This window comes from Methylophilus sp. DMC18, from assembly GCF_056314005.1.
The window spans coordinates 54,824-108,562 of sequence record NZ_JBQUZE010000005.1; the positions used below are offsets into that span (position 1 = coordinate 54,824).

Sequence of the window (53,739 nt, forward strand, 5' to 3'; positions counted from 1 at the left end):
TGGTTTTGATATTGAAGCATTGGTGTGGATCGCTGCGGCTTACCTGATAGGCTCGATTGCTTTTGGCATTATTATCAGCAAGCTGTACCGCCTGCCAGATCCACGCACCGTGGGGAGTGGCAATATCGGCGCGACCAATGTGGCGCGCAGTGGTAAAAAATCTGCTGCCATTTTGACCTTGCTGGGCGATGCGTTCAAAGGCTGGTTGCCCACTTGGTTGGCACTGCAGGCAGGCATGTTGATGGACGTGGTTGCACTGGTGGGGTTGGCGGTGTTTATTGGTCACTTGTACCCGATTTATCATAAATTCAAAGGTGGCAAAGGTGTGGCGACGGCATTGGGTGTGATGATTGCCTTTTCGGGTTGGCTGGCGTTGAGTGTGGTTGCCGTCTGGCTGGCGGTGTTTTTAATCAGCCGCATTTCTTCGTTGTCTGCGCTTGTCGCTGCCGTATTGGCACCGTTGATTGCCTGGCAGTTTCTGTCACCTTATCCGGTGTATGTGGCGGTGGTCGTGGTGATGTCCGCGTTTTTGATTATTCGTCATCAATCGAATATTGAAAAACTGTTGGCCGGCACTGAAAGCCGTTTTGGAAAGAAATAGCTAACTGCCGATAAACCCAGATATGAAAACTGGGAAGATCGTTTTGTGAGTCTTTTTTAGATTTTATCGGCGGTAGAAATACAGCCCAGCAACGCCCTTTAGCAGGCAATCACTGAGGGGCTTTGAGCTCAGCCAAATCCCAACGTGGGCGGATGCTAAAGCTGTAATCCTGCTTGCCTGGCTGCATGGCGTGCAGGCGCATCGCACCGGCAAAGGCAATCATGGCGCCGTTATCGGTGCAGAATTCTAGGCGTGGATAATTGACGCTGATACCACGTTTGGCGGCGGCTTCATTGAGCCGGGTACGCAGGCGTTTGTTGGCGCCTACGCCGCCAGACACCACCAGTCGTTTGAGTTTGGTCTGTTTGAGTGCCTTCAGGCATTTGTGCACCAGAATCTCGGTGACGGATTCTTGAAATTCCCAGGCAATATCTTTAATTGTTTCTTCATTCAATTCTGGCTGGTTGTTCACAAGCGTCAACACGGCCGTTTTCAGGCCGCTAAAGCTGAAGTTTAAATCCGGGCTGTTGAGCATGGGACGCGGCAGTTGAAACTGTGGCTTGCCCTGATCGGCCAGTTTAGACACCGCTGGGCCGCCGGGATAGCCCAGGCCCAAGAGTTTCGCCGTTTTATCAAAGGCTTCGCCAGCCGCATCGTCCAGCGTGTCACCTAATAGTTCATATTGGCCAATGCCATCCACGCGCATGAGTTGGCTATGTCCGCCCGAGACCAGCAAGGCGACAAACGGGAAGGCGGGTGGGTTTTCTTCGAGCATGGGCGCCAGTAGATGGCCTTCCAGGTGATGCACTCCCACAGACGGGACATTCAGGGCCATGGCCAGCGATTGTGCAATGCTGGTGCCCACCAGCAAGGCACCCGCCAGGCCGGGGCCTTGCGTGTAAGCGATGCCTTCGAGGTCTTGCAGGGTTTTATCTGCTTGCGCCAGAACTTGCTGCGTGAGTGGGAGTGCGCGGCGGATATGGTCACGGGAGGCCAGCTCCGGCACGACGCCACCATAGGCTGCATGCATATCGATTTGCGAGTGCAAGGCGTGCGCCAGCAACCCACGGCGCGTGTCATATAATGCCACTCCGGTTTCGTCACAAGAAGACTCGATACCCAATACCAACATCTAAGATAAGTCTCGCATACGTTTTTTTGCAGAAAGGATTGATAAATCCAAATAAGCGCGATAGAATACGCGGTTTTCAGTGCTGCATCAATCCGCAAGCACCATTGTCTAACCAAATATTTGAAGGATAGGGAATTACATGACCGCTATTCGTGTGAAAGAGAACGAACCGTTTGACGTTGCAATGCGCCGTTTCAAGCGTTTGATTGAGAAAACCGGTTTGTTGAACGACTTGCGTGCTCGCGAGTTCTACGAGAAGCCAACTTGGGAGCGTAAGCGTAAAGCAGCTGCCGCGGTGAAGCGTCAGTACCGTCGTCTGCGCAACCAACAGTTGCCTACCAAACTCTACTAATTTTTTAAGTAGATGTGCAGATCGGGTAAGTCATCCCTTGGCTACCCGGTTTGAAAAAACAAATATGCGAAGGTTGTGGATTTCCGCAACCTTTAGCTGTTTTTAAAGCATACGCTTTAACGTCCTTCTTTAATTGAGAATAATCCCCGCTATGAGCCTGAAAGCACAAATCTCTGAAGATATGAAAACCGCGATGCGGGCGAAAGACATGCCCAAGCTGGGCGTGATTCGTTTGTTGCAAGCCGCCATCAAGCAGCGCGAGGTGGATGAGCGTATTGAGTTGGACGATGATGCCGTGATTGCCGCCATTGAGAAAATGCTCAAGCAGCGTCGTGATTCGATTGCTGCATTTGAAGGCGCTAACCGCATGGATTTGGCTGATCAGGAAAAATTTGAAGTCACCGTGTTGCAGGCTTATTTGCCTGCCCAGTTGAGCGAAGAAGAAATCAATGCGGTGATCGCCAAAGTGATTGCTGAAACTGGTGCAGCGGGTGCCAAGGATATGGGTAAAGTGGTGGGTGCAGTGAAACCATTGGTCGCCGGTAAGGCAGATATGGCGAAAGTGTCTGGCTTGATCAAGGTGGCCTTGGGATAGTGTGTTTTTGCAGGCATTGAGTCAGGGGCGCATTTGCGCCCTTTGTTTTTTTGACCCGCATCAGCGATACTTGCATTTATGATCCCGGAAAGTTTTATTCAAGAACTGCTTAATCGCGTAGATATTGTCGATGTCATCGACAAGTCTGTTCCGCTGAAAAAAGCCGGGGCCAATTATTCAGCCTGTTGCCCGTTTCATAACGAAAAATCCCCCAGTTTTACCGTGAGTCCGACCAAGCAGTTTTACCATTGCTTTGGCTGTGGCGCGCATGGTTCGGCCTTGAGTTTTTTGATGGAATATAACGGCTTGAGCTTTGTCGAGGCCGTGCATGATCTCGCCAAGCAAGTTGGCATGATCGTGCCGCAGGAGCAGCGTGATCCCAACCAGCCTGCACCAACATCTAAAGCCGTGCTACTCAGTTTGCAAGAGACCTTGCAGCAGGCCGCCAATTATTACAAAGCCGAGTTAAAAAAATCACCGCGGGCGATTGATTACCTGAAAGCACGCGGCTTAAGCGGGCAGGTCGCGGCAAAATTCCAGATTGGCTATGCGCCAGCCGGGTGGCAAAATTTGCAAACCGTTTTTCCGCAATATGATGCCGAGCCGCTGGAAACTGCCGGGCTGGTGGTGCAAAACGAGCAGGGTCGTCGCTACGATCGTTTCCGTGACCGCATCATGTTCCCTATCCATAACCAAAAAGGGGAAGTCATCGGCTTTGGGGGGCGTGTAATTAACCCTGAAGACAGTCCCAAATATTACAACTCGCCGGAAACGCCCGTGTTTCAAAAAGGGCACGAGTTGTATGGCTTGTTTATGGCGCGCCGCGCCATCCGCGATGCGGGGCGGGTGTTGGTGGTAGAAGGATATATGGATGTGGTGGCGCTGGCGCAGTATGGCATTGAATATGCCGTCGCGGCGTTGGGCACGGCAACTACGCCTTTTCATATTGCCAAGCTGATGCGGCAAACCGATGAAATCGTTTTCAGTTTTGATGGCGATAAAGCCGGGCGGACTGCGGCCTGGCGCGCGGTGATGAATGCCTTGCCTGCCATTAAAGATGGCCTCAAGTTGCGGTTTTTATTCTTGCCTGCCGAGCATGACCCCGATAGCTTTGTGCGCGAGTTTGGCAAAGAAGCCTTTGAGGCCGAGATGAATCAGGCCATGCCATTGTCGCAATATATTATTCAGCATTTAAGTGAGCGTAACCCGCTGGCCTCGCAAGAGGATAAAGTGCAATTCTTGAATGACGCTGAGCCCATCCTCAAACAAATTCAGGCGCCGCGTTATGCCATGCTGTTGCGTAAAAAGGTCGCCGAGATGACCGGCCTGGCGCAAGGCGAAATGCAACGCATGCTGAAATTGCCAAATACCGCCAAAGCCAAGGAAAAAGCCGTGCGTCAACGCTCGCGTACGCCGTTATCTTTGCATCTGCGTTTGGCGTTGATGTTGCTTATGCGGCCACAATGGGCGCAGGCCGCGCTACTCGAGCAGGTGGCGGGTGAGAGCGATGAGGCGCAGATGTTGCGCGTGGTGTTGAAGGCAGCGATTGCCAAGCCTGAGTCTCGTCCTGTGGTGCTGTTGCAGATGATTGCGCCCTATATTTCTGAGTCGCTACGACACCAATTGCAGCGCGAGTTGTCTTTGTTGGATGAAAGCCTGGACTTTACGCTTGAATTTGAGGGGGCATGTACCCAATTATCAGACATGGCGGTCACTGCACGTGAAAATTCCCTGTTGGGGCAGTTAACTGAAAAGCCATTTTCAATGTTGTCTGAAGCAGAGCGTGAAGCCTTGCGGCAATTAACCAGCAAGCGCTAGTCGGTAATTCCCTAAAAACCGTGAGGGCATGCTTAAAAAACGTGCAAAAATCTGGTAAAATAGAGGGTTTCCCGTAATGTTAAATCGAGTGATGTGCCTGCAGCGTTTGCCAGCACTCGGCATCAATCATTTTAGAGGTGGAATCGGCCATGGCCAGACCCAAAGCAGATAAAAGTTTAGACAAAGAACTCGGAATCAACGAAGTCGAAACACACAAAGACCCCGCCACCCAGGCAATGGATGCCGAGGCACGTCGTACACGCCTCAAAACCCTGATTGTATTAGGTAAAGAGCGCGGTTACCTGACCTACGCCGAAATTAATGACCACCTGCCGGATGATGTACAAGACTCCGAGCAGATCGAGAGCATTATCGGCATGATCAACGACATGGGCATCCAGGTATATGAAGAAGCCCCGGACGCCGAAGTGTTGCTTATGTCTGATGCACCCCCTGCCGTGACAGATGAAGATGCCGCTGAAGAAGCCGAACAGGCATTGGCCACGGTTGATTCAGAGTTTGGTCGTACCACTGACCCGGTGCGTATGTACATGCGTGAAATGGGGACGGTAGACCTGTTGACGCGTGAAGGCGAGATTGAGATCGCCAAGCGTATTGAGGACGGCCTCAAGCATATGGTGCAGGCGATTGCCGCCTGTCCAACCACCATCGCCCAATTGCTGGAGATGGTGGACAAAGTCGAAAAAGACGAAATGAGCGTGGATGAGCTGGTCGATGGTTTGATCGACAGCGACCTCGGTCTGGATGACGCCTTGGCCGTGGCGGATGCTGAAGAAGAGGAAGCCGCCGACGAGGAAGACGAAGACGAGGACGAAGACAGCGATGCCAAAGCATCTGCGCTTTCGGCCGAGGCCTTGGCAAAACTCAAAGAAGAGGTCCTGTCACGCTTTGCCGTGATTCGTGCCGCCAATACCAAAATGAACAATATCCGCGAGGCTAAAGGTACCAACGATGCCGAGTACAAGACTTTGCATCAGCAAGTGCTCGACGAGCTGACTGCTTTCCGCTTTTCTGCCAAACAGGTTGAAGCTCTGTGCGACCAAGTGCGTAACATGGTCGAAGAAGTGCGTACGCACGAACGCAAAATCATGGATTTCTGCGTAGAAAAAGCCAATATGCCACGCCAGCAATTCATCAAGAGCTTTGTTGGCAACGAAATCAACCTCAACTGGCTGGATGACGAGCTGGCAGGTAAACCTGCCTACGGTGAGCGTTTAGAGCGTTTTAGACACTCTATTCTGGACCAGCAAGAGCGGTTGCAAAACCTGCAAATCCGCGTCGGCTTGCCAATTAAAGAGTTGCGTGAAATCAACAAGCAAATGACCACCGGCGAAGCACGTGCCCGTCGCGCCAAACGCGAAATGATCGAGGCCAACCTGCGTCTTGTGATCTCTATTGCTAAAAAATACACCAACCGTGGCTTGCAGTTCCTTGATCTTATCCAGGAAGGTAACATCGGCCTGATGAAAGCCGTGGATAAGTTTGAATACCGCCGTGGTTACAAATTCTCTACCTATGCCACTTGGTGGATTCGCCAAGCGATTACGCGTTCTATCGCTGACCAGGCACGTACCATCCGTATCCCGGTGCACATGATCGAAACCATCAACAAGATGAACCGTATCAGCCGCCAGATCCTGCAAGAAACTGGCCTCGAGCCTGATCCGGCCACCCTGGCTGAAAAAATGGATATGCCGGAAGAAAAAATCCGCAAAATCCTCAAAATCAGCAAAGAGCCGATCTCAATGGAAACGCCGATTGGTGATGACGAAGACAGCCACTTGGGCGACTTTATTGAAGACAACACCACACTGGCCCCAATGGACGCAGCGGTGTACGCCAGCCTGCGTGATGCCACCAGTGAAGTGCTGGAATCACTGACCCCACGTGAAGCCAAAGTGCTGCGTATGCGCTTTGGTATTGAAATGAACACCGACCACACGCTGGAAGAAGTCGGCAAACAGTTTGATGTCACCCGCGAACGTATCCGCCAGATTGAAGCTAAGGCCCTGCGTAAATTACGTCACCCGACACGTTCGGAACGCCTGCGCAGCTTCTTAGAAAACGGTCAGGATTAGTTTATAATCCCACGCTTTCCGGCCCCTTAGCTCATGCTTGGTTAGAGCAGCGGACTCATAATCCGTTGGTGCTGTGTTCGACTCACAGAGGGGCCACCAATAGAATCAAGGGCTTAGGTTGAATCCTAAGCCCTTTTCTTATTGTACTATGCGTAGAAGATACGCATTCGGTACAGCTGAGAGTCATTATGTTTTTTCATCAACATTATGTGAGGGGGTGGGTTATTTGGTATACGGGATTAAACGGGAAAATTTGGGCCAAAGTGGGATGGAATAAGGCTTACAGCGATATTTTATCAAAATAGAATTTGGCGCAAAAATTATCAGGAATTGAGCAAAACAGATAAATTTTGCACTTTTATTGGTACAAAACCGTTAAATTTCAAACCAACCAAACTTTAACGGGATTACTCGGCCTATCACACGGAAATGTGAGGCTTCATCAGCTGAGTATATTTCAGGCGGGAACCCTTCCTTTTCATTATCGCTTTTGACGATAATTGAGCCATCCAAATTAAGCTTGATGCGCTTAAACCTTAGATTCTCCCCTTGTTGGATGCAATAGATCGCATCATCAATAAAGCTGCTGCAGGCAGTGTCTACCATTACCTGGTCACCATGAGATAGTGTTGGCTTCATGCTGTCGCCGTGGACAGTGATTAATTTGACGTGTTTATGATCCAGGCCAATGTAGCGGCGCCAATCGGCCGCATTCACTTTAAGCTGCAATATTAATTGATCTGTAGGGGTTAACTGGCCATGTCCAGCTGCAGCGCGCACCTCAACGTAGTTATCAATATACAAATCAACAGGCATTTGCTTTGCAACAGGCTTTGTAGGCTCGTTAGCTGGATCTCTTAGCCTATATTCGGCCTTATTTTCGACGTTAGAAGAATCGTCTTGAGGCGATAGCCACCAATCTGCAGGCATGCCCGTGGCTTGAATAAGCATATTTAAGCTGTTCTTGCCTGGCGTCCTATCGTTCTTTATCCACTCATGCACGGTTTGCTTAGCCAAGCCATGCCTTTCAGCCCATTTTTGGACTGTCTCTTCACCAATCAATTCAAGCAATTTTCGTGAAATACCCACGTCCGAGTTCCTTTCGTAAAGTCGGACGTTTAACTCGGACGTTGTTTTTGCGTCCAAGTTAAACAATAACGCATATAAATCAATACGTTACGAATCCTGTAATAAAAACATCAAAAAACTTAACTCGGACGTATTGACAGCCGAGTTTTGACGCGTTAAAGTTCGGACATGTCAAAAACGAATGTGATATTAAACATGCCAAAAAAACCAGCCTCATCAGACTGGCATCCTGCCGATGTGATCGCCGCATTTAAAAAACGTGGCACATCCATTACGCGTGTGGCGCGTGAGCTTGGTATGTGCGACTCATATCTGAGGCAGGCATTAGTCAGGCCATACCCAAAAGCCGAGCGCGTACTTGCAGAGCAGCTGGGCGTGACTCCGCAAAGCATTTGGCCTAGCCGCTATCACGCCAATGGCACGCCAAAAAGCGGACGTGGCGAGCGCGGAATTGGCCGCCACCATAGCTATTACGCAAAAAAGAATGATACAGGCGTTACAAACAAAAGCAATGTAAAAGGGTTAACGGGGGTTAAACAAGCCGCATGAAAAAACTCGACTTAAAGACTGGCGATTTATTTGAGGTACCGCAAGCAGTGGCACCGATAGCTGGTGTTTTAGCTTGCCGTGCGCAGATTGCTAATGTGATGAGCGATGCCCTTAAAGGGTGTGATCGTTATCAAGTAGCCATGCAAATGAGCAAGCTACTCGGGCGTGATATCAGTAAGCACATGCTTGATGCCTACACAGCCGAGAGTCGTGAAGAGCATATGCCGCCGATTGATACAGCGATTGCTTTTGATATGGCGACCGAAGGCATGAGCATCTTGAATTTTTATGCGCAGATGTTGGGCGCACGTCTGGTTGTTGGCCGTGAGAATCTTAACTGGCAGCTGGGCAAGCTTGAGCACATGCGCGAAGAGTTGGCTAAGCAAATCAAGCAAGTCAGGCAAGCATTGGGTGAGCAGTCATGAACTTAAAAGACTGGTACACAGCACTTGAGATTGCAGAAATGAAGCTGCCAGAGTTGCCAACATCTGACCGGCGTATGCGTGAAAAAGCCGAGCGTGAAAACTGGCCATCACGTAAGCGTTCTGGTCGCGGTGGTGGCATGGAATACCAGCCACCAAAAGCAGTCATCAAGCTGATCAGCGACAAAGTACTTGGTGCAGTTGTCGCAGGCACAATAAAACCAGCTACCACGGCTGTGGCCAGCACTTTAAACCAGATGCCATCAGTGCGCGATGCAAGATATACGTCGACCGGCGCAGTAGTGATCGCTGGACTTAATCGGAAAGCCAGAAATGACGCTGACCTGACCACCAAAGAGCGTGAGCGCCGTGATGCCAGCATCGTGTTATGCAAAGCCATAGATGCAGGCATGGTGAGCAGCCAAAAAAGCGCACGTAAGGTGATCATGGCCTTGGCCGAAGGCATTTTCAGGGGAGAGGCGCCGCAAGAGATTGTTGATGCCGCCAATATTACCTACACCAAACCGCGTGCCGGTGGCCAAACTTATGATGCGCTGGTTTCACGGCTTCAAAAGATGTATACGGCCTACGATAAAGGCCGCTTGCAGGGCGATGTGAGCATGTATCTGGTACCTGGCCAGCGTCAGGAGGAGCAGTACCCGCCTTACCTGATCAAAGCCTTTTTAATCCACTTCTGCCACCCAAACCGCCCGCCTGTGATGACTGCATGGCGTAACAGCGCGGCATGGTTTGAGGCAAACGGCCTAGAGCAGCCAGCAGTCGACACCTTTTACCGCATTGAAAAACGGCTCCCTGTCACCGTGAAATATCGTGGCCGTGTCACCGGCAGCGAATGGCGCAGCCTGCTGCCATACGTAGCCCGTGATGTGAGCATGTTTAAAGCCAACGATATCTGGGTTGGCGATGGCCATAGCTTTAAAGCCAAGATTCAGCACCCGATACATGGACGTCCATTTGTGCCAGAGGTGACTGTGATCCTGGACTGGGTAAGCCGCAAGATCGTCGGCTGGTCTGTCGACATGGCAGAGAGCTGCGTCGCAGTGAGTGCAGCGCTACGTGATGCCATGTTGCGCACAGGTGCGCGGCCTTTGGTTTATTACTCGGATAACGGCTCTGGCCAGACGGCAAAGCGGCTTGATCACCCCGTACATGGTTCACTTGGCCGACTCGGTATCGCGCATGAAACCGGCATCCCGGGTAACCCTCAGGGGCGCGGAATCATTGAGCGTATCTGGGGAAGCACACTGATTGAGTTGGCCAGAACATACCCAACCTTTCAGGGCGGCAGCGGCGATGAAAACACAATAAACCGCATGCTTAAAGACCTGAACAAGAAAGAACCAAAAACCATTTTGCCGCGCTGGGACGACTTCTTGATCGATCTGGAGCTGTGTATCGAGGATTACAACCAGCGCGAACACAGCATGATTAAAAACACACCCAATGCTGAGTACGCACAAAAGCTGGATCCTGACAGCCTGGATGTAGGGGTTAGCCAGGATGAAATTGCAAGCTTGTGGATGCCGCAAGAGGAGCGCGTGCCGGATCGCGGTGTCATCCGCCTGATTAATTATCAATATGCCATGCCGCAGCTGGTCAATCTACTGGCTGAAGGTGAGCGCGTCATCGTGCGGTTTGATATTCACCGCGCCGCCAAAGTATGGGTATTCCGCCTTGATGGCCGCTACCTGGGCGAGGCGCTATGGGATGGCCATAAAGTCGACGCATTCCCTAAACCAATGATCGATCACCTGCGAGCAGAGCGCGTAGAGCGCAAAGTGATTGCCCTGCAGAAAAAAGCCCGGGATGCCCAGCAAGAACTCGGCAACACGGTCGACAGCGAAGCAACAGAAGTATTCGTTATCCCGCCACAGGCCAAGCCTGAACCACTGGAAGTACTGCAGATTAAGCCTAAAGCGAAAGAGGCTGAAATGTCCTACCTGGACGTGCAACGCATGATCTACCAGCAGGGAAACAACGACGACACAGATGAGGTGGCCGCAGGTTAGCTATCAACTAACCAACGGCCTTTTTGTAGCACTAGAGCAAAACTAGTAAGGAGAGTGTAGCAATGCGTAAACAATTTGTACAGACGGCAAACTATGGAGTGTTTCAAGCAGCTGTGGCTGCAGTTGAAAACTCAGGCAGCGATGAAGCCAGGATCATGCTTTTAAGTGGTGAGCCAGGGTGCGGAAAAACAGCAGCGGTCGACCGATTTGGTAGTGAAGTCAATGCGGTTTACATGCGCGGATCCCCAGACATGAACACCACTTTTATCGGTGATTATCTGGCCGATCGGCTGGGCGTTAAAGAAACCCGCAAGTATCAAAAATATAACGCCATTTTGAACAAGCTGGCTGATAACAACACATCGATCATCTTGGATGAAGCCCAGCATGCGGCCAAGGGTGGCGCAAAACCACTCGAATACCTGCGCGGCCTGGCTGAAGAGACTGGTGTCATGTTGGTGTTGGTATGCCACACCACTGAAAAGAATCTGTTTACAGCCGCAAAAATGGCCCACATCAATACGCGGATCACGGCCAAGCCAGAGTTTAAACCGGCTGACTTTGACAACTGCAAACTCTACATGCAAACCCTTTGTGAGGTTGAGTTGGAGGATGCCGTCATCAAGCGGGCACTTGAACAGTCTTGTGGCCGGTACCGTATTTTAAACAGCGCCATTAAAACACTGGAAGGCCTGGCTAGAGTCAATAAAACCGATGTCATCACCGGTGAAATGGTCCAGAAATTACGCCTGTGCGAGGACGTAGGGAGGACTCTGTAATCATGAAACGTCAGATCACAGCAGATAGATTTAACGCTCAGGTACCAGTGGGTACCCGTGTCAAATTCCACCCGATTATTGGTCGACCAGACTACATCTATACCACTACCAGATCCGAAGCATGGGATATGTGCGGGGCCGTGATTGTAAAGGTTGAGGGCCGTGCCGGTGGCGTGGATGTTGAGGCAATCGAAATGATTGAGGAGCAGGCCTGATGCTTGAAAACCGCAAACGTGCAATTGAAACCAGCCCACGCCGCCGCATGAACTCTGGTGGTCTGCGTGCCAAGGCATGGTGGGTCATGCGCAACCGTAAAAGCGCCACGCTTGAGAGCCTGCTTAATACGCTGGCTGACGGGAGTCAGAAAGATGCCGAGAGCAACTTGCGCAAGTACTTAAACGCGCTGGCTAGGGCTGGCATTTTAAAAGTTGAGACCCGCCGCCAGCCAGGTAAGGCACTTACCAGCAATGGGCATCACCGTTATAGCCTGGTTATTGATTGCGGAGTTTCTGCGCCAGTTTGGCGCAAGAGCCTTAACCAGGTGTATTGCCCTGACACTGCCAAGGTTTATGAAATTGAACAAGCTACAGGACCCATGAAGGCAGTATCACCGAAAGGCGGTACCCAATGAATTTATATGTCATGGGAGAGGTATACGCCTGGGCAAAACAGTTTGCCTTAGACAACAGCACGCAAGCACTGGCTGACCTTACAGCGGGCAAATACAACCGCAGCACGATGAGCCTGTATCTCAATGGCAAATATCCTGCAGGTGTTGAAAAGATCGAGGCGGTGTTGCGCCCGCTGATGACTCGCCGCGCCTGCCCATTTTTAAACAAACAGATCACTGCAGACGACTGCAAAAGCCGCCAGAGCCGCCCAATGCCGCACGCACGTAAGGGCGCCATGTTTCAGCACTACCAGGCTTGCCAGAGCTGCGCACATAAGGAGAGCTGAAATGCAACAAGTTGAAATGCACAGGTTTGATGTATCAGTCACAGCGGTAACCACAGGCATGCCATCACGCACGTGCCGCATGGAGGTCATTGCACCCAATTGGGCAGATGCAGCGTCTGTCAGCATGAAGCGGATTGGCCCTGCTGATCGTGTGTGCGTGATTGTCAATCCACAAAAGGTAAAAAAGGAGAACGCATCATGAAAGGTTTTAAAGCTGGAATGGTGGCAGTGATTGGTTTTTTTGGTCTTTGCTCAATCGCTAACTACGTCACAGAACAAGGCAGTCGTGTAGAGATTAAAAGCAACCTCGACGCAGGCATCCTCAACTGCCTGCCTCGCGATGTCTCCGAGCAGACCGTGTTCACCATAGAGCGCCGCAAAGAAGGCGGCGAGTACTTGAGCTGCGAACGCCACAAGCGCGTGGTGTATGCCCAGGCCAGTAAAGGTAAGCCTTATCGGCTGCACCTTGCGATGGGAGACAAATAATCATGGCCTTCAATACTTTTGTGCTGGACCAACTTAATAATCCACCAGAAGAGCTGGCAATAGAAATCTTAAAAATTCTAAATGCCAGCTCTTATGCACTGCCATGCGCCGAGATTTTTAAGCTATCAAAAGAGGCTGTCACCTCTAGAGATATTTCCTTGGAAATGTCACAAACACTCAAGCCAAAAGGCTTGGTAGAAATTGATCGCAAAGAACGTAAACCAGGGGTCGGAAGTGACATCGCCTTTTGGAAAATCACTCAGGCCGGTAAAGACTTTTTGCAGTCAACAAATACAAAACTGCCAGAAGATATAACGCCGAATTATGATCCGCCGATTTTTGGCCAGACACCTGCTGTTGATACTGTCGTAGCCGAAATTGAAAAAGTCATTGATACGCCAAGTGAACCTGTTGTTGCGCATCCAGCCCCTGATTATTCAGATAAGCCTAAGTCCTATCAGATACTCAAGCACATTGAGGCTAATCAAGGTGCAACCACCAAACTTTTAAGTGACTTGGTAGGCACGGCTGATATAGGCAACTATGTTAAATCCTTCTTTGAGCGTGGCCTTGTGGTGCATGGGAAAAACGAACACGGCAAACGCACCTGGAACTTAAAAGACGGCTGGACTGCAGATCAGATATATGACACTCGCAAAGGTGGGAGCAACTACAGTGATTCCACTATTAAAACAACGCCTGTGGCTAAGCAAGCACATATCGAAAAACAACCAGGAGCCAAAGATGAAAATGCCTCTACACCGCAACCTCCGCAAGAAACCAATGACGATATTGGAAGAATGTCGCAAGCACTGGCCACATCAGTTACGAAAAGTCATCCAGTCGAACAGGTTCAGAAAGATGCCGACAAGATCCATCAAACTCAAATCAAGCATGATCGTCCCGCTGCCAAGGTGAGATTCGCCATCACCAGTGACAGGCACATGATTCTGATGGGTCTGGCCGCTGAAGATATCGAATTAACTGAGGCTGATAGCAAAGAACTGATCTCATTTTGTAAGGGCGTTAATTTCTCAAATACCCTATTTAACAAACCGGCGATTAAAGAATGAAACTCGTCTGCCCAGTCTGCCAAGCTGAATTCCCGCTAGAAGCCGCCATGAACGATGTCGCGGCTCGCCAGGCGGTGGTCAAGGCGTTTGAGCTCACCGAGATCGGAAGCTTACTTATCCGCTACGTCAATCTGTTCAAGCCTGCCAAGCAGGCGCTGAGCATGGCCCGCCTGGCCAAGCTGCTCGAGGAGATGGTTCCAATGGTTAAATCCGGCCAGATCACACGCAACGGCACCATGTATCCAGCCCCGCAGACCTACTGGCAGCAAGCGATTGAAACCGTACTGGCGCAGCGCGACAAACTCACCCTACCCATGAAAAGCCACGGCTACCTGCTGGAGATCATCGCCGGTTATGCCAACAAGGCTAGTGGCCAGGCAGAACGGGCCAACGAACAAGGGCGCAAATATGGCGAATACCACACCGCAGACAAGCCTGCCGCTAGAGATGCTGTGGTGGCATCTACAGCCAGAAAACCTAAATCTACGCCGCCAAAAAACTGGCGGGAAACCGTTAAACAAGGAGCAAGCGATGGTAAAGAAAACCAAGCATGACCTGCTGGCCGTGATGGTCAATCACTGCGGTGAAGATAAGGCGATATCGTCACGTGCGCTGGGGGTAAAAGTCGGTGTTCCAGAGCGAAAGATTCGCCAGCTGGTGACTGAGTGCCGCCAGGATGGTACCGCCATATGCGGACACCCTAAGTCTGGTTATTTTGTGGCCAGCAACCAGAAAGAGCTGGAAGAAACACTCGACTTTTTACGCCATCGTGCCCTGACCAGCCTCAAGCTGGCCAGCACGCTGGGCAACATACCGCTGGGCGATTTAATCGGCCAGTTACATATCAACGCATAAGGATAAAACTATGAGTAATCAAAAAGAATTAATCGAAGGCGCAGCCAAGGAGTACTCCAAAGAGCGCAGCGTGTTGGCCGAGCTGGTGACCAGCCTTAATCACGAAATTATCAAGCTTAACCGCAAGGCACTGCCAGCCATCAAGAATGCGGTTAACGCAACCAAAGAGGCCGAGGCCAAGCTTGAGGCGCTGCTTAAAGACAACGTCAAGCTGTTTGAGAAGCCACGCACATGGACGATCCACGGCATTAAATTTGGCTTTGCAAAACAAAAGGGCTGCATCGAGATCCCCGATATCGACAAATCCATCAAGCTCATCCGCAAGCATTTCCCTGACAAAGCAGACTTGCTGATCGTCACCAAAGAGAGCATCAGCAAAGACGCCGTGGGCAATCTCTCAGTCGATGAACTCAAGCGGATCGGTTGCAATGTGGTCGCAGACACAGATGACGTGGTGATCAAACCCACGGACAGCAACGTCGACAAGCTCGTCACCGCTCTGCTCAAGAATGATGACGCTGAGCAGGAGGCCGCATAACCATGCAAGCCAACCCATGCGGCACCTTAACCGAACAACAACGCCACCGCGTGAAGTGGATCACATCCACCGAGCGCAGAGCGCAGGGCGTGGCCGGGACCTGTGGCCAATGCAGCGGCCTCGATACCAACCACGGGGCCCATTGTAAAACGCACCGTTTTTCCACGCGTGCAGGCGCTGTTTGCAGCAGCTTTAATCAGCGCTCCGCGGAGGACATCTGATGTCAGCCCTCGACAATATCGCCTGCGCCCATACGCCCCTGCACCAACGTGCTGCGGCCATCCTCGCAGTGCATGGCGACACGCTGCAAGATCAGCGCCGTGCCGATGACCTGGTGTTTTTAAACATGCTGGTACGGCGACACATGGTATTTGGCACGGCGCGTTATGAAGCACGCCTAGACGAGATCCAGGCTGAGTATGCGATCAGCGAGATTGCGACCGCACAGCTGGATCCTGATGTGGCTGCAGTTATTAAATCCAACCGAACAAATAACCAATTACCCCCTGGGTAGTGCTGACGCCAAGCTATGAGTGGCGCGTAACCATAGCAGTGAGCGATGGGTGTCCTTTCAGTGATTACCTTGCCCAGGCGCTCACACCAACTTAAAACTTAGGAGATTGTAATGACCAAAAAAGTACGTGTAGAAAATGCTGATACAAGCAGCTTCAAAGTGGTGGTTGAAGTCTGGGATAAAGGCTTGAATGGTGGCCCTGACACTAAAGCCTTTGAGCGCCGCCTCGATCACCCAACAGCCATGACCGGCGATGACATCTTTATCACCAGCACGCGTTACCTGGTTGTAAAGGAAGTACCACCAGAGCCAGTAACAGCTTAAACCCTCAATTTCAGGCCGTTAAACAGCGGCCTGATGTGGATGGTTTAACGGAGACCGACATGACCAAAAAAGAAGCGATCGACAAAATCAAAAAATGCCTGGCGTTGGCCAAGTCTGCCAATGAGCATGAAGCTGCTGCAGCACTTCGCCAGGCGCAGGCCCTCATGGAGAAATTCAGCATCGATGACGATGATGTGCTGGCAGCTGAGGTCTCTTCATTTTCAGCCAGATCAGCAAATCAAAAGCCTGCAAATTGGGAGGCCTGGTTAGCGCAAGTGGTTTCTGAGTCATGCGGCTGCAGGCTGATTTTTCGCAGCTTCTTAAGCGCTGAATATGTCTTTATCGGCTGTGGTGTTTCCTCAGAGATCGCTAGCTACGCGTTTCAGGTGCTGCATCGACAATGCAAAAAAGCCCGAGCTGAGTTTATTAAAACAAAGCTCAAGCGCTGCAAGGCTGCGACCAAAACCAAGCGCGCGGATCTGTATTGCGAGGGCTGGGTAAGGACCGCCTCAGAAAAGATCACCGCGCTGGTTTTAAATGATCAGCAGACCGCATCCATTGAGGCCTACATGAGCAAGCGGTACCCAAAACTTAACGAGACCAAACCACGCGATCGGAATGATGGTACCCGCATGAGTAACCGTGCTTTTGATGACTTTGCAGCGGGCGCTGCCCAGGGTGCAAAAGCAGAATTAAACCGTGGTGTTAGTGGCCAGAGTCCTCTGGCGTTGGAGTGATTATGCAATTCAATATCAGTTTTAGCCTGCCAGCAACTTTTCCACCGCACATGCTGCCAGATGAGGTTATTCAGTTTTTGAATAACGAAGTGATGGGCCTCAAGCCTGCTGAGTTTCTTGTGTTAGCCGAGGAGAAAGGCTACCAGCCATTATGGAAGCCTCTCCCCAACTATGGCGAAGGCTTCTTTGGGTTCGCTCTGACTGTGAATGGCATGGCAATCCCGCTGATCGTAAAAATCACAACTGGTCAGGTTCATTAGGAAATTGTCATGACCGCAGACGAATCCGATCAATTCTTCATGGTCGCAAATGCTGAAAGCGAGCCAGGCATGCCGGTTAACGTTCTGGCTCGGCCACCACGGTGTGTACAGCCATGCATCAAAATGGCTGAGTCCGAGGCCGTTAGGCTTGCACAAAAAACAGGTGGGCGATTCTTTGTGTTAGCTGCTGTCGCCTATGTTGAGTTTGTCGACGGCGTGCCTAGATGGACAGAGGTGGCCAAATGATCTTACTTGATATCTTTGTAACGAGTTTTCGGCTTTGCCTTGGTTGGGCTTGGGTCCAGTGGCTTGCGCTTAACCTGGCTAAGATCATCGTCGGCGCTGAAATGCGTGCGTTTTTTTACGCCGATCTTATCGCCCATGTCATTGACCAGTTGTCTTTGGTCCTGGCTAGTCTCAATGCAAACCTGTTCACCAAACTCAGTCAGCCTATAACCAAAAATCTCAGGCTCAATGATTCCATGCTCGAGCAGGTATTCAATCAGCTCTGGCGCAATGTCGTCATGCTGGTTGCGCGCAATCTTTGTAATCGCGTCCAGTTGAGGTTTAGATAGGTGCATAAAAGCATTATGAAAAAATCGAACAATAACCGCAACAACCAGATCGCACAGATCCATATCGCCCGGGCCCAGCTCGGGCTAGATGATGATACCTATCGAAGCATCATCCGAATGATGAGCAATGGCCGCACAGATAGCAGCGCGCAGCTCGACTACGCAGAGCGCATTAAGCTGCTTGAGCACTTTAGGGCGCGTGGTTGGAAAAACACTAAAACGACCACACCCAAAGCGGCTAAAAAGACCAACCAGAGCATGATCGGCAAAATCGGTGCCTTGCTGGCTGACATGAAGCTGCCCTGGAGCTATGCCGATGGCGTTGCCAAGCGGATGTTTGGCCGTGATCGGGTGCAGTGGTGCGAGGCCGAGGAGCTGCGGGCAGTCATTGCCGCGCTGGTGAAACGTCAGGAGCAAACATGATTGTGATTGAAGTAGTTGAGGCGATGGCGTTTTTTGGGTTTGGTTACCTGGTAGGGGCACTGTTAAACCGTAAGCCGCCAGTGATTAAACAGGTGATTGATAGTGCGTTTCTTGATGATCTAACCAACGAGCTAGATATTCAATCAGTCACCGCTCACGCAGATCGATGTGGAATGGTGCTTATGCCTAAAGGTTTTGAGGATATCAGACGTGGAAAATCAAAACGTTAACACTGACCTGCCTGAATCCCTACAGCAGATGATAGACGCCATTGGCGAGACCGCTACACTTGCCCTGGTTGAGGCCTTCGGCGGGACTACGCAACGCCTGCCAGCCTTGAGCAATGTTGGTACGCATCATTTTGTGCCGGTGATCGGCGAAGTGCTGCTCATGGGGCTGATCAAAGCTGCTGGCGCATCGCGGGATATTTACATCCCCAGCAATGCCGCCGCGCTGATCAAGCGCCGCAATCAGGGCATTGTGCGCGATTATCTGGCGGGCGTTAAGGTTGATGCGCTGGCGATTAAGCACAAGCTGAGTGATCGCCATATCTGGCGGATACTCAAAGAAACCAATATGATTGATGAACGCCAGCAGGCGCTGTTTTAAGGGGAGACATTATGAAAAAAATTGCACTACTTTTGGCTTTTGTTTCAATAAGCTGCTTTGCAGATGAGCCTGGTGGCTATGATCCAGAGAACTATACAGGTGGTGGTTATGACCCTAAACAGGAGGATAAATCACCAACACCTGAACAATTAAAGCGTGTGCAGGATTATATTCAGGCAACAGAGAAAAATATTCTTAATCGTATTAAGACCGCTGACACAGACGTGTTTTGCATGGATTATGGACAAGTTTTACGGGGAGAGTTCACTGGGCTAACACCTAAAATGTTGGTCGGGGAGGTTAAAAAAAGGAAGTTAAAGTTTGATGTGAATAACATAAAAAAACAAGTGATTAAGCTAGGCATGACCAAATGTAATTTGTATGCCTCATGGGGATTCCCAGAAAATGAAAATAGAAACGTAGGGAGATATGGTGTGCATATTCAGCATGTTTACGGCGATGCTTATGTTTATACAGAAAACGGTATTGTCACTTCCTGGCAGGACTAGTTGACAACCATACCAAATAAAGCGCAGAATCCGCTGCAAGTGCTTCAAACACGAGTAGCAAGAGCGGTTCCGCGCCCGTCAGATGTGGTTTTTTTTCGTCCATAGTTTCTATGGCCGGGTGTGCGACTAATAAAATAGCGGCTTGCCGCGAATACGTCCGCCGACTCTTGCCGGTTTGAAGCACCTGGCCGCCCACGGCCACCGTGGGTGCTTCCCTTCAAAGGAGCAAGAGATGATTCAAGATTCCCCCGCCGAGTTTTATGGCACCCCACTCAACGTAGTAGAACATCATGGCCAAAAATGGTTAACAGCTGAACAAGCTGGTACATGTCTTGGTTATGATCAGTCAAATGCCCGTAATCGTGTCACTAAGATTTTTGAGCGTCACAGTGACGAATTTACGGTAGAAGATACCTGCGCCGTCAAATTGACGGTGCAGGGTCAAGCTCGAACAGTCCGTATTTTCTCTGCAACCGGTTGCATAAAGTTGGGATTCTTTGCTCAAACGCCACGGGCTGCTGAGTTCCGTACTTGGTCTAGTAAAGTCCTAGCAGCACATCAGCAAGGTGTAGATTTAATTAGCCAGCAGCAACAACTAAGCCTCGCCCGTGAGATCGGCGTGCTGCGCGACCAGCTGCTCGAGCAAAACCGCATGATGCTGGCTTTGTTTGAGCGCTTAACGCTGGCACAGCGCGGCCAGATCAGGGCGCAAGATAAGCTAACGCGAGCTATTGAACGTGAGCGCAACATGCTGGCCCGCCAGGAAAAAGCCCAGGCACGCGAAACCATTATCAAGATGGAGGCCGATGGTGTGCCGCGTGATGTGATTTGTGTGACCGTTGGCCGCACGTTGAATCATGTGCGTCAGGTGATTTTTCAGGCCAAGCGTGATGGCGTTTTCCCACAGGCGGAGGTGCATCATGGTTAACCCTAATGAGCCAGTCACCCCGCAAGCCTTTTTAGAGGCGTTTATCATCGCGTTTTGCAATGAGTTTGCCGTGCCAGACAACAATGGCAAGCCGCCACCAGGTGCGTTTGTGGCCTTGGGTAATATCGCCCGCGATAACGCCTACGTGCGCGGCTTCAACGATGGCCGCGAGCAAGGGTATAGTTTGGCTATGAGCCAGATCGCGCATGCCAAGGCCCAAACACAGGCGGTGCTAAGTAAAATGCAAGGCAGTTGACCGCAAGATTGTTTGGCAGTAGGCTGTAAAAAAGGGGTCGCATTCGCGGCCCTTTTCTTTACCTGACACGTGTCAGTGTCGAGTTATATCCCCTCAGCCTCTAACATTGAGGCATGAAAAAACTCTCTGTTAAAGCGCCCCGCATGACTGATTGGTTACTGGTAACCGTGTTGTTGCTGGTGATCATTTATCAGGTTGCCCCTCAACAATTACCCGTCTCGCTTTACAAGCTATCGCTGATCACGATGGCTGGCTGTATCGGCTACTGGATTGATCGCAGCGCTTTCCCCTATGCGCGGCCAGATGCGTTTATGTGCAGGCCATTTAGTATTGGTGGGCCGTACGTGCCGGATAAGTCGGTAGAGCCAACACAGCAGCTTGTTTTTGCTGCATCTATGTTGCGTAGAGCAATCATCATTGCCGCTGCCATGCTGGCGGCGAGCTTGGGGGCATAAATGCAAGAGCGCGACTCATTATCCTGGTATCTGCTTGACCACGTTGGCGCAAACTTCCTTTGGAAATTCATGGTGGCCTACATGGTGGCCATTTTGGTTGGCGTGTTGCTCGCATTTAGCTCCAATGTCCAAGCCGCTGGATTTGTACCGTCAAACGCCATCAAATACCGTAGCGAGTTAACGCGCATCGCCCATGCTGAGTGGGGTTTAAATGCCCCTATCCCTTTGTTTGCTTCCCAAATTCACCAGGAGTCTGCCTGGCAACCGGCTGTAGTTTCCAAAGTTGGTGCAGAGGGCATGGCGCAGTTTATGCCAGCCACCGCAAAGTGGCTATGTGAGTCTAGCGGCACCCCTGCCAATCAATGCCAGCCACAAAACCCGACATGGGCCATGCGTGCGTTGGTGCAATACGATAAATGGCTGTATGCGCGGGTGTGGGGCTTGAATGACTACGACCGGTTCTGGGCAACACTCAGAGCCTATAACGGCGGCTTGGGCTGGTGGCAACGCGAGGCTTTAATGGCGCCAGCAAAGCGCATGGCCACGCGTGAAGAGATCGATGCCTTCTGCGGCAAAAACCGGCGCCACGTCATGCACTGTAAAGAAAACCTCGCTTACCCGCTTCGAATCATGAATATTTACCAGCCTCGCTATAGCGGCTGGGGCCGCATCATCATCCAAGGGGGTCAAGCGTGAATATCACTTCGCTCGATGAGTTAACCACCAAGCCTTTGATCCCTACCTGGTTGATTGGGATTTTCTTTTGCATTGTGGTTTTCGCCCTTGTTGGTTTGTTGTATGCCTATGGTCAGCAGCAGTTTGAGCGTGGCCACAAGCTGGGCGAGTCAGAAACCATGACCAAATGGCAGGCCACTGATAACCAGGAGCTGATCACCGCCAATGCTGAAATTATCCGGCTGCAGACCCAAGCCAGGGAAGATGAGGCAGAGCATCAAAAACGACTGGCTGAAAAGGACAAGGCTTATCAAGAGGAGAAGACACGTGAAAAGGTTAAAACTGACGCTGTTGAGCGTGATTTGCGTAATGGCAATGCCAGGTTGCTGGTCGCAGCCAACAAAGCCGCAGCCGCAGCCAGCCAAGGCAGTACAAGTCAAAGCGGCCCGGCTCAGCCCGGCACCGGCAGTGGTGATGCAGAAGCAAGATGCGAACTTTCTCCAACTGTTTCAGCAGAGATTTACAGTGATTACACCAGAGCCAACGAAATCACAAAACAGCTCGGACTCTGCCAAGAAATAGTGGCTGAAGACAGGCGCGTATGCGGCTTGGACTCGCCTACAGAGTAGACGCATGTCACGGCAGTTTGATTTTGCCTCGGATATGGAGGCCAGGGAGCGCGACAGCGTAGTTGCAGCCAAGCGCGAAGAGATTGCTTATATAACACAACCCGCATATTCACATTGTGAAGACTGCGGGGAAGAGATCGCCAAAGAGCGGCAGAAAATCAAGGGTGTAACCCGTTGCATTATTTGCCAGGGAATTAAAGAGAGTAAGGATATGCGAGGGTTACGTTGATGGATTGGATGGAAATTTTAAAGTTTGGCTTTCAGGTGTTTCAGTTTCTGATCACCGGTGGCTTGGCTTTTTACGTGTACATGTCCAAAAAGGATACGGTCACTAACGAGAGGATCGGCAAGTTGGAAAACGATATCGATACGAAAATTGACTTGCACGGTGAACGTATTGCCAGGCTGGAAGTGAAAGCAGACAAAGCCCCCACGCATGACGATATCGGCAAGGTTTACGACAAGATCAACCAGGTATCAGACTGCGTGAGTCGGCTTGAGGGCAAGTTTGAAGGGGCAACTAATACCCTGCAATTAATCCATGAAACCTTGATGGAGCGGAAATGAGTTACCAGGAAACTGTAGCGGCAGCCAGACGCCTGGCTATTTTGTTGGCCCTGTTCTTTGCCAGCGGTTATACCCTTAATCGCCGCGCATTGCGTGATCAAGTGGAAAAGACGGGTTATGTCTGTAGCGCTGATCTGTTTGATTCTGAGATTGAATGGCTAGCAGAAATGGGGCTGGTTCAACGCCTGGAGCTGGATGCCATATCAATTTCTGAGCGTGGTGTTGATGTTGCCCTGGGCAAGTCACAAACGCCTGGCGTTCGTCGGCCAAGCCCTGGAGAAATCAAGCATGGCACACAGTGAGGAAACTCGCCGCGCTGTTCGCGCGGCTTACATTTTCGACCAGTTATCCCTTGAAATGGCAGCTCTGAAAAATGAGGTGCCATTTGCCACTGCACGTAAGTGGAAGCGTGACGATAAGGTTGCGGGCGATGATTGGGAAAAAGCTCGCAGCGCACAGATGATCGCTGGTGGCGGCATTGAGGACGTCGTGCGTCAGACATTAGCGGTGGTTGTGCAGCAGGTGCAGGCCACTGTACAAACCATTCAAGAGGCAGAAAATATGCCTCCGGCTACCAAGGTCGATATGTTGGCCAGCCTTGCAGATGCGTACAACAAGCTGCTCGCCGCAAGCCGTCGATTAATGCCGGAGACAGATAAGCTTGCTGTGGCAACTGATGTTCTTAAGCGTGAGAATGAGTTTATCCGGACAAATTTCCCTCAACATCAGGCAGCGTTTGTCGACATTCTTGGCCCATTTGCTGAAGAACTGACCAAGGCATACAACTAATGGCAAGCCAAACCACTGAGAAGGACTTTCTTAAAGAGATTGAGGATATTGTTGCCGAGACTCGACGCGATATAGATGCGCATAAAATCGGCTTGGACCCTTCAAAAGAGGCAATCAAAGAACGCAGAAAACGTGTGCTCAATGGCGACTTTGAGTTTTTTGCCTATACCTATTTGCGGCATCACATCAGGCCACCTGCTTCACAATTTCATGGCCATATCTTTAAACGGTTGCCTCAAATTTTGATGCAATGGAATGGCGCAAAGGAATGGTGGGTTGCGCCGCGTGGTGAAGCGAAGTCCTCAATTCTAACTAAAGTTGGCCCAGTGTTTGTATCAGTGATCGGTTTGCTGCAACGGCCATCAATACGCGCTGAAATTGGTTGGGAAGGTGATCCACCTTTTTTTGTCGATTACATCACTATGCTTGGTGCAGAAACCAAGTTGCCAACCAAGTTACTTGAGGTGGTAAAAGTAGAGTTAACTTCTAATGCTGCTTTGGCACTGGACTTTCCTGAAGCATGTGGCGCTACAAAAAACTGGAAGATTGGCGAGTTTACTACCAAGACTGGCGTTAAATGCGAGGCCTTCGGTGCTGAGCAGGCGATTCGCGGTACCTTCCACGGGTCAAGTCGTCCGAAATTACTCCTGGGCGATGACCTGATCACGGATAAGGAAGCAAAAAGCCCGACAGAATGTGACAACCGTTGGGATTGGCTTGAAAAAGCAATTGATTACCTTGGGCCACCTGAAGGTAACGTTAAGTTTCTTGGTGTTGGTACAGTGCTTAACAAAAATGACCCTATCAGTCGGGCAAAGAATGCTATTGGCCATCAGGTGCATCATTTTAGGGCAATCGTAAAACTGCCACTGAATATGGACCTGTGGGAGCAGTGCCAGGAATTAATGCTTAACAATGACAAGATTGCACAGCAGGAAGCCAGTGCAAATGGCATTGTTCTTACTGATGATGAGCTCCCATCCTATAAATTTTACTTAGCCAATAAAACCAAGATGGATGAAGGCGCTGAAATATCTTGGCCGCAAGTGCGAAGCCTGTTTTGGTTGATGCGACAAAAAGCAAAAAACGCAAAGGCTTTTGGCACTGAAATGCAAGGGGAGCCACGTAGTGATGAGGATAAAGTGTTTTCCCCTATCAAGTACTTTGTGAGCATCTTATCTCATTGGCTTGAGTTTGGAGGTGTTGACCCTTCTATGGGTAAGGGTGAGACCTCGGACCCCTCTGCCATTCTTGGTGGAGCATGGAGCAAAGAGAAAGGTGTTTTGCATGTGCACACAGCAGAAATTAAGCGACGTGTACCCTCAAAGCTCTATGCTGACATCATTCAATTTCAACGGGATCATCGCTGCCAGGCCATTGGGTTTGAAAATAATAATGCCTATGAAGCCATGCGCTTGAGAGTTAGAGAAATTGGTATGGAAAAAGGCATGGTTGTGCCTTTGATTGGCCTGACTGCAACTGTTGAGCAAGAAGTTAGAACGGACTCTTTGGAACCTTGGATCACAGATCCTATGGATACAAGAATAGAGTTTGCATCTGGATTAACTATGTTACTTGCTGAACTAGATGCATGGCCTGAAAAACAGCCTGGCCACCACTATGATGGACTTTGTGCGCTGTACTGGCTTTGGGTCATCGCTTATATGCGCGGTAACGGTATTGGAACACTTCGATCTGCTGGCGAGCGTGAATCAGTCAGCAGCACCAATGGATATATGTGAGGTAAATCATGGCCGACGAAAAAATTGCCAAGCCAGAAAAAAACGAGATAGCCACCACGCAGGATGGCCGCGATATCACCCGGGGCTTTATTGATAACCTGCCCTTGTTGGCACCGCAAGATAAGCTGCTGCAGCTCAAGGGTGCCGGTGATTTGCGCATTTACCAGGAAGTACTGCGCGACGATAAGGTAAAAACCTGCCTGGCGCAGCGCTTTAGCGCAGTGACTAGCCGTGGCTGGAATGTGAAACCCGGGGGCAATAAACTGGTAGATAAAAAGGCCGCTGAGTTTTTAACCGAGCAGCTCAATAACCTGCAGTTTGACGATATCACCGAGAAAATGCTTTATGGCGTGTATTACGGCTATGCGGTCGCTGAAGCGATTTGGGCCGAAGATAATAGCCGCATTATTCCCCGGGCGATCAAAGTGCGCGACCGTCGCCGCTTTGGTTTTGCCCCGGATATGACCCTGCGCCTGAAGACCATGCAAAAGCCTATGGGCGAGATCTTGCCCGAGCGTAAGTTCTGGTATTTTTCGTGCGGAGCTGATCACCACGATGAGCCATATGGCCTTGGCCTGGCACATTGGCTTTACTGGCCGGTGTTTTTCAAACGCAGCGGCATCAAGTTCTGGCTGAAGTTTCTGGATAAGTTTGGTACGCCAACGGCGCATGGTACTTACCCTGGAGGCACGGAGGAAACTGAACAGGACAAGCTGCTGAACGCGCTGCGAGATATCCAGAACGATAGCGCGGTGATCACCCCTGAAGGCATGGCGATTACCCTGCTTGAAGCCACCCGCAGTGGCGCAGCGGATTATGCCTCTATGGTCCGTGTGATGGATGATGCGATCGCCCAGGTGATCCTCGGCCAAACAGCCAGCACCCAGGGCACACCCGGGCGGCTCGGTAACGACCAGCTGCAGAGTGATGTTCGCCTGGATATCGTCAAGGCCGACGCTGATGTGATCTGCATGAGTTTTAACGCAGGCCCAGCGCGCTGGCTGACCGATTGGAATTTTGCAGGTGCGGCTTACCCAACTGTATGGCGTGAGGTGGAAGAGCCAGAGGATCTCGATAAGCGTGCCGATCGGGATATCAAGGTCAAGCAGCTGGGGCCATTCAAGCCTACGCTGCAATACGTGCAAGAGACCTATGGCGGTGAGTGGACAGAATCTGCAGCCAATGATCCTGCAAACGCCCCGGGCCCAGACAATAATCAGCAGCAAGCCTCTTTTGCCGAGCCTCATGCAAGCCCTACTGGCCAACTTGAAGATGACCTGGTCAAACACTCTTCTGGCCAATGGCAGGCCACCGTTAAAAAACTGCAGGGGATTGTCGACCAGGCAGCAGATTTAACGGCATTGCAAAAGCAGCTGACTGTTGAGTTTGCCGAGCTGGGTGAAGATGGTCTGGTAAACATCATGGCAGCAGCTTTTGCCCTGGCTGAACTCAAGGGCATGAGTGATGTAGTTGATGAGAGTGAAGCCTAATGCAGTTTGGCTTTAACACCCCTTTCAAAGAGCAGCTGCAGTTCTTTGAGCAAAAAATGAATCTTCCCAGTGATCGCTGGGATGACATTACCAAGTCTGCCCACGATAAGGCCTTTATTGTGGCTGGGGCGGCTGATGCCGATTTGTTGCAGGATCTGAATAACGCAATCAAAAAAGCCATTCGTGATGGCAAGGGCATAGAGGAGTTCCGGCGCGACTTTAAGCAAATAGTCAAAGCCCGCGGCTGGACCGGGTGGACGGGCCAAGGAACCAAAGGCGGTGAAGCCTGGCGCACGCGCATTATTTACCAGACCAACATGGCCACCAGTTACTCGGCTGGCCGCTATAAGCAGCTGACCGATCCAGAATTTCTGAAGATCAGGCCATTGTGGACGTATCACCATATGGATGGCGTAGAGCATCCACGTATGGTGCATGTGTCCTGGAATGGTGTGACCTTGCCGCATGATCACATTTTCTGGAAAACACATTTCCCCATTAATGATTTTGGTTGCCATTGCTGGGTGACCGCAGCACGCCCGGGCGCGAAGATTGTAGAGCCGCCACCAGGCTGGCAAGCGCTGGATCCTAAAACCGGCACTTATGTGGGCATAGGAAAAGGGTTTGATTACGCACCTGGTGCGAGTGTCACCAAACCCATGCAGTCGTTTATTGACGACAAGCTGATCAAGCTGGATGCGCCGATTGGTGCCGCCATGTGGGAGAAGTTGGCGCCGGTGATCGCCAAAGAACGCCAGCAGCTTTGGTGGGACAAACTGGATGCGCTGGCTGCAGCTCAGCGGCCAGATGGCGGCTACACGGTTTTAGCGGCCATGCCGGTCGACGTGGTTGACTGGCTGGCCGCACAAAATAAGCCTATGCCAGTGAGCGCCGAGATTGCGGTACCAAACTATTTGCCGTTTGGGGCCAAGCAGGCCCGGCACCAGGCAGCTGGTAATGCGTTAACCTTTGATGAGTGGCGCAACGTGCCTACCTGGTTAAGCCAGCCAGGTGCAATTTATTACGATACCAGGAACGACACACTGATTTTTGTGGCTGAAGAAAAAGGCCCGGCCAAAATAGCCATTGAGTTTGATCCGCAAAGATCAGAGCGTGCAGGCATGAACCTGATATTAACCACGTTTAGGGTAGACGATGTGAGTATTGCTGCAGAAGTGAACAGTGGTGACTGGCAGGTAGTGAAGGTCTTTGGCCGCAGGTAGGAATCGAACCTACGTATGCACAGTATGCACTTTAACCGCTCGAGCACTGCAACCAAAGAGTAATCAGTATTATCGGCTTTTAAGAGAGAAAATCAAGAGAGTGTCATTTTGGATAGATTAATTGAAGTTGATGATGCTGAGCTTAGAGCGCTTTTAAATCGTTTAGGTACTCTTGATCAGGGGCCGTTAAATGCGTTCCTTTTTGATCTAGGCGAAGGAATTGTTTATCGAATCAATAAAAGATTTGAAACCAGCACTGCTCCTGATGGCACGCCCTGGAAGCCACTGGCCCAAGCGACTTACAATGCATTGGCTGATCGCCTGGGTAAAAGCAATTTTCAGAAAGATGGCCGTTTAAACAGTAAGGGCGCATCCAAGCTGGCCAATAAAAAAATCCTGATTGGTGAGACTGGCGATCTTAAACGGCAAAACCACATATCAGTGATGAACAATGTGCTTTCTGTTTTTAATACTATGATTTATGCAGCCCTTCACATGTGGGGAGGTATGGCTGGCAAAAATCATAAAGTCACCATTCCCGCCCGACCATATTATCCTGTCACACGTGATGGTCAGCTTTACCCTCAAGAGCGTAAAACTATCATTGAGGATCTGAACTTGTTCTTGGCATCTCAAATCAAGCCAAAATAGCATGTGCAATTTTGGCGCTTTAAACGCGTTTTCTCAGTTTCAGGCTATATTGGTATTAAAAAATTCCGTTCTCAATTTTTAACGGGGGGTTAACGCTATTTTTGCCCCATGCGCGTGCATAGTTTTGACCGCAATTTTGTCCCGTGGTAAATTGTTTGCAGTTTCACCTCTCCCGCAATGACCTGACACACGTCAGTATCGAGTAATGTTTCCCCTGCCTCTAACATGGAGGCATGACTAATCCAGCCCCAATCGAATTCTTCAAACCCGGCAAGCATGTCGACACCAGCGGCAAGGTTGTGCACGTCACTGCCGATCATTTGCGTGCAACGGCTGCTGCCTACAAACCAGAGCTGCATGATGCTCCTCTCGTTGTCGGCCATCCAAAAATGGACGATCCAGCATATGGCTGGGTTAAGGCCGTGCAGTTCAACGAGCAAACGCAACGCTTGGAGGCGATCCCGCACCAGGTGGATGCCGACTTTGCTGAGATCGTCAACGATGGCAAATACAAAAAAGTTTCTGCCCGTTTTTACCTCCCAGATTCCCCTGGCAATCCTGTGCCTGGTGTTTATTACCCAAAACACATTGGCTTTTTAGGAGCCACCCCACCAGCCGTTAAGGGCCTCAAATCTGTCAGCTTTGCAGATGATGCCGAAGGCGTGGTCGAGTTCGCCGACTGGGACCAGATGACCATTGCCGGTTTATTCCGAAATATCAAGGATTGGATCATTAGCGCAGCTGGTATTGAGGTGGCTGATCGAATTTTGCCTGCATATCAAATTGAGCAGTTGCAAATCAGCGCTGTACAAGATGATGACGATAAACCGAAAAACATTTCCTTTTCTGAAACCAGTGAGCCTGGAGAACCTATGACACCCCATGAACAAGCCCAATTCGATGCGCTGAAAGCACAAGTGCAAACATTGACTACCGAAAACCAGACTTTGGCAGCCGATAAGCAAACACTGACCACACAGGTGGCCAGCTTTGCAGAGGCGAAAAAACAAACCTTGCACTTAGGTCATGTCAGCTTTGCTGAAGGCTTGATTAAGGCAGGCAAGCTGCTGCCAGCGGATAAGGATGCCACTGTGGTCATGCTCGATAAGCTGGCTGGCGATGAATCTACCGTTGAGTTTGGTGAGGGTGACGGTAAGCAATCGCAGACCCCGCTGGCCATTTACAAGGCGCAGCTGGAAAAAGCGCCGGTGCTGGTCAATTTTGGCGAGCATGCTGGGGCTAGTGTTAATGAGCCTCAGCAACTGTCTGATGACGAGGTTGTGAATCGTGCCCGGGCGTACAAAGCAAAAGTCCAGAAAGAAGGCGTGCATGTAAGTTTTTCTGAAGCTGTTGAAGTTGTACACGCGGGTAAAGACCAAGTCTAAGTTTTTACGCCATTCAGTCATTTTTTAAAGGGTCATCATGAGAAATCAAGGTTTAACAAAAAACTATGTTGCAGGTGCAGTTATTGCAGCCTATCGCATTGTGAAATTCGGTGCTAACGATGCTGAAGTACTTCAAGCAGCAGCTGCCACTGACTTGTTGGTCGGTGTAACCGATAGAGCTTATCCAGAGGCTGCTGGGGAACGGGTTGAAATTACCCGCACAGGCATCGCCGAAGTTGAGTACGGTGGTGCAGTCACGCGTGGTCAAAAATTAACATCTGATGCCACAGGCCGTGCAATTGCAGCAGCGCCTGCTGCGGGGGCCAATGTGCAAGTGATCGGCATTGCCGAGGTGTCTGGCGTACTTGGCGATATCGGATCCATGCTTATCGCGCCGTCTGTAATGCAAGGCTAACTGCAGCTTGCTTTGTTGGTTATTAATTCAAATTTAAATTAAGGAGTAGTCATGCAGTTACCAGCTGAACAGGTAAGTCGCTTGTCGCAAATTGCTATGGCAGTGAAGCCGGAAGGTTTTATTGCAGATTTGGTTTGTCCACGTGTAGATGCGGGAGGTACCAAGTTTAAGTATACCGTCCTGGAAAAGAATGACATGTTCACTATCCCGGACACTAAAGTGGGCCGTAAGAGTGAATTTAACGAAGTTGAATTTGGCTCCAAGCTTTTGGATGGCTCAGTTGAGGATTGGGGGCTGTCAGATGTTGTCCCAGACTCTGATGTTCAAAAGGCTGATGCGGGGGAGATTAACTACCGCCCACTCGAGCTTGCTGCGGAAGGCACAAGCTTGTTGGTAGACCTGGCGCGTGAGAAGCGTGTGGCAGATTTGTATTTTGGCTTAAATACATATGCAGCCAACCAGCGCTTAACCCTCTCTGGTACTGATTTGTGGGATAACACTCAGAGTGACCCGCTGGCTATGATTATGGATAGTCTGGATACCATGTTGGTGCGTCCAAACATTGCTGTCTTTGGTCGTAAAACTTATACCAAATTACGTCGCCATCCCAAAATCGTTGCGGCTGTCCTGAATAACGATGGCCAGATTCATGGTGGTACAGGCGCTGCGGGTTATGTATCGAAACGCTCTTTGGCCGAGTTGTTTGAGGTTGATGAAATCTATGTTGGTGAAACGTTCTATAACAGCGCTAAAAAGGGCCAGGCTTTTAGTGGTGCACGTTTGTGGGGTAACCATGCAGCATTCCTCCGCATTGATCGTAATGTGGCCGCACCTGATCGTATCAGTTTGCCAACTTTTGCAATCACAGCCGAGTTTGGCAAAAAGACCACTCGCCCAGTAGATATGCCAAATCGCGGCATTCGTGGTTCAACTCAAATCATCGTTGCAGAACAAGTTAAAGAATTGATCACCTATCAAGAAGGTGGTTTTTTCTTCCAAAACGCAACCAGTTAACTCAATTGTTCGGTAATAGCCCCGACGCGGGGCTATTTCTCTAAAACGATTTGCAGAGGCCACTATGAAAAAAGCATATTTGGTTTTGTCTCAAATTTCTCATGATGGCAAAACCTTCCTTCCTCCTGGTAGTAATCCAGGTGATGATGAAGACGGCATTATTTATTTAACTGATGAAGAGGCACAGCGCCTAAAGGCTTGTGATGCCATTGAGGAAATTGATGATGGTCCATTAACACCATCAGCTGAAAATACCCCATCGGGCACGCCAAACGGTGAAATCACTTCAGGAAATATCTTAATCGGTCAGTTGATCCTTGACCCCTCATTGACGCGTGGCACGGCTAGTGGTGAAAGCACTGCTGCTGCCGATGCCCTGGCCGAGCAGACCGATAAAGATACCAACCTGGACCCACTGAATAATAAGGATGGTGGTGATGCCACTCTGGCAGCGCAGACAAACGCTGCTGCCAGCACGAATATTGAAGAGGCCAATGGGCCAGCTATCGCAGAGGGTGATGCCTCTGCAACGCCAGAGGCTCCGGAGGCTTCACCCCCCGGAGCCGAAGGCAACCTGACACCTGCCAGTGCCGATGCCGTTAAGGATCCTGCCGATCCTGCCCCAGCGGTAGTTTCTACCGCTGGGGGTGATGGCCAAACTATTCTTGACCCAGCCGCTACGCCTCTTGATGGGGCGGCCACCGGGGGAGCAGCTTCTCCGGTGGTAGCTGAGGCTCCAGTCCAAGCCGATCAGGCTCCGGCAGATCCAGCGCCAGGAGATCCAGCTCAAGCAGATCAGGCTAGCTCTGAAGCACCCAAGAAAACACGCAAAGCGAAAGCTGCTGATTAGTGGCCTACGTCACTTTAGATCAGTTGCAAAAGAGCTTCGGCCAGGCTGAGCTCATCCAGTTAACCGACCGCACAAAAACCGGTGCCGTCGACATGGATGTGCTCAACCGTGCAATTGATGGCGTGACTGCAGATATTGATGCATACCTAGTTAACCGTTACACGTTGCCATTGAATCCTGTGCCTCCTAACTTGGTGCGTATTGCCGCTGATTTGGTCCGGTACCAGCTTTATGACATTAAGGTGCCAGAGCTAGTGAAACAACGCCATGATGATGCAATTGCATTTCTGAAGAGTGTCAGTAATGGGACTGCGTCGCTAGGCGCGTCTCCCACTGGCGAGCCAGTGCAGCCGAGTTCAGGTGGCGTTAAAAGTGTTGCCCCTGGGCGTGTTTTCACGGACGAAAGTTTGAGCGGTTACTGATGATCCAGGAGACGATGGACCGTTTGGCTGGTGGTAGCTTTGCCCTGGTGGGTGGCGCTGCGGATATTGATGATCAGATCCCACTGCCAAACATCCCTGCAGCTTTTGTGGTGTTAGGCGCTGAGCGTGCAAGTGATAGTACCTCAGCAAATGCAATTCAGCAGCTGATCACTGCACAAATTATCGTGTTGTATGCAGTGCGCAACGTGCGCGATCCGAGTGGTGTCGAGGCAATTATAGATCTGCAGCCACTACGCAAAGAGGTAAAGAATAAGTTGATTGCCTGGAAGCCAACCAGTGAATGCGATCCGATTATTTTTCGTGGTGGCCAAATATTGAAGCTTGATTCTAACGGTGTGCTTTGGTGGGTAGATACCTTTGAAACTGAATTTATTGAGAGGCATTTATGAAATCTGAAAATATGTTGTCCGGTGGCAGCTATTTGATTCACCCTGAGACTGAAGAGCTTAAAAAGGTCGAATCAACATTGAGCGCTGAAGAGGCTGCAGCGCTCGAGGCAGCAGCTGCCGAAAAAGCTGCAAGCAACAAGAAAAAGTCTAACCAGGGAGATCAGTAATGTCTGATATTCGTTTACGTGTTCTTTCATGCCTGGCTAAGCCAGAATCTGTTTATGGGGTGGACTCAACTCCAAGTGGTGCAGTCAATGCCATTTTGTTTGCTGGCCAGCCTACGTTAACCCCTATGCAGTTGACTTCTGTGCAGCGTGATACGATCCGGCCGTACTTTGGTAATGCCGAGACATTGCCGACCAGTATTTATGGCAAGTTGGACTTTTCAGTTGAAATGGCTGGATCTGGTACGCCTGGTCTTGCCCCTGCATGGGGTGCCTTGCTGCGTATGTGTGGCTTTAGTGAAACGTTGCTGGCGTCTGATCTAACTGGCACCGGTCAAGCTGGTGGTGGCGCTGGCGGCATCAAATTAGCTGCCGGTGCAAGTGCTATCAGTGATTTTTATCAGGGTATGCCCGTAGAAATTACTGCTGGTACCGGCGTGGGCAACAAAGGCTTAATTTATGACTACGATGGCACTTCTAAAATCGCCAAAGTAGCTGCTGCAACATGGGTGGCAACGGACGCAACATCACAATACAAAATTGGTGCATCCACTGTTTATCGTCGTATCACTGACAATCCTGAATCTGGCACATTGATTTTCAACATCGATGGCGTGCAGCACAAATTCCTGGGGGCACGCGGTAGCGTTTCTGGTGAAGCCAAGATGGACACGCTTGGCAAGCTGAACTTTTCATTTATGGGGCTTTTTGTTCCAGTCACAGATGCTGTACAGCCATCGGTTATTTTGACCAACTGGATACAGCCTCAAGTCATTAATTATCGCAATACACCTTTGGCCCTTGTGCATGGCTATGCAGCGGGTATGGAGTCATTGACATTTGATATGGCAAATCAAGTCGACTTTCACACGCTGATTAATGCGCAAGAGCGCATGATCATGTCGGATAGTAAGCCGACAGGTGCAATCAGTATCGCTGCCGGTAAGGTGGCTGATAAAGATTGGTGGTCTATTGCGCAGAATGCAACCCTGGGGCCGATTGTTCTTCAGCACGGCACTGTTGCGGGTAACAAGTTCGGCATAGTGATGCCGGCAGCGCAGATCGCAGAGCCTAAGTATGGCAGCAAAAATGGGATTGCCATGTTCGATGCCAACATTATTCCGACCCCAGTTTCTGGTAATGATGAATTGTGCATCTCTGCATTCTAAGGAACGGCTATGCAATTTGTTTTACAAGCAGACCCAACCATTGAAAGCGAGGTGATCCTATCTGTGCCTGGCGGTGAACCAGCCAAGGTCACCATGATGTTCAAGTACAAGACGCCACAAGTCTTTTCTGCCTGGTTTGAATATCACCGCCCACGCAATTTGTTTCAGCGTATCTGGTTCTGGTTTATAAAACTATGGATGAAGATCAAGGGGCAGCCTATCCCTACTGCCCGCGAGATCTGCTTGCAGAGCGTCACCGGCTGGAACGAGGTGTATGACGTCCACGGCCCGCTTGAGTTCAGAATCGAGCACTTGACCATACTTTTGGACAGTTATCCCAAATCTGCAGGTGAAATTGTTCAGGCTTATTTCAGGGCTGTGATTGAGGGCCACCTAAAAAACTGAAAGAGGTCGCCAGTAGCTGGTATCTGGCAGGTAAAAAGACCTCTATCACTTATCAGCAGCGCGTTGATGATCTCAAAAAAAATGGTCTGAACGACGAGCAGATAAAAAAAATGCTGGGTGAGCCTGAGGAAGCTATCCAGTACATCTGGCCAGCCAATCAGGCAGCCGTCAATTTGTTTTTTACAGCAGCTACACAATGGCGTTTTGAGTTTGGCGCCTTTATTGATTATGAGGGCGTAAAAACTGCCGCTGAGCTGGCCGGTTTAACGATCAGCGACGAGGATTTTAACGGGTTCCAGATCATGGAGCGCAAAGTCAGATTGGAATACAGCAATGAGCAATGACATTAAAGTTGGAGTCACCATCACTGCGGATGCCAAGTCTGCCACGCCGGTGATTAAAGATCTGGCCACTGAAGAGCAGAAGATCGCTCAAAATGCCCAGGCCGCTGCAGCACAGTTGGCCAACCAAAACAAGCAACTCCAAAATACCACCTTAACTGCTGGCCAGATGACACAAGCCTTGCGTCAGGTGCCCATGCAGTTCACCGATATCGTCACCAGTTTGGGATCTGGGCAGCCACCATTGCAGGTGCTTTTGCAGCAGGGGGGGCAGCTTAAAGACTCTTTTGGTGGGGTTGGCGCAGCGGTCCGTGCTCTGGGTGGCTATATTGTCGGCCTGATTAATCCAACTACAGTCGCAGTAACCGCGGCTGTAGGCTTGGCTACGGCTTATTTTAATGGTCAAAAACAATCCCAGATTTTAAAAGATACGGTTGTTTTAACAGGTGAGGCAGCTGGAAAGACTGCGAGCCAGTTAGAGAACCTGGTGCAGGTCAATGGTCAGCTCACTGGCAAATTTAGTGACTCACGCCAGGCTGTGAATGAGTTGGCCATGTCTGGCAAGCTGGCTGGGGATCAGATCGATATCGCGCTGCGTGGTGTGATCGCCACTAGCCAGGCAACAGGCAAAGAAGTATCTGATGTGGTTGAGGTTTTCGTCAAGCTCGCAGAGGATCCTGCAAAAGCTATCAAAGCGCTTAATAATCAATACAACTTTTTAACTGCTGATATTTACAAGCAGATCGTCGCTCTCCAGGAGCAGGGTAAAACGCAAGATGCTGCCACGTTGGCCATCAAGACTTTTGCCGATACGATGGAAAACCGTAAAAGCCAGGTATTGGATAACGCAGGCCTGATCGAGCGCGGTTGGAATCGTATTAAGTCAGCGATCGACGGTGCCAAAGAGTCTCTTTTGAGTATTGGCCGTGAGGATGATATCGATACTCAAGTAAAGAACGCAGAGGCTAAACTGGCAGGACTGCAGAGTAAAACTGGGTATACCTACACAGACTCATCTGGCACCTTGCGTGCTGCCACCCGTGGTAGTGATCAAGAAATTAAAGCACAAGAGGCCGTGCTGGCTGATCTTAAACGCGTAAAAAGAACCTCCGAGATTTTGGCCAAAGAAGCCGCTGATTTTTTGGCAGGTGAACGCGATAAGGTTAATGCGGTTGATGATCTGAATAAATATCTGGGTGGCAGTAATCGCTTAAATGCAGCTAGTAGGTTGGCCAAGCAGCTCGATGAGGAAAATCAAGCTTTTCAGAATGCCACTCGAGGCCTGCAAAAAAACTCAGCTGAATATCAGCAGGCGCTGCAGGCTCATGAGCAAGCTATTGCCAATATCAAAGCGAGTGCCAAGAAAAAAGGCAATACAGAGTCTACAAAATCCGATGCACAGCAGATGGCTGAAGATACAGCCCGCCTGATTCAAAACTTTCAGCAAGCTGTTGCCCCGGCACAATCCATGTCAGACAAGCTCCAGGAGCAACTAGACAAATATGTTGCTCTGGATCCTGCTGTTAGACGATATCTGCAGGGGCTTGCTGATCAGGTTAAGGCTCAAGAGGCAGTTAATGAAGCTATCGCCCAAAACGATGCCTACATGACAGCAGTCCAGTCTGCGGCTGATGCCGATCAGGCTGTATATGATGAAAACGCAAATGTTTATGATCAGATGCGTCGTCAAAATGAAGACCTCAATGCCTCACTGATCAAAAACGATAAAGACCGTGCAATGGCTCAAATTGAACTTGAGCGTGCACGTGCATTAGAAATTATAGGTATTCGCGAGGCTGCGCGCAAACGTCAGGGAGATATCTCTGATGAGGAGCAGGCACAATACGATGCGCAACGTGAAGAGGTTGAAAAACGCTATGAGCTATCAACCAAGAAAATTGAGTTAGAAACCAAAAAAGCTGCTGATATATCTCGGCAGCTAGGTCTGACTTTTACAAGCTCTTTTGAAAATGCTGTTGTGTCTGGCAAAAAACTGAGCGACGTCCTCCAAGGCCTTGCACAAGATCTTGAGCGGATTATTTTGCGCAAAACGGTTACAGAGCCTTTAGCTAATGCGGTTGGAAGTTTTGACTGGGCCAATATTCTTGGCAGTGCACCTATTGGTAGCGCCGGTACTGGCGATGGTATTTTAGGCTGGGCAAGCAACTTTTTTAGCTTCAATGCCAAAGGCGGCATTTACCCCTCAGGTGACATTAGTCAGTACAGCAATTCCATCGTAACTAAGCCAACATTCTTCACTGGATCACCTCGTGCATTTGCCAAGGGCGGCAATGTGATGGGTGAAGCTGGGGATGAAGGCATTTTCCCGCTCAAACGTATGAGCAATGGCAATCTCGGGGTTGAGGCCAGCGGCGCGGGCAGCAATGGGGTGAATGTCCAGGTGACTTTAATTGAAGATAGCAGCAAGGCTGGCCAGGTGACGCAATCGCAAAACGGTAATACCTCAACAATCAATATTTTTGTTGAGAAAATCACTAACGCTATGAAGGCTGATATTGCTCGGGGTGTTGGATTAGCGCCACAGCTTGAATCTACTTATGGCCTTAATCGTGCAGCTGGGGCACGCCGATGAGTGCATGGCCGTCAGCTTTGCCTTTACCCAACCTTGCGGGGTACAAGCTTAAAAAACGCAACAACGTTTTGCGCACCGACATGGATTCTGGCCAGGCCCGCCAGCGCCGTCGCTCTAGCTTCAAAATGTACGATTTGAATGTGGTTTTTCGGTTTACCAAAACTGAGAAGGCCATATTCGACACTTTTTTTGAAGACACGCTTTTTTCAGGCGTGGCTTGGTTCACGATGGATTTAACACTAGATGGCATCATGAAAACATTTGCAGTGCGCTTTATTCCTGACAGTGTTGATGAGTCTGCGCTCGCTGCCCTTAATTGGGAAGTGAGTGCCAAGATGGAGGCAAAGAATGTCTGATACAGCTTTGTCTCAAGCTATTAAAGAAGCTTACGCATCTGCTCCGGTGGATGATTTTTATTTGTATACCATTGAAATTAATCATCCTGCATTTGTTGATGGGTCTGGCAACCCGACTGCAATCCGTGTGGTTGCTGATGAGGTCGATTTAGTTGCAACCCTTGAAGCAAGTGCGCCCTTGAATGGCGGCCAACAAGTGACGTTTACGGCTTTTGCATTTGATGTGAAGCCGCCAGAGGTATCTGATATTGCCAACCCTGTGATGACATTGGTCATGGACAACGTTAGCACAGAGATTGAAAACAATATCGCGCTTGCAACTGCCTCAGGCGTTAAGGCAGAGGTCACATTCAGAATCTATCTGTCCAGCGATTTATCTGGTCCGCAGAATTATCCGACCACCACCATGACGGTATTTGACATCGTGGCTGATGATTTTAAGGTGACTTGTACCTGCGGCTATAGTGACCCGGCTAATAAGCTGTTCCCGGGTGAGCTATATACACTGCAGCGTTTCCCGAGTTTGTCGAGGTGATCATGCATTGGGCTGAAAGAGATTACCTGGGCAAGCCTTGGGAGAGTGGCGCACAAGGCCCCGATAGCTACAACTGCTGGGGGCTGGTACGTGCCGTGGCCAAAGCACATTTTGACTTTGAGCCACCGCTGATTCCGATAGATGAAACACTGGGATTGCAGGTTCGTAAAATGTTCCGCAAGCATCCTGAGCACAAAAAATATTTTGTGGTAGATGTGCCTGCAGCCGGTGACATTGTTGAGATGGGTACTCAAAAAGATGCCTGGCATGTTGGGATCTGGCTTGATGTAGACGGCGGCGGCGTGCTGCATAGTGTGGAAGGTGCTGGGGTGGTATTTACGCAGCGCCGTCATTTAAGGCTGCTTGGCTGGACGCAATTGGTGTTTTGGAGGTTTAACCGATGCGTGCCAGTTTAGTCATTTGCAAAAACGTGTTGCGCAGTGACTCGGTTGAGGTGACGCCGATCACACGGCGTCGGCGGATCAGCTCATTAGCGCCTGAAACCAAGCAGCCATTTATCTGTATCTACAATGGCCAGCCATTGCTCCGTAAAGACTGGGGGCAATGCGTCGGTGACAATGATGTTGTCACCTTTATCATCCGGCCCCCTCAAGGTGGTGGAGGTGGCAGCAACCCCATGAAGCTCATTCTAACGATTGGCTTGATGTATGCCACAGGAGGATTATCAACGGCAATTACCGGTGCAACTGAAGGGTTCATGTTTGAGCTTGTTAAAGCTGGGATTGGTATTGCCGGTAGTGCTTTGATTAACTCCGCTTTTGGCACGCCCAACCAGCCAAGCAACCGCACTGCTGCCGATCTTGCCACGCCATCGCCCACATATGATTTATCTGCCCAGGGCAATGTCTCCAGGCTGGGTGATCCGATCCCGGTTTTATATGGCACGCTAAAGGTTTATCCTAACTATGCCGCTGAGCCTTATACCGAGTATGCAGGCAACGAGCAGTACTTGTATCAATTGCTATGCATCACACAAGGCTATGCGGATATCGATGCTATCTTTATCGGTGATTCGCCGATCAGCAGCTTTCCTGAAGTGGTTTATGAGGTGGTGCAGCCTCGTGGCACCGTCACTTTGTTCCCAGATGATGTACATACTTCTGCTGATGTCACTGGCCAGGAGGTTTTGACTACACAAGGCCCATTTGTTGCCAACCCGGCAGGTAGCCAAACCAATGCTTTGGCCGTAGATATTGTTTTGCCTCGAGGGCTCTTCTATGCCAACGATGAAGGGGGTATGGATGCACGTAGTATTACCTTCACGGTTGAGGCACAAGCCATTAATAATAGTGGTGCTGCGATTGGTGGATGGCAGACTTTAGGCACGCACACTTTAACTTATGCGACCAATACAGCGCAGCGTTTGTCGTATCGATATGCCGTGGGGCTTGGTCGCTACCAGATCCGCTTGACTCGAAATAGTGGCAAGGATACAAGCAGCCGTGTAGGGAACGATCTTAACTGGACCGCATTACGCGCGTATTTCCCTGGCTCACATCAATATGGAGATATCACACTATTAGCCATGCGTATGCGTGCAACCAACAGTTTATCCAGCACGTCATCCAGAAAGATTAATGTCATTGCCACCCGCAAGCTACCAGTTTGGAGCGGCAGTGCCTGGAGTGCCCCACAGCGGACGCAGTCAATCGCTTGGGCTGCAGCTGATATGTGCAGGGCTAAATATGGTGCGGGCTACACGGATAACAGAATTGATCTGGCACAGCTTAGGACGCTTGAAACAACATTTGCTGCCCGTGGCGACAAATTTAACGCGCTTTTTGATAATAGCGTCACTTTTTGGGAAGCGCTGCAAACTTGCTTGATCGCTGGGCGCACCAAGCCATTCCGGCAATCTGGCAATGTGCATTTTGTTCGCGACCAACCCCGGACACTGCCTGTTTGCATGTTTAACATGCTCAATACAGTCAAGGGCTCATTTTCAGTCAACTACATCATGCCAACTGATGACACTGCTGATGCAGTTGAGGTTGAGTATTTTGATGAGACGATCTGGAATTGGAATTACGTTACTTGCAAACTGCCAGACTCTATTGCCACCACTCCGGCCAAGGTCAAATTATTTGGGGTGACCAACCTAAACCAAGCATGGCGCGAGGGTATGTATCTTGCGGCCCGAAATAAATGGCGCCGTACCCATGCAACCATAGGTAGCGAAGCTGAAGGCTTTATCCCTAGCTTTGGTGACCTCACAGCGATTCAGCATGACCGGCCACAGTTGGGACAAGGCGGCGAGATATTAGGCTGGGATAGTGCGACCAGGACAGTCACTTTAAGTGAGCCATTAAACTGGGCTGATTCTGGCAACCATTATTTTGCCTTTCAATACCGCGATGGTTCAGTCAGTGATGCTTACCTGGCTACGCAAGGCACAGCAGACAATCAAGCTGTGCTGGATGTGCCATTAACCTTTGTGCCTGATATCGGCCTCGATCGTGAGCGCACCAGGTATGCGTTTGGCATTGCCAATAAAATGTATATGCGCATGCTGGTCTCTGCCATTAGGCCGAGGGATGGCTACCACTGCGAACTTGATTTTGAAATTGAAGATGATCGCATTCATACAGCGGACGCAACGGGGTCTGCCGGCAGTGCTTCACCAGGCTCTAATTTGCCGGTAGTGATTACTCGGCCATCAGTGGGTGATATTATCGTCAATTTATCTGCAGATGCTTCAGAAGTTAACGTCAGCTGGCCACCTTCAGCAGGAGCTGAAAAGTATGCTGTGGAAATCAGTTACGATGATGGCGCCAGCTGGACGCGTAAAGGTGAGCCTATATCTTCACAGCTGACTTTTGCTGTCATGCCTGGGGCAATCAAAATTCGTGTGGCCGCGCTTGGTTTAACGCAAGGTGACTGGGCTGTCTGGACTGGTGATATTTATAGCAACATTGTGCCATTGCCAAATGTGCAGGGTTTTACATTGGTGCAACCGTTTGTCGGTCGATCATTAAAGGTTAAATGGTCAGCGACGGCGGGGGCTGATTATTATGCGATCGATGTCTACGATACCGCATCGATGACCAAGCGCCGCAGTGTCTCCAGTCAGGCATTGGACTATGAATACACCTATGAAGATGCGCGTGCGGATGGTGGGCCTTGGCGATCAGTCACACTGCAAATTAAAGCCAAGAATAGTGCGGGCGCAAGCTCGATGTCGTTTGCCAGTTTAATCGCTTCAAATCCACAGATTGCAGTGCCAGGTGGTGTATTTGCCACTGCAGGACCAACTGCGGTAACTGTTGGCGCAACAAAGCCAAATGACACTGATTTTGCTGGGATGCTTGTATACGGTAGCACTGTCTCAGGTTTTACCCCGAACAGTAGCAACTTGGTATATGACGGGCCGGAAACAAGCCGCATCATATCGCCATTGGTAGCAGCTGTGCCTATGTATTTTAGAGTAGCGTTTTACGATACTTTTGGCCTGGATAATTTGAATTTAAGCTCTGAAGTATCTGCAACACCTCTTGGCCTTGGTGGGGTCCCAACTGTTAATACAGTACCGACGACGACCTATGCAGGCGATGTTGTTTATTGCATATCTGACCAAAATATCTACGAATGGCAAACTGATCATTATGTCCAGGCTCAGCCACAAGTTGCTGCTACAAGGATAGTGGCTGCGACACTTAGTGCGATTAGTGCAAACCTTGGGAATATTACTGGTGGTTCGCTTAACATCAATAACAACTTTATTGTTTCTGAATTGGGAGAGATGACTGCCCTTACTGGAACATATGGTGGTCAGCTCTTAGCTGGCGTTTTGGATTTCACACAGCTTGATGGTGTAAGAAACACTTATTTAACACCAGGTGTTTACACAATAACTGTACCTGCTAATAAAACAACAATGCGCGCTACATTATGTGCAGGATCTGGTGCTGGCGGTGGTGCCGGTAATGTTAATGGCTCTGGGGGCGCGGGTGGAGGTTCAACGGGCGTTTATACCGCAACATTTACTGGCTTAACACCAGGCGCAACTTATACTTTAACAGTTGGAGCAAAAGGTATTAAAGGCAATAGAGCGCCATATAGTGGTAGTTTTACAAGCTATGGTTCTCCTGGCGGAGATGGTGGTGATACATCTATTTCTGGTCTTTTGACCGCCGTTGGGGGCAAAGGAGGGGCCGCAGGCGGCCCTCTTCAAAGTGGAAGTATCCCAGGAGGGGCTGCAGGGACAAACGGCCGTCCTGGTCAACCTGGTAGCGGCGCACAATGGGGGGCAGGTACACCTGGCGCAGGGGATGGTTCTGGAGGCCCAGGTGGCTTACCTGGTAATGGATCATCAATTTTATCCGGGTGTAAGGGCGGTAACGGTGGTACAGCAGGGATTAATGCTAACACTGCTGAAGATGGACAAGACGGCTTCGCATATATTGAGTTTTTTAATCCAAATGCTGTTGTATTACAAACTACTTATAGTGCGCTGATTGCTAAATTACAACAGCAGAATATTCAAACGCCATGATAGTTCGTAACTTTACTTTGCCAGATGGAAGAATCCTCGTATATCACAGTTATACCGAGGCTGTTATCGATATTTTAAACAGCAAGGTGAAATACTTATCGCGATCAAGAGAAAAAGAAACCTCCGCTGACTACGTTGTTTTATATGTTGAGTCTAGTTTTGGACAATGGTCACCAGAATTAATAAGCAACAAAACTGCAATAGAAGCTCTGACTAATGGTCATTTAAAGCAATACGGCATTGTAGAGCTTGAACCTAAAACATTTATCGAGCTTCAGGCTGATAAATCAAATGACATTTTAAGTGCTTGCCGTGCTCATATTTATGCAGGATATGAGAGTGATGCGCTTGGGACTGTACACATTTACCCTTGCAATGAAACTGATCAACTCAATATGTCTGGCACCGTGCAGCGATCAATGTTACCTAGCGCTCTACCGACTGACGTTTATATGTTTTTATGCGCTGACCAAGCTGGTGTCTGGGAGTATCGATCACACACGGCGACAGAAATTCAAAAGGCTGGGGATGATGCATATACGCATATACTCAATGCAAGAATCAAAAACGCTCAGCTACAAGATCAGATCTTAAAAGCAACCAGGCCTGAGCAACTTGAAGCAATCAATTGGTAATGCTGACGGCAGTCAGTAGGGTTTAATCAAGCCCGTCTTATTAAACTGGCGATGCAAAAGAAACAGGGCGAGAGCGTTAACTATAGCGAGTAGTTAACACCCCCGTCTCACCGTAATGTAGCTACGGATCAACCGAGGCCCTGCCACCCACGTGGGCGGGTCGATTATAAGGGCGACCGTATGCGTAGCACAAAGGAAAAACACACAGAGTTTCGCTGTGTTAGTTGTAACCGTAAGTTGGCTGAAGGCATGGCCATAAGTTTGAGTATCAAGTGTCCGCGTTGCGGATTCATTAATAGTTTTGAGCGTCATGAACGCCTAGATGATAGGAGTCATGATGCAAGATCGATCTTTAACAAAACGGAAATCGCCCCTGGCATGGGTCGGGGGCAAGAGTAAACTCACCGGCACCATCATTCCACTGATACCGGCGCACAAGTGCTATGTAGAAGTGTTTGCTGGTGCCGCATGGGTGCTTTTTAGAAAAGAACAAAGCAAGGTGGAAGTGATCAACGATATTAACGGTGATCTGATTACCTTGTATCGAGTATTACAGAATCACCTGGAAGAGTTTGTGAAGTACTTCAAATGGTCCCTGATCAGCCGCGATGAATTTGAACGCCAGCTGCAGGTAACGCCACACACGCTCACCGATATTCAACGTTCGGTCAGATTCTACTACCTGGTGCGTACATCATTTGGCGCTAAGGCTGTAAATCAGTCCTTTGGGGTTGCCAACAGCACTCCGCCAAGGCTTAACTTTAATCGTATTGCAGAGGACCTCACAGAGGCGCATTTGCGGTTAAGCCGGGTCACCATTGAAAACCTGAATTATGCTGAGCTGATTACCAGGTATGATGGCGAGCACGTGTTCTTTTATGTGGATCCGCCATACTGGGATTGCGAGGGTGATTATGGCAAGGGCTTGTTCGATAAGACCGACTTCATTACACTACGTGACAAGCTGGCCAGCGCTAAGGGTAACTGGATGGTCAGCATCAACAACGTGCCTCAGATCCGCGAGCTGTTTGCAAACTTCCATATCCGTGAAGTCAAAACCTCGTACAGCATCGCCAGCGCCGGTAACAAGCCAGTAACCGAGCTTTTAATCACCAATTATCTACCCCAATAACAAGCCTCTGACGCATGTCAGATGCACACCATCGCGCGCCAGATAGTCCCTAAACTAACCAAAATTATTCGGTTCTTTAGGGACAAATCATGGCTTTAAAATTTGAGATCATTGGCAATAACCTGGTCGTCACTGACACTGCTGACAATAGCGTTAAATTAGAGCGTCCAGCCGCAGATGTTTACGCAATCTGTGAAGCCGATAAATGGAAGCTGGTAACACGTACAGATCGCAGCGATGTGCTTTTAACCAATAACTATAACAGCCTGGTTGATTCAGTTAATACAGGCTTCAGTAAGGATACGTTTACCAATTTCTGTCGTCACAGCCTCGGTGCTTTGAAGCAAGGGGGATTTACCTTTATTGATCCGGATGCTGTACCAGTTTTATCGCAAGCGCAGATTGATGCTGGAGGTAAAGGAGTAGCTTTCAAATCTACGTTTATTCTTGAAGATGGAAGTGCTTGGTTCGATAGGGGAAACCTTCAAGGCCCAATTTTATCCGGTGTTTTAGGGGATAGCTCCACTGCTGGCGGCACCCTCAGTGCTGATGGCGTTCAGGTTACCGTAAACAATAACGGAACTTATGTTTACCCGCCGCAAGCGATTGGATATGAACGTGCAGGTGGTCAAAGTTGGTTGACGCATTTGGCATTTCTATCCAAGGGTAGAATCATTGTTAATCATAATGGTGGTTGTTCAACTGATAATTCAGTAGGTTGCTTGAATCGATTGGATTATGAGATTGCTCAGAAACCGCATCTGCTTTTTTTGCAAATGGGTTTAGTGAATGATTTTGCGCAAGGGGTGCCTTGGGAAACGACAAAAGCGAACATTATTACAGCTGTTAAAAAAACTAGATTGGCAGGTATCGTACCTGTTTTGGTTACCCTCTACCCATCCAACACGGCTAGTTCATCCGAAGCATTCAGGTTGCGAAATGCATGGATAAAGAATTATTCATTGCGTAATAACATTGCTCTGGCAGATCCTTATAAATTCACGGCCACTGTTAATGGCGCTTATATTGCAGGCATGAATGTAGATGAAACTCATCCATCAACTCTTGGCGCATTTACAGCGGCTCTAGGTATTTTAGGTCAATTGCAGCAACAAGGCATCATTGGTGCTTTGCCATTAGCATCATCCTTTCCTTATCTTGCTGATTATGTACCGGCTGACAATACCACTAGTCTGCAAAACATGCTTCAAAATGCCTTGTTTTTATCTTCTGGTTCTGGGATTCCCACATCTTGGAATATTACAGGCACAGGCACTCCGTCAATTAACAATAACCCAGGTTCAGGAGTTAAAGGAAATAGCTGGCTCTATACCTTAGCGCAAGGGCAAACACTCACCAATCTCAGAGCTAGTGCAGTGAGTATTGTTGGGCATAGATATGCCTATTGCGGATTGTTTCGAACTAGTGGCGCGCAAGCAGCTGGAGCCACTTACAGTATTGGGAATGTACGTAACCCAACAGCATCAACTCCCAATCAAGCGCAAGCCGCAACCGCTATGGTTGGTGTGGATTTCACAGAATGGACGCCGTGGTATGTTGAGTTTATTTCGACCGATATTTCAATACAAGTTCAGCCAATATTGAATGTCAGCTCGCCAAATGGAGCTTGTAGCTTTGAAATTGCTATGCAGAGATTAATTGATTTGGATGCACTATGAAAACGATTGTATTTTTATTCATTCTACAGAGCATCTATTCGTTTTTGTCCACATGCCGAATCAATAACGCTGTAGGTGACAACACATTTAAATATGTTCTTTCGGCAGCTGGAAGTGACATTGTTAAATATGTAATCAGCGCAAGCATTGCTGTGCAGGTTGTTTTATATGCTCAATGGGCGATTATTTTAACAACGGTTGCAGGCGGTGTTGTTGGCAATATGGTAGGACATAAAATCAAGAAAAGCTAAATCCATCTTATAGTTTTATTATTTAAAGGCATTAATGCATCTTCTAATAGGTGGCGATAAACATACTCTCTAATTTCATCACTCAATTCCCTTGCACCTTTAAAGGGTAAAGTCTTTGGTGTATTTCCATCAACTTTAGGAATTAAATTTTTAAACTGTAATAGACTTATAAACCCCAGTTTTTTTAGTTTTTTAGATAGATGTTTATAAAATTCTGATTCATGCCCTAATGTTCCAATAGGATTTGCACCATAACTAACTATCAATAGATAGCCAATGTTTAAAACTGCCAGATGGCCTTTAATTGATACCGGGATTAAGTCGTAAAACTCATTGAATGCATGGTGGTTGCTTTCAATGTTCGACTTATTAGTGAAGCCAATCCAGATATTCATGCTGGATGGTATTTTCCCACCGCCACTTCTAAACCTCATTCTTTCCGTTTGGGTATGTGTTTCATGATTGTCATGAAGCATTTCTCTTACCATTAGATAGCATGTGTACCACCTTATAATTCTCATGGTTTCAGATTTTGTGGGAATTATCCATTTACCAAGAATATAAGGTCTCAAAATTTGAGAGACCGAGTTTTGGATTTTATTACTCCAAGATTCATTACATTTTTTGCATAAAACCGCTGATGTTGAATCTTCAGCTTTTGCTATCTTTTTGTCGAATATAATTGCTCCATTAGGTAGCCGATTAGAATAATACGAGAATTTCTTGTAGTGCAATTTATACTTATCTAACAACCTATAAGCCCATGCCGGTACGATATGTTCTTGGCTGGTAGGGTACCGTTCACCACAGAAAATGCATTGTGTTACTGGGATATCTCTTTTAACTGAGTTTTGTTTAGACATTAATTAGATAGATCTGAAAATATCAGAATCTTAAGTATATGCCCTTTAGGTTAATCACTTCGATAGTTGTAACCCAAATAATTTGCAAATTTGCGCCAAATTTCGCGCGACGTTACAATTAGCGTCTGTATTTTCAATGATGACTTCAACACGACGGTTTAACTGGCGCCCAGATGCACTATCATTGCCCGAGACTGGTGAGGTTTCACCCTTGCCAGCAGTCACGAGGCGATCTGAATGGATGCCCTGTTTCATTAGCCAGCCCTTAACCGAGTCTGCGCGGCGTTGTGACAACGCTTGATTGTAGTCAGCATTGCCGACAGTGTCTGTGTGGCCTTCGATCATCACAGAGCGATTTTGATGCTGATTGAGGAAGGTCGCAAGTTTGGCTAAATTTGTCGTCGCACCACTTTTTAGCTCAGCTTTGCCGGTGTCAAACAACACGTCGCCTAGCGTTACAACGAGGCCACGTTCGGTTGGCTTGGCGTTGAGTTCTGCAATCTGGCGTTGCAAATCAGAGGCTTTCTGTTGCGCATTCGCTGACTCTTGTTGTGCAGCCAGTGTTTTGAGCCGTGAGGATTCTGCATTGCTGCGCGCATTCTCAACCTCCTTTTGCGCCGCTAGCGTTTCTATCCGTGCGGAATCAGCGTTGCTGCGTGCAATATCAACTTCTTTTGTCCGGGAGTCGAGGCGTGCAGTTTCCCGTTGCTGGCTCAAGGCCGTGCGTTGCTCAACGAGCAGGCGACTTTCGGCCAGTGCTTGTGCGGTATCGACCTTGCGTTCTGCGATGTACATCAGGTGCGCAACTTGTTCTTTGTCGCCTTGAGATACCTCGGCAGCACGGACTGCCACTTCGGCCTCCTTGATCGCGACGGGGGCCTGGCTTGCCAGTGGCTGATTAGATTGCAACATGGTCAATTTACTGCGGGCATTGTTGACCGCTTCTGGTTGTATTTGTCTGGCTGTACATGCCACCAACAAGACGGATGCCACAGCGGTGGATATGAGTGTTCTAGCGTTAAAAATTTGTGTGTTCATTATTGATCTCCTGTCTTACGCTTCATTTCCATTTTTAATGTGTCAGTCCCTTTTTGCATCTGCTCGTTAACCACACGGGCTTTTGCCACTTCGGCTAGGGCGGAGGCCAACTTAGCGTCAGCGCGTGCCTGTTGGGCAAGGCGTTGTGCCAGAATCATTTTCTGTTCTTGTACTGCGCTGTGCGCTGCAGAGAGTTTGTCGCGTGCGGTACTCAGTTCGACGGCAGCATAATCCGCAACACTTGCTCTTTCTGCACTCGCGATGGCTTGCTCCGCGGCTTGCAAAGCAGAAGTTGGCGGTTTGGGTGTTGAGGCGCAACCACTGAGCAGCAACAATGCTGTAAATGCGGAGGCCAAGCCCCAGGACAACAGGCGATGACTCTTTGCCTGTGGTAAATGTAATGTGTGTGCCATGTGTTTCTCCTTGTATGAATCGAGGCACTTAGTACCTAGTGCATACAAGTATTCCAGACGACGGTTGAATGCTCCGTGCACTGGCGTACATAAGCCATCGGGCTTAGTTGCTTAACTTGCATCGATCCGATAATCCTCTAACTGAATCTTCACTACCGCTGCAACACGGATTAATCCATGAAGTATTTGATTAAAAATCACGCGCTCACTAGAATGAAAGTCCGATTTTTTGAAAGGTAAACGATGGATAATCCTAAACAAGTCATTGCGGCTTTAGTGCTGGGTTTTTTCTATTTGACAGCTACAACGAGTGTGATTGCTGCGGATAAATGGAGCGATGGGCACGTGGACGAGCATGAGCACCACCATGGTAAAGACGGACACGCGGATGAGCATGAGCATCACCACGGTAAGGACGGCCATGCGGATGAGCACGAGCATCACCATGGCAAAGATGGTCATGCGGATGAACATGAGCACCATCATGGGAGTGACGGCCATGCAAATGAACATGAGCATCATCACGAAGACGGTAGCAAAGAAAACAAGCATGAGCATCATCACTAACTGGCGCTGCCTGGCAACGAAAGATGCTAGCGGTATGGTTTTAGCCATCACCAAATAGGGAGGGTTGGTTGTTAATGAATCAATTCGGGAAAAACTCCTATAGGCAACTTGGTGCTATCCCGGCATGATGCGACTGAGGGCTTGATTTACCACTAGGACCACTGAACGTAACCTCGGTTATGTGCAGCGGGGTAAACCAAACCCTGCATTCGATTAAACGCATATTGATCTCAATGCAAAAAAAGCATCTCTTCGGAGGTGCTTTTTTACTTTGCATGGCTGAAATCTTCTCATTTTAAATCAAGGTCACCACTGATCCTGGTTTTGTCCTGTCTTGTACGAAAATTCCTACAAGAGGTTCAGCCTGATGTGTATTCGTTCAGGTGGTTGATTATTGGATCATAGAGGCTGTGTGAAAACAGTCATCAGTGATTGGGGAGGTTAATATGCCAAAAACAACATCACCGCGTACATTTACAAGTGCACTCTCTCTACTTGCCATTACAATGGGCGCAGTTTCTGCGGCCTTAATTGTGATGTGCATAGGAATGTACTTCACGATTCTGTCAGTAGATGATTCAACGTCAGTCAAAGTGCATGCAAAGGCGGTGGAAGCGACAGCGATCGTGCCTGCTGATACTCAAGTACTCGTTGGATTCAATGGCAAGTTGACTTACACGAATGCGCCCATGATCAATGAGGCTGGTGCGGATACGCATTTGAGAGATGCCTTGTTCCGTGAGGAAGCCGAGGAAGAGATGGCGTCGTCTGCAGAGCCGCGCTTGCAGCAAGAGGTACCCCTTGCCCGCACTTATCTTGCAACGGCTCATTTGCCTGTGCAGCCGGTTCATTTTCGTGCAGTCAAACGTGTGATGGCTTAAATGCGCTGCCTTGATTGGCTACGCATTTGTGAGAATGTATGAAAAAGGGTGTAAACATAATGGCAATGATTGAAATTTATTTCTTTTTAAGGCATTGTTAGAGATTGCATATCCTATTGGCGTAAAACTATACCTGACCGAATTTGTGGAAATATGCATTGTCTTCAACATCAAACACAACCCTTGGGGATAAGGGTTTGCCTACCATGATCTACTGCTCATATCATTTTGCGCCTACTCAGCGTGGCGAAATCCAGATTGGTAAAATCAATGTACTATTGATAGGTGTGCTGATCGTCATCTTGCTCGGCCTGATTATCAAGGGGGAGGAGCGCGAAGAGGGCAGCGCAGCAACCCTGCGTATTCAAAATCAGGTCTCTGCCGTGGCTGCCCCCGAGGTGAGCGCACAAGTAACCAGCGAGCTGACACAGGCTGTGTCTGAGACGACGCCAGCCCCTGAATCAGAGGAGATGCCGGTGAAAAAATCGGGCAAAAAAACGGATACCCTTGCTCACAAAAAAAATGCATCGCCTGAGCCAGCCACCGAGCAGCCAGCCTCAACGACAGTTGTAGCACCCCATGCACATGTGGCAGCGAATCCGGTGCCTGCAGCAACAAGTGAAGAGAATTTACAAAAAGACAGCTCCAAAAAAATGATTGTTTTTAATATCTGGAGTGTATCCGAACTCAGGCTCAGAAGTGCCTATGCGGCCTATATGAACGATAGTGCGGTGCCAGCCGTTCAGCTTGAGGGCAGAAAAAAAGAGTATTTGAGTTTTGCCAGCCACCGTACAAAAAAATGTGGCGAACTGGATGGCAAGTTTGCCAGCAATATCAATACGGTAGAGAAGCTGACACTGTTGAAGGGTGATGCTGAAGTGTTGCAATGTCATACCATAGAGAATAACCTAGAGATTGATCGGCTCAGTGCCATTCAGTAAGGGTGGTCTCACGATCGGATGTTATTCAATCCTGCTGAATGAGCGATTCTTTTTCAGCACTCAGCGGATGCGGTTTTGCTCTTAAGTAACCTTGTGAGTAGTGACAGCCCATCTGCTTGAGCAGGGTTTCTTGATCCTGTGTTTCTACGCCCTCGGCAATCAGTTTGATATTGAGCTGATTGCCCATATAAATCATCGTTTTGCATAAGGCCTGATTTTTTTCATTTTCTGTTAGGCTGCTGATGAAGGATTTGTCGATTTTGACATAATCAATCATGAATTTATGCAGATAGGCGAGCGAGGAATAGCCCGTCCCAAAGTCGTCAATCGCCAGTTTAATCCCTGCATGATGCAGATTGTTGAGCATCGCCATTGTATTGACTGAGGAGTCCAGCAATAGCCGTTCGGTGATTTCAAAACAGAACTGTTCTCCGGGAATATGTTGTGCGTTGAGGGTGACGAGAAATTGCTCCAGGCTGGCAGGATGTGCAAATTGCAGGGACGAAATATTAATGCAGATTTCTACCTTGCCAAACTGTTGCTGGATCTGTTGCAGGTCTTGAATGATTTGTGCAAACACCCATTCGCCAAGCGCAATAATAAAATTATGTTCTTCTGCAATGGGGATAAACACGTCTGGCGGGATCATGCCCAGTTGCGGATGTTGCCAGCGTAACAAGGCCTCCAGTTTTTCACAGTGCAGATTACTCAAGCGAAAGATGGGCTGATAATGCAGTGACAGTTGCTGTTGGGGAATGGCCTCTTTAAGCGCCTCGATCAGTTGCATTTTGCGGACAAACTCTTCATAAATGGCCTGATTGAACAGCACACATTGATGTTTTCCTGACTTCTTGGCCTGGTACAGCGCCTGATCGGCAAACATAATCAGCTCGTCGGCATCTTGACCATGGTCGGGAAAAAGCGCCGCCCCTATACTCATAGACACGCTTACTGTTTTGGACTGAACCTCGAAGAGTGGCGACATTACTTGCAATAGTTGTTCACACAGAGCCTGTAGACCTACTTGATCAATCCCTGGCAGCATCATCAAAAACTCATCTCCGCCAAAGCGGGCGGTGAGGCTGGGTGGTTGAATCATGCATTGTATGCGTGCGGCGACCTTGATCAGCACTTCGTCGCCAAAAGCATGCCCAGCCGTATCGTTAATCTGCTTAAAGTTATCGAGATCAATAATGATGACCCCTAGGGACTGCTTGGATTCGCGGGCCTGTTGCATGGCCTGCTCAATTTCATTTTTTAACTGAAAGCGGTTAGGGAGCTTGGTGAGAAAGTCGTGATTAGCCTGGAACCAAATCTCCTGCTGTGCGGCCACCGCCTGTTTTTTGCTGCTGCGGTAGACTTTTAGCAGTTGCAGAAACAAAAGCAAGGCAAGCACTCCCGGGACCGCAATCAGGTATTGTGTCCGCTCTGGCGCAGGCGAGGCTTTCCAGGTATTCATAATCTCGGGCGGATTGGTGCCAATCTGTTGTGTGGCTTTATTGAGTATACTGACCAACGTTGGCAGATTTGCGTCTACCCCCATCCAGACCTCACTGGTGATAGCGGTGATGCCTACTTTCTTGATGTTCTGGATTTTATGCAAGTCGATGTGGTAGTCCAGGACCAGCTCATTGCCAACGTAGGCATCGACATAGCCAGACTCCAAATCATCAAACGCCTCATCCGCGATATCAATCAGTTTGATTTTGATCGTGGGGAATTCATTTTTAAGTTTTTGTGCGACGGGGCCGCCCTTGAATACCGCAACCGTTTTGTCTGTGAGATCACTCAGGCTGATTTCATGATGTGCCAGGGGGTGATTAGCGGCCATGTAAATGGCATTGGCTGTGACCAGATAGGGTTGTTTGAGCAATTGAAACCCGGCTGGCGGATTTTGACCACGTATCCCTGTCATGAGCGGCGCGTCAGCCGGGGTGAGGTTGTCATGATCGTTGACAATAACAAAGGTTAAACCGGTGAGCTGGCTGATCTGCTCCAGATACTGGATGGAGACACCGGCATGGTTGTGATTTTCC

70 protein-coding genes and 2 tRNA genes (2 of these 72 only partly in view) are annotated in these 53,739 nt (G+C 49.3%); 64 read left to right on the forward strand and 8 right to left on the reverse strand.

The genetic code is table 11. The annotated features are described in order from the left end of the window. Positions 1-601 carry the 3' portion of a glycerol-3-phosphate 1-O-acyltransferase PlsY gene (plsY, locus tag ACT53G_RS11895; RefSeq protein ID WP_194749140.1) on the forward strand. It extends 11 nt beyond the left edge of the window, so 601 of the gene's 612 nt are visible here — the last part of the coding sequence; its start codon lies beyond the left edge, outside the window; it ends in the stop codon at positions 599-601. Positions 602-710: 109 nt separating this feature from the next. On the opposite strand, the gene tsaD is transcribed toward plsY, so the two are convergent. Next, entirely contained in the window at positions 711-1,733 is a 1,023-nt protein-coding gene (tsaD, locus tag ACT53G_RS11900; RefSeq protein WP_313986360.1) for a tRNA (adenosine(37)-N6)-threonylcarbamoyltransferase complex transferase subunit TsaD, read from the reverse strand. A 139-nt stretch (positions 1,734-1,872) separates the two neighbouring features. On the opposite strand from tsaD, the gene rpsU reads away from it, so the two are divergent. From rpsU to ACT53G_RS11925, 5 genes are all read left to right on the forward strand, one after another. Next, positions 1,873-2,085 carry a 30S ribosomal protein S21 gene (gene rpsU, locus ACT53G_RS11905; protein ID WP_018987466.1) on the forward strand — a complete coding sequence of 71 codons (213 nt, stop codon included), beginning with the start codon at positions 1,873-1,875 and terminating at the stop codon, positions 2,083-2,085. Positions 2,086-2,236: 151 nt separating this feature from the next. Beyond that, a complete protein-coding gene (locus tag ACT53G_RS11910; RefSeq protein ID WP_194749142.1) occupies positions 2,237-2,680 on the forward strand; it encodes a GatB/YqeY domain-containing protein in 444 nt (147 codons plus the stop codon). A 78-nt stretch (positions 2,681-2,758) separates the two neighbouring features. Further along, entirely contained in the window at positions 2,759-4,498 is a 1,740-nt protein-coding gene (gene dnaG / locus ACT53G_RS11915; protein WP_476169486.1) for a DNA primase, read from the forward strand. A 149-nt stretch (positions 4,499-4,647) separates the two neighbouring features. Next, positions 4,648-6,597, forward strand: coding sequence for an RNA polymerase sigma factor RpoD (gene rpoD / locus ACT53G_RS11920; protein WP_194749144.1), 1,950 nt, complete (start codon positions 4,648-4,650; stop codon positions 6,595-6,597). 20 nt (positions 6,598-6,617) lie between these two features. After that, positions 6,618-6,696 (forward strand) — tRNA-Ile (locus ACT53G_RS11925). 276 nt (positions 6,697-6,972) lie between these two features. Here ACT53G_RS11925 and ACT53G_RS11930 read toward each other — a convergent pair. Continuing rightward, positions 6,973-7,686, reverse strand: coding sequence for a S24 family peptidase (locus ACT53G_RS11930; RefSeq protein WP_476169487.1), 714 nt, complete (start codon positions 7,684-7,686; stop codon positions 6,973-6,975). Between the two features lie 195 nt (positions 7,687-7,881). On the opposite strand from ACT53G_RS11930, the gene ACT53G_RS11935 reads away from it, so the two are divergent. From ACT53G_RS11935 to ACT53G_RS12020, 18 genes are all read left to right on the forward strand, one after another. Next, positions 7,882-8,235 carry a helix-turn-helix domain-containing protein gene (locus ACT53G_RS11935; RefSeq protein ID WP_275356214.1) on the forward strand — a complete coding sequence of 118 codons (354 nt, stop codon included), beginning with the start codon at positions 7,882-7,884 and terminating at the stop codon, positions 8,233-8,235. Further along, a complete protein-coding gene (locus ACT53G_RS11940) occupies positions 8,232-8,660 on the forward strand; it encodes a hypothetical protein (RefSeq protein WP_476169488.1) in 429 nt (142 codons plus the stop codon). The genes ACT53G_RS11935 and ACT53G_RS11940 overlap by 4 nt, the downstream gene beginning before the upstream one ends. Beyond that, on the forward strand, positions 8,657-10,687 hold the full coding sequence (locus ACT53G_RS11945) for a transposase (protein WP_476169489.1): 2,031 nt from the start codon (positions 8,657-8,659) through the stop codon (positions 10,685-10,687). Before ACT53G_RS11940 ends, ACT53G_RS11945 begins: the two co-directional genes overlap by 4 nt. 62 nt (positions 10,688-10,749) lie before the next feature. Further along, positions 10,750-11,466 carry an AAA family ATPase gene (locus ACT53G_RS11950; RefSeq protein WP_476169490.1) on the forward strand — a complete coding sequence of 239 codons (717 nt, stop codon included), beginning with the start codon at positions 10,750-10,752 and terminating at the stop codon, positions 11,464-11,466. 2 nt (positions 11,467-11,468) lie between these two features. Continuing rightward, positions 11,469-11,681, forward strand: a complete 213-nt coding sequence (locus tag ACT53G_RS11955; protein WP_476169491.1) for a hypothetical protein — start codon at positions 11,469-11,471, stop codon at positions 11,679-11,681. Beyond that, on the forward strand, positions 11,681-12,097 hold the full coding sequence (locus tag ACT53G_RS11960; protein WP_275356219.1) for a hypothetical protein: 417 nt from the start codon (positions 11,681-11,683) through the stop codon (positions 12,095-12,097). The genes ACT53G_RS11955 and ACT53G_RS11960 overlap by 1 nt, the downstream gene beginning before the upstream one ends. Continuing rightward, positions 12,094-12,423 (forward strand): hypothetical protein, encoded by a 330-nt coding sequence (locus tag ACT53G_RS11965; RefSeq protein ID WP_476169492.1) that lies wholly within the window; start codon positions 12,094-12,096, stop codon positions 12,421-12,423. Before ACT53G_RS11960 ends, ACT53G_RS11965 begins: the two co-directional genes overlap by 4 nt. Positions 12,424-12,621: 198 nt before the next feature. Further along, the gene (locus ACT53G_RS11970) at positions 12,622-12,909 is read left to right on the forward strand and encodes a hypothetical protein (protein ID WP_476169493.1); all 288 of its coding nucleotides are present in this window, start codon (positions 12,622-12,624) and stop codon (positions 12,907-12,909) included. A gap of 2 nt (positions 12,910-12,911) precedes the next feature. After that, on the forward strand, positions 12,912-13,982 hold the full coding sequence (locus tag ACT53G_RS11975) for a hypothetical protein (protein ID WP_476169494.1): 1,071 nt from the start codon (positions 12,912-12,914) through the stop codon (positions 13,980-13,982). Beyond that, positions 13,979-14,536: a hypothetical protein gene (locus ACT53G_RS11980; RefSeq protein ID WP_476169495.1), complete on the forward strand. Its 558-nt coding sequence runs from the start codon at positions 13,979-13,981 to the stop codon at positions 14,534-14,536. The genes ACT53G_RS11975 and ACT53G_RS11980 overlap by 4 nt, the downstream gene beginning before the upstream one ends. Next, on the forward strand, positions 14,514-14,837 hold the full coding sequence (locus tag ACT53G_RS11985) for a hypothetical protein (protein WP_476169496.1): 324 nt from the start codon (positions 14,514-14,516) through the stop codon (positions 14,835-14,837). Before ACT53G_RS11980 ends, ACT53G_RS11985 begins: the two co-directional genes overlap by 23 nt. A 10-nt stretch (positions 14,838-14,847) precedes the next feature. Beyond that, positions 14,848-15,375: a hypothetical protein gene (locus tag ACT53G_RS11990; RefSeq protein WP_476169497.1), complete on the forward strand. Its 528-nt coding sequence runs from the start codon at positions 14,848-14,850 to the stop codon at positions 15,373-15,375. Positions 15,376-15,377: 2 nt separating this feature from the next. After that, positions 15,378-15,596, forward strand: a complete 219-nt coding sequence (locus tag ACT53G_RS11995) for a hypothetical protein (protein ID WP_476169498.1) — start codon at positions 15,378-15,380, stop codon at positions 15,594-15,596. Then, positions 15,596-15,889, forward strand: a complete 294-nt coding sequence (locus ACT53G_RS12000; protein WP_476169499.1) for a hypothetical protein — start codon at positions 15,596-15,598, stop codon at positions 15,887-15,889. The genes ACT53G_RS11995 and ACT53G_RS12000 overlap by 1 nt, the downstream gene beginning before the upstream one ends. A gap of 111 nt (positions 15,890-16,000) precedes the next feature. Further along, positions 16,001-16,213, forward strand: coding sequence for a hypothetical protein (locus ACT53G_RS12005; protein WP_476169500.1), 213 nt, complete (start codon positions 16,001-16,003; stop codon positions 16,211-16,213). Positions 16,214-16,272: 59 nt separating this feature from the next. Continuing rightward, positions 16,273-16,950: a DUF7168 domain-containing protein gene (locus ACT53G_RS12010; protein WP_476169501.1), complete on the forward strand. Its 678-nt coding sequence runs from the start codon at positions 16,273-16,275 to the stop codon at positions 16,948-16,950. Positions 16,951-16,952: 2 nt separating this feature from the next. Next, positions 16,953-17,210: a hypothetical protein gene (locus ACT53G_RS12015; RefSeq protein ID WP_476169502.1), complete on the forward strand. Its 258-nt coding sequence runs from the start codon at positions 16,953-16,955 to the stop codon at positions 17,208-17,210. 9 nt (positions 17,211-17,219) lie between these two features. Further along, on the forward strand, positions 17,220-17,456 hold the full coding sequence (locus ACT53G_RS12020) for a hypothetical protein (protein WP_476169503.1): 237 nt from the start codon (positions 17,220-17,222) through the stop codon (positions 17,454-17,456). 2 nt (positions 17,457-17,458) lie between these two features. On the opposite strand, the gene ACT53G_RS12025 is transcribed toward ACT53G_RS12020, so the two are convergent. Then, a complete protein-coding gene (locus tag ACT53G_RS12025; protein ID WP_476169504.1) occupies positions 17,459-17,791 on the reverse strand; it encodes a hypothetical protein in 333 nt (110 codons plus the stop codon). A gap of 9 nt (positions 17,792-17,800) precedes the next feature. Between ACT53G_RS12025 and ACT53G_RS12030 the strand changes: the two genes are divergently transcribed. From ACT53G_RS12030 to ACT53G_RS12105, 16 genes are all read left to right on the forward strand, one after another. Next, on the forward strand, positions 17,801-18,208 hold the full coding sequence (locus ACT53G_RS12030; RefSeq protein ID WP_476169505.1) for a phage protein GemA/Gp16 family protein: 408 nt from the start codon (positions 17,801-17,803) through the stop codon (positions 18,206-18,208). Next, entirely contained in the window at positions 18,205-18,438 is a 234-nt protein-coding gene (locus tag ACT53G_RS12035) for a hypothetical protein (protein ID WP_476169506.1), read from the forward strand. Before ACT53G_RS12030 ends, ACT53G_RS12035 begins: the two co-directional genes overlap by 4 nt. Next, positions 18,419-18,817: a Mor transcription activator family protein gene (locus ACT53G_RS12040; protein ID WP_476169507.1), complete on the forward strand. Its 399-nt coding sequence runs from the start codon at positions 18,419-18,421 to the stop codon at positions 18,815-18,817. The genes ACT53G_RS12035 and ACT53G_RS12040 overlap by 20 nt, the downstream gene beginning before the upstream one ends. Before the next feature lie 11 nt (positions 18,818-18,828). Continuing rightward, positions 18,829-19,326, forward strand: a complete 498-nt coding sequence (locus tag ACT53G_RS12045) for a hypothetical protein (RefSeq protein ID WP_476169508.1) — start codon at positions 18,829-18,831, stop codon at positions 19,324-19,326. A gap of 232 nt (positions 19,327-19,558) precedes the next feature. Continuing rightward, on the forward strand, positions 19,559-20,254 hold the full coding sequence (locus ACT53G_RS12050) for a BRO family protein (protein ID WP_476169509.1): 696 nt from the start codon (positions 19,559-19,561) through the stop codon (positions 20,252-20,254). Continuing rightward, positions 20,247-20,510: a hypothetical protein gene (locus ACT53G_RS12055; RefSeq protein WP_476169510.1), complete on the forward strand. Its 264-nt coding sequence runs from the start codon at positions 20,247-20,249 to the stop codon at positions 20,508-20,510. The genes ACT53G_RS12050 and ACT53G_RS12055 overlap by 8 nt, the downstream gene beginning before the upstream one ends. Positions 20,511-20,653: 143 nt before the next feature. Continuing rightward, positions 20,654-20,965, forward strand: a complete 312-nt coding sequence (locus ACT53G_RS12060) for a putative holin (RefSeq protein WP_476169511.1) — start codon at positions 20,654-20,656, stop codon at positions 20,963-20,965. Continuing rightward, positions 20,966-21,661 (forward strand): transglycosylase SLT domain-containing protein, encoded by a 696-nt coding sequence (locus ACT53G_RS12065; RefSeq protein ID WP_476169512.1) that lies wholly within the window; start codon positions 20,966-20,968, stop codon positions 21,659-21,661. Continuing rightward, complete coding sequence (locus ACT53G_RS12070) at positions 21,658-22,269, forward strand: lysis system i-spanin subunit Rz (RefSeq protein ID WP_476169513.1); 612 nt, start codon at positions 21,658-21,660, stop codon at positions 22,267-22,269. The genes ACT53G_RS12065 and ACT53G_RS12070 overlap by 4 nt, the downstream gene beginning before the upstream one ends. Positions 22,270-22,273: 4 nt before the next feature. Further along, positions 22,274-22,498 carry a TraR/DksA C4-type zinc finger protein gene (locus ACT53G_RS12075; RefSeq protein WP_476169514.1) on the forward strand — a complete coding sequence of 75 codons (225 nt, stop codon included), beginning with the start codon at positions 22,274-22,276 and terminating at the stop codon, positions 22,496-22,498. Next, positions 22,498-22,836 (forward strand): hypothetical protein, encoded by a 339-nt coding sequence (locus tag ACT53G_RS12080; RefSeq protein WP_476169515.1) that lies wholly within the window; start codon positions 22,498-22,500, stop codon positions 22,834-22,836. Before ACT53G_RS12075 ends, ACT53G_RS12080 begins: the two co-directional genes overlap by 1 nt. Then, on the forward strand, positions 22,833-23,138 hold the full coding sequence (locus ACT53G_RS12085; RefSeq protein ID WP_476169516.1) for a VpaChn25_0724 family phage protein: 306 nt from the start codon (positions 22,833-22,835) through the stop codon (positions 23,136-23,138). The genes ACT53G_RS12080 and ACT53G_RS12085 overlap by 4 nt, the downstream gene beginning before the upstream one ends. Continuing rightward, a complete protein-coding gene (locus ACT53G_RS12090; protein WP_476169517.1) occupies positions 23,125-23,625 on the forward strand; it encodes a DUF1804 family protein in 501 nt (166 codons plus the stop codon). The genes ACT53G_RS12085 and ACT53G_RS12090 overlap by 14 nt, the downstream gene beginning before the upstream one ends. Beyond that, a complete protein-coding gene (locus ACT53G_RS12095; RefSeq protein WP_476169518.1) occupies positions 23,625-25,367 on the forward strand; it encodes a hypothetical protein in 1,743 nt (580 codons plus the stop codon). Before ACT53G_RS12090 ends, ACT53G_RS12095 begins: the two co-directional genes overlap by 1 nt. 8 nt (positions 25,368-25,375) lie before the next feature. Continuing rightward, positions 25,376-26,857, forward strand: coding sequence for a DUF935 domain-containing protein (locus ACT53G_RS12100; RefSeq protein ID WP_476169519.1), 1,482 nt, complete (start codon positions 25,376-25,378; stop codon positions 26,855-26,857). Then, positions 26,857-28,080 (forward strand): phage head morphogenesis protein, encoded by a 1,224-nt coding sequence (locus ACT53G_RS12105; RefSeq protein ID WP_476169520.1) that lies wholly within the window; start codon positions 26,857-26,859, stop codon positions 28,078-28,080. Before ACT53G_RS12100 ends, ACT53G_RS12105 begins: the two co-directional genes overlap by 1 nt. On the opposite strand, the gene ACT53G_RS12110 is transcribed toward ACT53G_RS12105, so the two are convergent. Next, a tRNA-Ser gene (locus ACT53G_RS12110) sits at positions 28,068-28,134 on the reverse strand. The genes ACT53G_RS12105 and ACT53G_RS12110 overlap by 13 nt on opposite strands. 54 nt (positions 28,135-28,188) lie before the next feature. Between ACT53G_RS12110 and ACT53G_RS12115 the strand changes: the two genes are divergently transcribed. The 21 genes from ACT53G_RS12115 (at position 28,189) to ACT53G_RS12215 (ending at position 47,000) form a co-directional block, all read left to right on the forward strand. After that, the gene (locus ACT53G_RS12115; protein ID WP_476169521.1) at positions 28,189-28,731 is read left to right on the forward strand and encodes a phage virion morphogenesis protein; all 543 of its coding nucleotides are present in this window, start codon (positions 28,189-28,191) and stop codon (positions 28,729-28,731) included. A 233-nt stretch (positions 28,732-28,964) separates the two neighbouring features. Continuing rightward, positions 28,965-30,116: a hypothetical protein gene (locus tag ACT53G_RS12120; RefSeq protein WP_476169522.1), complete on the forward strand. Its 1,152-nt coding sequence runs from the start codon at positions 28,965-28,967 to the stop codon at positions 30,114-30,116. A 37-nt stretch (positions 30,117-30,153) separates the two neighbouring features. After that, positions 30,154-30,531 (forward strand): capsid cement protein, encoded by a 378-nt coding sequence (locus ACT53G_RS12125; protein ID WP_476169523.1) that lies wholly within the window; start codon positions 30,154-30,156, stop codon positions 30,529-30,531. A 51-nt stretch (positions 30,532-30,582) separates the two neighbouring features. Further along, positions 30,583-31,545 carry a major capsid protein gene (locus ACT53G_RS12130; RefSeq protein ID WP_476169524.1) on the forward strand — a complete coding sequence of 321 codons (963 nt, stop codon included), beginning with the start codon at positions 30,583-30,585 and terminating at the stop codon, positions 31,543-31,545. A gap of 64 nt (positions 31,546-31,609) precedes the next feature. Beyond that, positions 31,610-32,395: a hypothetical protein gene (locus ACT53G_RS12135; RefSeq protein WP_476169525.1), complete on the forward strand. Its 786-nt coding sequence runs from the start codon at positions 31,610-31,612 to the stop codon at positions 32,393-32,395. Then, a complete protein-coding gene (locus tag ACT53G_RS12140) occupies positions 32,395-32,817 on the forward strand; it encodes a gp436 family protein (protein WP_476169526.1) in 423 nt (140 codons plus the stop codon). The genes ACT53G_RS12135 and ACT53G_RS12140 overlap by 1 nt, the downstream gene beginning before the upstream one ends. Positions 32,818-32,831: 14 nt before the next feature. After that, positions 32,832-33,227: a phage tail terminator protein gene (locus ACT53G_RS12145; RefSeq protein WP_476169527.1), complete on the forward strand. Its 396-nt coding sequence runs from the start codon at positions 32,832-32,834 to the stop codon at positions 33,225-33,227. After that, a complete protein-coding gene (locus ACT53G_RS12150) occupies positions 33,224-33,394 on the forward strand; it encodes a hypothetical protein (RefSeq protein ID WP_476169528.1) in 171 nt (56 codons plus the stop codon). Before ACT53G_RS12145 ends, ACT53G_RS12150 begins: the two co-directional genes overlap by 4 nt. Continuing rightward, entirely contained in the window at positions 33,394-34,560 is a 1,167-nt protein-coding gene (locus tag ACT53G_RS12155; RefSeq protein WP_476169529.1) for a hypothetical protein, read from the forward strand. Before ACT53G_RS12150 ends, ACT53G_RS12155 begins: the two co-directional genes overlap by 1 nt. A 9-nt stretch (positions 34,561-34,569) precedes the next feature. Continuing rightward, positions 34,570-34,965: a phage tail assembly chaperone gene (locus tag ACT53G_RS12160; RefSeq protein WP_476169530.1), complete on the forward strand. Its 396-nt coding sequence runs from the start codon at positions 34,570-34,572 to the stop codon at positions 34,963-34,965. 110 nt (positions 34,966-35,075) lie between these two features. Then, on the forward strand, positions 35,076-35,309 hold the full coding sequence (locus ACT53G_RS12165) for a DUF1799 domain-containing protein (RefSeq protein WP_476169531.1): 234 nt from the start codon (positions 35,076-35,078) through the stop codon (positions 35,307-35,309). Further along, positions 35,299-37,899, forward strand: a complete 2,601-nt coding sequence (locus ACT53G_RS12170) for a phage tail length tape measure family protein (protein ID WP_476169532.1) — start codon at positions 35,299-35,301, stop codon at positions 37,897-37,899. The genes ACT53G_RS12165 and ACT53G_RS12170 overlap by 11 nt, the downstream gene beginning before the upstream one ends. Next, positions 37,896-38,255, forward strand: a complete 360-nt coding sequence (locus ACT53G_RS12175) for a hypothetical protein (protein ID WP_476169533.1) — start codon at positions 37,896-37,898, stop codon at positions 38,253-38,255. Before ACT53G_RS12170 ends, ACT53G_RS12175 begins: the two co-directional genes overlap by 4 nt. Further along, the gene (locus ACT53G_RS12180) at positions 38,248-38,790 is read left to right on the forward strand and encodes a DUF1833 family protein (protein ID WP_476169534.1); all 543 of its coding nucleotides are present in this window, start codon (positions 38,248-38,250) and stop codon (positions 38,788-38,790) included. The genes ACT53G_RS12175 and ACT53G_RS12180 overlap by 8 nt, the downstream gene beginning before the upstream one ends. Positions 38,791-38,792: 2 nt before the next feature. Continuing rightward, complete coding sequence (locus ACT53G_RS12185; protein WP_476169535.1) at positions 38,793-39,206, forward strand: NlpC/P60 family protein; 414 nt, start codon at positions 38,793-38,795, stop codon at positions 39,204-39,206. Next, positions 39,191-43,303 carry a host specificity factor TipJ family phage tail protein gene (locus ACT53G_RS12190; RefSeq protein WP_476169536.1) on the forward strand — a complete coding sequence of 1,371 codons (4,113 nt, stop codon included), beginning with the start codon at positions 39,191-39,193 and terminating at the stop codon, positions 43,301-43,303. The genes ACT53G_RS12185 and ACT53G_RS12190 overlap by 16 nt, the downstream gene beginning before the upstream one ends. After that, positions 43,300-43,938 carry a DUF4376 domain-containing protein gene (locus ACT53G_RS12195; RefSeq protein ID WP_476169537.1) on the forward strand — a complete coding sequence of 213 codons (639 nt, stop codon included), beginning with the start codon at positions 43,300-43,302 and terminating at the stop codon, positions 43,936-43,938. Before ACT53G_RS12190 ends, ACT53G_RS12195 begins: the two co-directional genes overlap by 4 nt. 180 nt (positions 43,939-44,118) lie before the next feature. Next, the gene (locus tag ACT53G_RS12200; protein ID WP_476169538.1) at positions 44,119-44,337 is read left to right on the forward strand and encodes a Com family DNA-binding transcriptional regulator; all 219 of its coding nucleotides are present in this window, start codon (positions 44,119-44,121) and stop codon (positions 44,335-44,337) included. Beyond that, positions 44,273-45,070: a DNA adenine methylase gene (locus tag ACT53G_RS12205; RefSeq protein WP_476169539.1), complete on the forward strand. Its 798-nt coding sequence runs from the start codon at positions 44,273-44,275 to the stop codon at positions 45,068-45,070. Before ACT53G_RS12200 ends, ACT53G_RS12205 begins: the two co-directional genes overlap by 65 nt. A gap of 89 nt (positions 45,071-45,159) precedes the next feature. Next, a complete protein-coding gene (locus ACT53G_RS12210; protein ID WP_476169540.1) occupies positions 45,160-46,749 on the forward strand; it encodes an SGNH/GDSL hydrolase family protein in 1,590 nt (529 codons plus the stop codon). Continuing rightward, complete coding sequence (locus ACT53G_RS12215) at positions 46,746-47,000, forward strand: hypothetical protein (RefSeq protein ID WP_476169541.1); 255 nt, start codon at positions 46,746-46,748, stop codon at positions 46,998-47,000. The genes ACT53G_RS12210 and ACT53G_RS12215 overlap by 4 nt, the downstream gene beginning before the upstream one ends. Here the strand turns inward: ACT53G_RS12215 and ACT53G_RS12220 are convergent. Genes ACT53G_RS12220 through ACT53G_RS12230 form a run of 3 tightly spaced genes read right to left on the reverse strand, consistent with a single transcriptional unit; the run spans position 46,997 to position 49,314 of the window. Then, entirely contained in the window at positions 46,997-47,863 is an 867-nt protein-coding gene (locus ACT53G_RS12220) for a hypothetical protein (protein WP_476169542.1), read from the reverse strand. The genes ACT53G_RS12215 and ACT53G_RS12220 overlap by 4 nt on opposite strands. A 54-nt stretch (positions 47,864-47,917) precedes the next feature. Further along, positions 47,918-48,901 carry an OmpA family protein gene (locus ACT53G_RS12225; RefSeq protein ID WP_476169543.1) on the reverse strand — a complete coding sequence of 328 codons (984 nt, stop codon included), beginning with the start codon at positions 48,899-48,901 and terminating at the stop codon, positions 47,918-47,920. Further along, positions 48,901-49,314: a DUF4398 domain-containing protein gene (locus ACT53G_RS12230; RefSeq protein WP_476169544.1), complete on the reverse strand. Its 414-nt coding sequence runs from the start codon at positions 49,312-49,314 to the stop codon at positions 48,901-48,903. Before ACT53G_RS12230 ends, ACT53G_RS12225 begins: the two co-directional genes overlap by 1 nt. A 243-nt stretch (positions 49,315-49,557) precedes the next feature. Between ACT53G_RS12230 and ACT53G_RS12235 the strand changes: the two genes are divergently transcribed. The 3 genes from ACT53G_RS12235 to ACT53G_RS12245 all read left to right on the forward strand — a co-directional run bounded on the left by ACT53G_RS12235 (position 49,558) and on the right by ACT53G_RS12245 (position 51,703). Beyond that, entirely contained in the window at positions 49,558-49,881 is a 324-nt protein-coding gene (locus tag ACT53G_RS12235; RefSeq protein ID WP_476169545.1) for a hypothetical protein, read from the forward strand. A 446-nt stretch (positions 49,882-50,327) separates the two neighbouring features. After that, the gene (locus ACT53G_RS12240) at positions 50,328-50,762 is read left to right on the forward strand and encodes a hypothetical protein (RefSeq protein WP_338656322.1); all 435 of its coding nucleotides are present in this window, start codon (positions 50,328-50,330) and stop codon (positions 50,760-50,762) included. Between the two features lie 206 nt (positions 50,763-50,968). Further along, the gene (locus ACT53G_RS12245; protein ID WP_476169546.1) at positions 50,969-51,703 is read left to right on the forward strand and encodes a hypothetical protein; all 735 of its coding nucleotides are present in this window, start codon (positions 50,969-50,971) and stop codon (positions 51,701-51,703) included. Between the two features lie 25 nt (positions 51,704-51,728). On the opposite strand, the gene ACT53G_RS12250 is transcribed toward ACT53G_RS12245, so the two are convergent. Further along, positions 51,729-53,739, reverse strand: the 3' portion of a protein-coding gene (locus ACT53G_RS12250) for an EAL domain-containing protein (RefSeq protein WP_476169547.1). 236 nt of this gene lie beyond the right edge of the window; the window shows 2,011 of its 2,247 coding nt (coding positions 237-2,247); the start codon falls outside the window, past its right edge; the stop codon is at positions 51,729-51,731.

Excerpts from the sequence above, each read along its gene's own strand:
- ACT53G_RS12105 (WP_476169520.1), top strand. The coding sequence starts at position 26,857 with ATGCAGTTTGGCTTTAACACCCCTTTCAAAGAGCAGCTGCAGTTCTTT.
- ACT53G_RS12145 (WP_476169527.1), top strand. The coding sequence starts at position 32,832 with ATGGACCGTTTGGCTGGTGGTAGCTTTGCCCTGGTGGGTGGCGCTGCG.
- ACT53G_RS12005 (WP_476169500.1), top strand. The coding sequence starts at position 16,001 with ATGACCAAAAAAGTACGTGTAGAAAATGCTGATACAAGCAGCTTCAAA.
- ACT53G_RS12205 (WP_476169539.1), top strand. The coding sequence starts at position 44,273 with ATGATGCAAGATCGATCTTTAACAAAACGGAAATCGCCCCTGGCATGG.
- ACT53G_RS12135 (WP_476169525.1), top strand. The coding sequence starts at position 31,610 with ATGAAAAAAGCATATTTGGTTTTGTCTCAAATTTCTCATGATGGCAAA.
- ACT53G_RS12160 (WP_476169530.1), top strand. The coding sequence starts at position 34,570 with ATGCAATTTGTTTTACAAGCAGACCCAACCATTGAAAGCGAGGTGATC.
- ACT53G_RS11950 (WP_476169490.1), top strand. The coding sequence starts at position 10,750 with ATGCGTAAACAATTTGTACAGACGGCAAACTATGGAGTGTTTCAAGCA.
- ACT53G_RS12130 (WP_476169524.1), top strand. The coding sequence starts at position 30,583 with ATGCAGTTACCAGCTGAACAGGTAAGTCGCTTGTCGCAAATTGCTATG.
- ACT53G_RS11985 (WP_476169496.1), top strand. The coding sequence starts at position 14,514 with ATGGTAAAGAAAACCAAGCATGACCTGCTGGCCGTGATGGTCAATCAC.
- rpoD (WP_194749144.1), top strand. The coding sequence starts at position 4,648 with ATGGCCAGACCCAAAGCAGATAAAAGTTTAGACAAAGAACTCGGAATC.
- ACT53G_RS12065 (WP_476169512.1), top strand. The coding sequence starts at position 20,966 with ATGCAAGAGCGCGACTCATTATCCTGGTATCTGCTTGACCACGTTGGC.
- ACT53G_RS12170 (WP_476169532.1), top strand. The coding sequence starts at position 35,299 with ATGAGCAATGACATTAAAGTTGGAGTCACCATCACTGCGGATGCCAAG.
- ACT53G_RS11965 (WP_476169492.1), top strand. The coding sequence starts at position 12,094 with ATGAATTTATATGTCATGGGAGAGGTATACGCCTGGGCAAAACAGTTT.
- ACT53G_RS12010 (WP_476169501.1), top strand. The coding sequence starts at position 16,273 with ATGACCAAAAAAGAAGCGATCGACAAAATCAAAAAATGCCTGGCGTTG.
- ACT53G_RS12150 (WP_476169528.1), top strand. The coding sequence starts at position 33,224 with ATGAAATCTGAAAATATGTTGTCCGGTGGCAGCTATTTGATTCACCCT.
- ACT53G_RS12000 (WP_476169499.1), top strand. The coding sequence starts at position 15,596 with ATGTCAGCCCTCGACAATATCGCCTGCGCCCATACGCCCCTGCACCAA.
- ACT53G_RS12200 (WP_476169538.1), top strand. The coding sequence starts at position 44,119 with ATGCGTAGCACAAAGGAAAAACACACAGAGTTTCGCTGTGTTAGTTGT.
- ACT53G_RS11970 (WP_476169493.1), top strand. The coding sequence starts at position 12,622 with ATGAAAGGTTTTAAAGCTGGAATGGTGGCAGTGATTGGTTTTTTTGGT.
- ACT53G_RS12210 (WP_476169540.1), top strand. The coding sequence starts at position 45,160 with ATGGCTTTAAAATTTGAGATCATTGGCAATAACCTGGTCGTCACTGAC.
- ACT53G_RS12085 (WP_476169516.1), top strand. The coding sequence starts at position 22,833 with ATGAGTTACCAGGAAACTGTAGCGGCAGCCAGACGCCTGGCTATTTTG.
- ACT53G_RS11995 (WP_476169498.1), top strand. The coding sequence starts at position 15,378 with ATGCAAGCCAACCCATGCGGCACCTTAACCGAACAACAACGCCACCGC.
- ACT53G_RS12030 (WP_476169505.1), top strand. The coding sequence starts at position 17,801 with ATGAAAAAATCGAACAATAACCGCAACAACCAGATCGCACAGATCCAT.
- ACT53G_RS12245 (WP_476169546.1), top strand. The coding sequence starts at position 50,969 with ATGATCTACTGCTCATATCATTTTGCGCCTACTCAGCGTGGCGAAATC.
- ACT53G_RS12185 (WP_476169535.1), top strand. The coding sequence starts at position 38,793 with ATGCATTGGGCTGAAAGAGATTACCTGGGCAAGCCTTGGGAGAGTGGC.
- ACT53G_RS12120 (WP_476169522.1), top strand. The coding sequence starts at position 28,965 with ATGACTAATCCAGCCCCAATCGAATTCTTCAAACCCGGCAAGCATGTC.
- ACT53G_RS12195 (WP_476169537.1), top strand. The coding sequence starts at position 43,300 with ATGATAGTTCGTAACTTTACTTTGCCAGATGGAAGAATCCTCGTATAT.
- rpsU (WP_018987466.1), top strand. The coding sequence starts at position 1,873 with ATGACCGCTATTCGTGTGAAAGAGAACGAACCGTTTGACGTTGCAATG.
- ACT53G_RS12125 (WP_476169523.1), top strand. The coding sequence starts at position 30,154 with ATGAGAAATCAAGGTTTAACAAAAAACTATGTTGCAGGTGCAGTTATT.
- ACT53G_RS12175 (WP_476169533.1), top strand. The coding sequence starts at position 37,896 with ATGAGTGCATGGCCGTCAGCTTTGCCTTTACCCAACCTTGCGGGGTAC.
- ACT53G_RS12220 (WP_476169542.1), bottom strand. The coding sequence starts at position 47,863 with ATGTCTAAACAAAACTCAGTTAAAAGAGATATCCCAGTAACACAATGC.
- ACT53G_RS12165 (WP_476169531.1), top strand. The coding sequence starts at position 35,076 with ATGCTGGGTGAGCCTGAGGAAGCTATCCAGTACATCTGGCCAGCCAAT.
- ACT53G_RS12045 (WP_476169508.1), top strand. The coding sequence starts at position 18,829 with ATGAAAAAAATTGCACTACTTTTGGCTTTTGTTTCAATAAGCTGCTTT.
- ACT53G_RS12225 (WP_476169543.1), bottom strand. The coding sequence starts at position 48,901 with ATGAACACACAAATTTTTAACGCTAGAACACTCATATCCACCGCTGTG.
- ACT53G_RS12015 (WP_476169502.1), top strand. The coding sequence starts at position 16,953 with ATGCAATTCAATATCAGTTTTAGCCTGCCAGCAACTTTTCCACCGCAC.
- ACT53G_RS11955 (WP_476169491.1), top strand. The coding sequence starts at position 11,469 with ATGAAACGTCAGATCACAGCAGATAGATTTAACGCTCAGGTACCAGTG.
- ACT53G_RS12025 (WP_476169504.1), bottom strand. The coding sequence starts at position 17,791 with ATGCACCTATCTAAACCTCAACTGGACGCGATTACAAAGATTGCGCGC.
- ACT53G_RS11990 (WP_476169497.1), top strand. The coding sequence starts at position 14,848 with ATGAGTAATCAAAAAGAATTAATCGAAGGCGCAGCCAAGGAGTACTCC.
- ACT53G_RS11975 (WP_476169494.1), top strand. The coding sequence starts at position 12,912 with ATGGCCTTCAATACTTTTGTGCTGGACCAACTTAATAATCCACCAGAA.
- ACT53G_RS12230 (WP_476169544.1), bottom strand. The coding sequence starts at position 49,314 with ATGGCACACACATTACATTTACCACAGGCAAAGAGTCATCGCCTGTTG.
- ACT53G_RS12055 (WP_476169510.1), top strand. The coding sequence starts at position 20,247 with ATGGTTAACCCTAATGAGCCAGTCACCCCGCAAGCCTTTTTAGAGGCG.
- ACT53G_RS12155 (WP_476169529.1), top strand. The coding sequence starts at position 33,394 with ATGTCTGATATTCGTTTACGTGTTCTTTCATGCCTGGCTAAGCCAGAA.
- tsaD (WP_313986360.1), bottom strand. The coding sequence starts at position 1,733 with ATGTTGGTATTGGGTATCGAGTCTTCTTGTGACGAAACCGGAGTGGCA.
- ACT53G_RS12080 (WP_476169515.1), top strand. The coding sequence starts at position 22,498 with ATGGATTGGATGGAAATTTTAAAGTTTGGCTTTCAGGTGTTTCAGTTT.
- ACT53G_RS11910 (WP_194749142.1), top strand. The coding sequence starts at position 2,237 with ATGAGCCTGAAAGCACAAATCTCTGAAGATATGAAAACCGCGATGCGG.
- ACT53G_RS12235 (WP_476169545.1), top strand. The coding sequence starts at position 49,558 with ATGGATAATCCTAAACAAGTCATTGCGGCTTTAGTGCTGGGTTTTTTC.
- ACT53G_RS12100 (WP_476169519.1), top strand. The coding sequence starts at position 25,376 with ATGGCCGACGAAAAAATTGCCAAGCCAGAAAAAAACGAGATAGCCACC.
- ACT53G_RS12095 (WP_476169518.1), top strand. The coding sequence starts at position 23,625 with ATGGCAAGCCAAACCACTGAGAAGGACTTTCTTAAAGAGATTGAGGAT.
- ACT53G_RS12180 (WP_476169534.1), top strand. The coding sequence starts at position 38,248 with ATGTCTGATACAGCTTTGTCTCAAGCTATTAAAGAAGCTTACGCATCT.
- ACT53G_RS12035 (WP_476169506.1), top strand. The coding sequence starts at position 18,205 with ATGATTGTGATTGAAGTAGTTGAGGCGATGGCGTTTTTTGGGTTTGGT.
- ACT53G_RS12240 (WP_338656322.1), top strand. The coding sequence starts at position 50,328 with ATGCCAAAAACAACATCACCGCGTACATTTACAAGTGCACTCTCTCTA.
- ACT53G_RS11945 (WP_476169489.1), top strand. The coding sequence starts at position 8,657 with ATGAACTTAAAAGACTGGTACACAGCACTTGAGATTGCAGAAATGAAG.
- ACT53G_RS11940 (WP_476169488.1), top strand. The coding sequence starts at position 8,232 with ATGAAAAAACTCGACTTAAAGACTGGCGATTTATTTGAGGTACCGCAA.
- ACT53G_RS12050 (WP_476169509.1), top strand. The coding sequence starts at position 19,559 with ATGATTCAAGATTCCCCCGCCGAGTTTTATGGCACCCCACTCAACGTA.
- dnaG (WP_476169486.1), top strand. The coding sequence starts at position 2,759 with ATGATCCCGGAAAGTTTTATTCAAGAACTGCTTAATCGCGTAGATATT.
- ACT53G_RS11935 (WP_275356214.1), top strand. The coding sequence starts at position 7,882 with ATGCCAAAAAAACCAGCCTCATCAGACTGGCATCCTGCCGATGTGATC.
- ACT53G_RS12075 (WP_476169514.1), top strand. The coding sequence starts at position 22,274 with ATGTCACGGCAGTTTGATTTTGCCTCGGATATGGAGGCCAGGGAGCGC.
- ACT53G_RS12215 (WP_476169541.1), top strand. The coding sequence starts at position 46,746 with ATGAAAACGATTGTATTTTTATTCATTCTACAGAGCATCTATTCGTTT.
- ACT53G_RS11960 (WP_275356219.1), top strand. The coding sequence starts at position 11,681 with ATGCTTGAAAACCGCAAACGTGCAATTGAAACCAGCCCACGCCGCCGC.
- ACT53G_RS12020 (WP_476169503.1), top strand. The coding sequence starts at position 17,220 with ATGACCGCAGACGAATCCGATCAATTCTTCATGGTCGCAAATGCTGAA.
- ACT53G_RS12090 (WP_476169517.1), top strand. The coding sequence starts at position 23,125 with ATGGCACACAGTGAGGAAACTCGCCGCGCTGTTCGCGCGGCTTACATT.
- ACT53G_RS11980 (WP_476169495.1), top strand. The coding sequence starts at position 13,979 with ATGAAACTCGTCTGCCCAGTCTGCCAAGCTGAATTCCCGCTAGAAGCC.
- ACT53G_RS12190 (WP_476169536.1), top strand. The coding sequence starts at position 39,191 with ATGCGTGCCAGTTTAGTCATTTGCAAAAACGTGTTGCGCAGTGACTCG.
- ACT53G_RS12060 (WP_476169511.1), top strand. The coding sequence starts at position 20,654 with ATGACTGATTGGTTACTGGTAACCGTGTTGTTGCTGGTGATCATTTAT.